Annotated in this window: 58 protein-coding genes and 1 other RNA gene (2 of these 59 running past the window's edge); 46 read left to right on the top strand and 13 right to left on the bottom strand. The window is 46.7% G+C overall.

The genetic code is table 11. The features are described from left to right. The 4 genes from rnr to ACQCVH_RS10135 form a co-directional block, all read left to right on the top strand. Nucleotides 1–237 carry the end of a ribonuclease R gene (gene rnr / locus ACQCVH_RS10150; RefSeq protein ID WP_426835567.1) on the top strand. The gene continues 2,106 nt to the left of window position 1, outside the view, so the window shows 237 of its 2,343 coding nt (coding positions 2,107–2,343); the start codon falls outside the window, past its left edge; it ends in the stop codon at nt 235–237. A gap of 115 nt (nt 238–352) precedes the next feature. Continuing rightward, a complete protein-coding gene (gene smpB, locus ACQCVH_RS10145; RefSeq protein ID WP_426835566.1) occupies nt 353–820 on the top strand; it encodes an SsrA-binding protein SmpB in 468 nt (155 codons plus the stop codon). A gap of 177 nt (nt 821–997) precedes the next feature. Next, nucleotides 998–1,356, top strand: a transfer-messenger RNA (tmRNA) gene (gene ssrA / locus ACQCVH_RS10140). A 303-nt stretch (nt 1,357–1,659) separates the two neighbouring features. Next, nucleotides 1,660–2,562: a helix-turn-helix domain-containing protein gene (locus tag ACQCVH_RS10135; protein ID WP_426835565.1), complete on the top strand. Its 903-nt coding sequence runs from the start codon at nt 1,660–1,662 to the stop codon at nt 2,560–2,562. Between the two features lie 36 nt (nt 2,563–2,598). Here ACQCVH_RS10135 and ACQCVH_RS10130 read toward each other — a convergent pair whose 3' ends face one another. Then, a complete protein-coding gene (locus tag ACQCVH_RS10130; RefSeq protein WP_426835823.1) occupies nt 2,599–3,138 on the bottom strand; it encodes a flavodoxin family protein in 540 nt (179 codons plus the stop codon). A gap of 131 nt (nt 3,139–3,269) precedes the next feature. On the opposite strand from ACQCVH_RS10130, the gene ACQCVH_RS10125 reads away from it, so the two are divergent. The 9 genes from ACQCVH_RS10125 (at nt 3,270) to ACQCVH_RS10085 (ending at nt 15,980) form a co-directional block, all read left to right on the top strand. Beyond that, entirely contained in the window at nt 3,270–3,596 is a 327-nt protein-coding gene (locus ACQCVH_RS10125; RefSeq protein ID WP_426835564.1) for a thioredoxin family protein, read from the top strand. Nucleotides 3,597–3,840: 244 nt separating this feature from the next. Continuing rightward, on the top strand, nt 3,841–4,797 hold the full coding sequence (opuFA, locus tag ACQCVH_RS10120; protein ID WP_426835563.1) for an osmoprotectant update ABC transporter ATP-binding subunit OpuFA: 957 nt from the start codon (nt 3,841–3,843) through the stop codon (nt 4,795–4,797). Then, nucleotides 4,790–6,307 (top strand): osmoprotectant update ABC transporter permease/substrate-binding subunit OpuFB, encoded by a 1,518-nt coding sequence (gene opuFB / locus ACQCVH_RS10115; RefSeq protein ID WP_426835562.1) that lies wholly within the window; start codon nt 4,790–4,792, stop codon nt 6,305–6,307. The genes opuFA and opuFB overlap by 8 nt, the downstream gene beginning before the upstream one ends. A 143-nt stretch (nt 6,308–6,450) precedes the next feature. Further along, nucleotides 6,451–6,603 (top strand): DUF1540 domain-containing protein, encoded by a 153-nt coding sequence (locus tag ACQCVH_RS10110; RefSeq protein ID WP_224902431.1) that lies wholly within the window; start codon nt 6,451–6,453, stop codon nt 6,601–6,603. A 168-nt stretch (nt 6,604–6,771) separates the two neighbouring features. After that, the gene (locus ACQCVH_RS10105; RefSeq protein WP_426835561.1) at nt 6,772–8,331 is read left to right on the top strand and encodes a histidine kinase N-terminal 7TM domain-containing diguanylate cyclase; all 1,560 of its coding nucleotides are present in this window, start codon (nt 6,772–6,774) and stop codon (nt 8,329–8,331) included. Between the two features lie 889 nt (nt 8,332–9,220). Continuing rightward, on the top strand, nt 9,221–10,366 hold the full coding sequence (locus tag ACQCVH_RS10100; RefSeq protein ID WP_426835560.1) for an ABC transporter ATP-binding protein: 1,146 nt from the start codon (nt 9,221–9,223) through the stop codon (nt 10,364–10,366). Beyond that, nucleotides 10,359–11,912, top strand: coding sequence for a glycine betaine ABC transporter substrate-binding protein (locus ACQCVH_RS10095; RefSeq protein WP_426835559.1), 1,554 nt, complete (start codon nt 10,359–10,361; stop codon nt 11,910–11,912). The genes ACQCVH_RS10100 and ACQCVH_RS10095 overlap by 8 nt, the downstream gene beginning before the upstream one ends. A gap of 472 nt (nt 11,913–12,384) precedes the next feature. Further along, a complete protein-coding gene (locus tag ACQCVH_RS10090) occupies nt 12,385–12,846 on the top strand; it encodes a MarR family winged helix-turn-helix transcriptional regulator (protein WP_426835558.1) in 462 nt (153 codons plus the stop codon). 2 nt (nt 12,847–12,848) lie between these two features. Next, nucleotides 12,849–15,980, top strand: a complete 3,132-nt coding sequence (locus ACQCVH_RS10085; RefSeq protein WP_426835557.1) for an MMPL family transporter — start codon at nt 12,849–12,851, stop codon at nt 15,978–15,980. Between the two features lie 144 nt (nt 15,981–16,124). Here the strand turns inward: ACQCVH_RS10085 and ACQCVH_RS10080 are convergent, their stop codons facing one another. After that, nucleotides 16,125–17,822: a methyl-accepting chemotaxis protein gene (locus ACQCVH_RS10080; protein ID WP_426835556.1), complete on the bottom strand. Its 1,698-nt coding sequence runs from the start codon at nt 17,820–17,822 to the stop codon at nt 16,125–16,127. Between the two features lie 271 nt (nt 17,823–18,093). On the opposite strand from ACQCVH_RS10080, the gene ACQCVH_RS10075 reads away from it, so the two are divergent. The 7 genes from ACQCVH_RS10075 (at nt 18,094) to ACQCVH_RS10045 (ending at nt 23,879) form a co-directional block, all read left to right on the top strand. Then, nucleotides 18,094–18,813, top strand: a complete 720-nt coding sequence (locus ACQCVH_RS10075; protein ID WP_426835555.1) for a hypothetical protein — start codon at nt 18,094–18,096, stop codon at nt 18,811–18,813. A gap of 15 nt (nt 18,814–18,828) precedes the next feature. Beyond that, nucleotides 18,829–19,224 carry a GntR family transcriptional regulator gene (locus ACQCVH_RS10070; protein ID WP_426835554.1) on the top strand — a complete coding sequence of 132 codons (396 nt, stop codon included), beginning with the start codon at nt 18,829–18,831 and terminating at the stop codon, nt 19,222–19,224. A gap of 2 nt (nt 19,225–19,226) precedes the next feature. Further along, entirely contained in the window at nt 19,227–20,099 is an 873-nt protein-coding gene (locus tag ACQCVH_RS10065) for an ATP-binding cassette domain-containing protein (protein WP_426835553.1), read from the top strand. After that, nucleotides 20,096–21,037, top strand: coding sequence for an ABC transporter ATP-binding protein (locus tag ACQCVH_RS10060; protein WP_426835552.1), 942 nt, complete (start codon nt 20,096–20,098; stop codon nt 21,035–21,037). The genes ACQCVH_RS10065 and ACQCVH_RS10060 overlap by 4 nt, the downstream gene beginning before the upstream one ends. Before the next feature lie 34 nt (nt 21,038–21,071). Next, nucleotides 21,072–22,235 (top strand): ABC transporter permease, encoded by a 1,164-nt coding sequence (locus ACQCVH_RS10055; protein WP_426835551.1) that lies wholly within the window; start codon nt 21,072–21,074, stop codon nt 22,233–22,235. A 175-nt stretch (nt 22,236–22,410) separates the two neighbouring features. Beyond that, a complete protein-coding gene (locus ACQCVH_RS10050) occupies nt 22,411–22,998 on the top strand; it encodes a sterol desaturase family protein (RefSeq protein ID WP_426835822.1) in 588 nt (195 codons plus the stop codon). Nucleotides 22,999–23,054: 56 nt separating this feature from the next. Then, nucleotides 23,055–23,879, top strand: a complete 825-nt coding sequence (locus tag ACQCVH_RS10045) for a CbrC family protein (protein WP_426835550.1) — start codon at nt 23,055–23,057, stop codon at nt 23,877–23,879. A gap of 35 nt (nt 23,880–23,914) precedes the next feature. Here ACQCVH_RS10045 and ACQCVH_RS10040 read toward each other — a convergent pair whose 3' ends face one another. Beyond that, a complete protein-coding gene (locus tag ACQCVH_RS10040) occupies nt 23,915–25,105 on the bottom strand; it encodes a cation:proton antiporter (protein ID WP_426835549.1) in 1,191 nt (396 codons plus the stop codon). Nucleotides 25,106–25,432: 327 nt separating this feature from the next. Between ACQCVH_RS10040 and ACQCVH_RS10035 the strand changes: the two genes are divergently transcribed. The 8 genes from ACQCVH_RS10035 (at nt 25,433) to ACQCVH_RS10000 (ending at nt 30,629) form a co-directional block, all read left to right on the top strand. Continuing rightward, a complete protein-coding gene (locus tag ACQCVH_RS10035) occupies nt 25,433–25,696 on the top strand; it encodes a metal-sensitive transcriptional regulator (protein WP_426835548.1) in 264 nt (87 codons plus the stop codon). 80 nt (nt 25,697–25,776) lie between these two features. Next, nucleotides 25,777–26,004 carry a sulfurtransferase TusA family protein gene (locus ACQCVH_RS10030; RefSeq protein ID WP_426835547.1) on the top strand — a complete coding sequence of 76 codons (228 nt, stop codon included), beginning with the start codon at nt 25,777–25,779 and terminating at the stop codon, nt 26,002–26,004. Nucleotides 26,005–26,058: 54 nt separating this feature from the next. Continuing rightward, nucleotides 26,059–26,538: a DsrE/DsrF/DrsH-like family protein gene (locus ACQCVH_RS10025; protein ID WP_426835546.1), complete on the top strand. Its 480-nt coding sequence runs from the start codon at nt 26,059–26,061 to the stop codon at nt 26,536–26,538. Nucleotides 26,539–26,550: 12 nt separating this feature from the next. Next, complete coding sequence (locus tag ACQCVH_RS10020; RefSeq protein WP_426835545.1) at nt 26,551–26,844, top strand: rhodanese-like domain-containing protein; 294 nt, start codon at nt 26,551–26,553, stop codon at nt 26,842–26,844. A gap of 37 nt (nt 26,845–26,881) precedes the next feature. Next, nucleotides 26,882–27,457, top strand: a complete 576-nt coding sequence (locus ACQCVH_RS10015; RefSeq protein WP_426835544.1) for a sulfurtransferase TusA family protein — start codon at nt 26,882–26,884, stop codon at nt 27,455–27,457. A 39-nt stretch (nt 27,458–27,496) separates the two neighbouring features. Further along, nucleotides 27,497–28,624, top strand: coding sequence for an MBL fold metallo-hydrolase (locus tag ACQCVH_RS10010; RefSeq protein ID WP_426835543.1), 1,128 nt, complete (start codon nt 27,497–27,499; stop codon nt 28,622–28,624). Nucleotides 28,625–28,686: 62 nt separating this feature from the next. Continuing rightward, nucleotides 28,687–29,463 carry a sulfite exporter TauE/SafE family protein gene (locus tag ACQCVH_RS10005; protein WP_426835542.1) on the top strand — a complete coding sequence of 259 codons (777 nt, stop codon included), beginning with the start codon at nt 28,687–28,689 and terminating at the stop codon, nt 29,461–29,463. A 98-nt stretch (nt 29,464–29,561) separates the two neighbouring features. Further along, nucleotides 29,562–30,629: a hypothetical protein gene (locus tag ACQCVH_RS10000; RefSeq protein ID WP_426835541.1), complete on the top strand. Its 1,068-nt coding sequence runs from the start codon at nt 29,562–29,564 to the stop codon at nt 30,627–30,629. Nucleotides 30,630–30,665: 36 nt separating this feature from the next. Here ACQCVH_RS10000 and ACQCVH_RS09995 read toward each other — a convergent pair whose 3' ends face one another. Genes ACQCVH_RS09995 through hxlA form a run of 3 tightly spaced genes read right to left on the bottom strand, consistent with a single transcriptional unit; the run spans nt 30,666 to nt 32,604 of the window. Next, entirely contained in the window at nt 30,666–31,382 is a 717-nt protein-coding gene (locus tag ACQCVH_RS09995; RefSeq protein WP_426835540.1) for a 3-ketoacyl-ACP reductase, read from the bottom strand. A gap of 27 nt (nt 31,383–31,409) precedes the next feature. Beyond that, nucleotides 31,410–31,967: a 6-phospho-3-hexuloisomerase gene (gene hxlB, locus ACQCVH_RS09990; RefSeq protein WP_426835539.1), complete on the bottom strand. Its 558-nt coding sequence runs from the start codon at nt 31,965–31,967 to the stop codon at nt 31,410–31,412. A gap of 4 nt (nt 31,968–31,971) precedes the next feature. After that, complete coding sequence (gene hxlA / locus ACQCVH_RS09985) at nt 31,972–32,604, bottom strand: 3-hexulose-6-phosphate synthase (protein ID WP_426835538.1); 633 nt, start codon at nt 32,602–32,604, stop codon at nt 31,972–31,974. A 164-nt stretch (nt 32,605–32,768) separates the two neighbouring features. Here hxlA and hxlR point away from each other — a divergent pair, with 164 nt between their 5' ends. Together hxlR and ACQCVH_RS09975 are read left to right on the top strand one after the other, a co-directional pair. Continuing rightward, on the top strand, nt 32,769–33,134 hold the full coding sequence (hxlR, locus tag ACQCVH_RS09980; RefSeq protein WP_426835537.1) for a transcriptional activator HxlR: 366 nt from the start codon (nt 32,769–32,771) through the stop codon (nt 33,132–33,134). Nucleotides 33,135–33,657: 523 nt separating this feature from the next. After that, complete coding sequence (locus ACQCVH_RS09975; protein WP_426835536.1) at nt 33,658–34,623, top strand: nuclease-related domain-containing protein; 966 nt, start codon at nt 33,658–33,660, stop codon at nt 34,621–34,623. 65 nt (nt 34,624–34,688) lie between these two features. Here the strand turns inward: ACQCVH_RS09975 and ACQCVH_RS09970 are convergent, their stop codons facing one another. Beyond that, entirely contained in the window at nt 34,689–35,381 is a 693-nt protein-coding gene (locus ACQCVH_RS09970) for a C39 family peptidase (protein ID WP_426835535.1), read from the bottom strand. Nucleotides 35,382–35,561: 180 nt separating this feature from the next. Here ACQCVH_RS09970 and ACQCVH_RS09965 point away from each other — a divergent pair, with 180 nt between their 5' ends. Further along, entirely contained in the window at nt 35,562–36,362 is an 801-nt protein-coding gene (locus tag ACQCVH_RS09965; RefSeq protein ID WP_426835534.1) for an aminoglycoside adenylyltransferase domain-containing protein, read from the top strand. A 17-nt stretch (nt 36,363–36,379) separates the two neighbouring features. On the opposite strand, the gene liaG is transcribed toward ACQCVH_RS09965, so the two are convergent. Continuing rightward, a complete protein-coding gene (gene liaG, locus ACQCVH_RS09960) occupies nt 36,380–37,228 on the bottom strand; it encodes a LiaG family protein (protein WP_426835533.1) in 849 nt (282 codons plus the stop codon). Nucleotides 37,229–37,431: 203 nt separating this feature from the next. Between liaG and fdhF the strand changes: the two genes are divergently transcribed. The 9 genes from fdhF to ACQCVH_RS09915 all read left to right on the top strand — a co-directional run bounded on the left by fdhF (nt 37,432) and on the right by ACQCVH_RS09915 (nt 47,300). Next, complete coding sequence (gene fdhF / locus ACQCVH_RS09955) at nt 37,432–40,401, top strand: formate dehydrogenase subunit alpha (protein ID WP_426835821.1); 2,970 nt, start codon at nt 37,432–37,434, stop codon at nt 40,399–40,401. Beyond that, complete coding sequence (locus tag ACQCVH_RS09950) at nt 40,394–40,933, top strand: helical membrane plugin domain-containing protein (RefSeq protein ID WP_426835532.1); 540 nt, start codon at nt 40,394–40,396, stop codon at nt 40,931–40,933. The genes fdhF and ACQCVH_RS09950 overlap by 8 nt, the downstream gene beginning before the upstream one ends. Before the next feature lie 302 nt (nt 40,934–41,235). Then, entirely contained in the window at nt 41,236–42,501 is a 1,266-nt protein-coding gene (locus tag ACQCVH_RS09945; RefSeq protein ID WP_426835531.1) for an ammonium transporter, read from the top strand. A gap of 278 nt (nt 42,502–42,779) precedes the next feature. Next, nucleotides 42,780–43,754: a DUF294 nucleotidyltransferase-like domain-containing protein gene (locus ACQCVH_RS09940; RefSeq protein WP_426835530.1), complete on the top strand. Its 975-nt coding sequence runs from the start codon at nt 42,780–42,782 to the stop codon at nt 43,752–43,754. Beyond that, a complete protein-coding gene (locus ACQCVH_RS09935; protein WP_426835529.1) occupies nt 43,754–44,485 on the top strand; it encodes an exonuclease domain-containing protein in 732 nt (243 codons plus the stop codon). Before ACQCVH_RS09940 ends, ACQCVH_RS09935 begins: the two co-directional genes overlap by 1 nt. Before the next feature lie 178 nt (nt 44,486–44,663). Continuing rightward, nucleotides 44,664–45,308: an exonuclease domain-containing protein gene (locus ACQCVH_RS09930; RefSeq protein WP_426835528.1), complete on the top strand. Its 645-nt coding sequence runs from the start codon at nt 44,664–44,666 to the stop codon at nt 45,306–45,308. A gap of 128 nt (nt 45,309–45,436) precedes the next feature. Beyond that, the gene (locus ACQCVH_RS09925; protein WP_426835527.1) at nt 45,437–46,009 is read left to right on the top strand and encodes a GNAT family N-acetyltransferase; all 573 of its coding nucleotides are present in this window, start codon (nt 45,437–45,439) and stop codon (nt 46,007–46,009) included. Between the two features lie 31 nt (nt 46,010–46,040). Then, entirely contained in the window at nt 46,041–46,619 is a 579-nt protein-coding gene (locus ACQCVH_RS09920; protein ID WP_426835526.1) for a GNAT family N-acetyltransferase, read from the top strand. Nucleotides 46,620–46,736: 117 nt separating this feature from the next. Next, a complete protein-coding gene (locus tag ACQCVH_RS09915) occupies nt 46,737–47,300 on the top strand; it encodes a hypothetical protein (RefSeq protein ID WP_426835525.1) in 564 nt (187 codons plus the stop codon). 511 nt (nt 47,301–47,811) lie between these two features. Here ACQCVH_RS09915 and ACQCVH_RS09910 read toward each other — a convergent pair. Continuing rightward, the gene (locus ACQCVH_RS09910) at nt 47,812–47,946 is read right to left on the bottom strand and encodes a hypothetical protein (RefSeq protein ID WP_257992313.1); all 135 of its coding nucleotides are present in this window, start codon (nt 47,944–47,946) and stop codon (nt 47,812–47,814) included. A gap of 149 nt (nt 47,947–48,095) precedes the next feature. Between ACQCVH_RS09910 and ACQCVH_RS09905 the strand changes: the two genes are divergently transcribed. From ACQCVH_RS09905 to ACQCVH_RS09880, 6 genes are all read left to right on the top strand, one after another. Further along, nucleotides 48,096–48,740 carry an adenine nucleotide alpha hydrolase family protein gene (locus ACQCVH_RS09905; protein WP_426835820.1) on the top strand — a complete coding sequence of 215 codons (645 nt, stop codon included), beginning with the start codon at nt 48,096–48,098 and terminating at the stop codon, nt 48,738–48,740. A gap of 296 nt (nt 48,741–49,036) precedes the next feature. Continuing rightward, entirely contained in the window at nt 49,037–49,306 is a 270-nt protein-coding gene (locus tag ACQCVH_RS09900) for a hypothetical protein (protein WP_426835524.1), read from the top strand. A gap of 27 nt (nt 49,307–49,333) precedes the next feature. Continuing rightward, nucleotides 49,334–49,843 (top strand): spore coat protein, encoded by a 510-nt coding sequence (locus ACQCVH_RS09895; RefSeq protein ID WP_426835523.1) that lies wholly within the window; start codon nt 49,334–49,336, stop codon nt 49,841–49,843. Nucleotides 49,844–50,222: 379 nt separating this feature from the next. Then, complete coding sequence (locus tag ACQCVH_RS09890) at nt 50,223–51,026, top strand: FixH family protein (RefSeq protein WP_426835522.1); 804 nt, start codon at nt 50,223–50,225, stop codon at nt 51,024–51,026. A 117-nt stretch (nt 51,027–51,143) separates the two neighbouring features. Next, complete coding sequence (locus ACQCVH_RS09885) at nt 51,144–51,923, top strand: DUF4931 domain-containing protein (protein WP_426835521.1); 780 nt, start codon at nt 51,144–51,146, stop codon at nt 51,921–51,923. A gap of 171 nt (nt 51,924–52,094) precedes the next feature. Next, nucleotides 52,095–53,267 carry an FtsW/RodA/SpoVE family cell cycle protein gene (locus tag ACQCVH_RS09880; protein ID WP_426835520.1) on the top strand — a complete coding sequence of 391 codons (1,173 nt, stop codon included), beginning with the start codon at nt 52,095–52,097 and terminating at the stop codon, nt 53,265–53,267. 24 nt (nt 53,268–53,291) lie between these two features. Here the strand turns inward: ACQCVH_RS09880 and ACQCVH_RS09875 are convergent, their stop codons facing one another. From ACQCVH_RS09875 to ACQCVH_RS09860, 4 genes are all read right to left on the bottom strand, one after another. Then, a complete protein-coding gene (locus ACQCVH_RS09875) occupies nt 53,292–54,356 on the bottom strand; it encodes a Ger(x)C family spore germination protein (protein WP_426835519.1) in 1,065 nt (354 codons plus the stop codon). Further along, nucleotides 54,353–55,441 carry a GerAB/ArcD/ProY family transporter gene (locus ACQCVH_RS09870; RefSeq protein ID WP_426835518.1) on the bottom strand — a complete coding sequence of 363 codons (1,089 nt, stop codon included), beginning with the start codon at nt 55,439–55,441 and terminating at the stop codon, nt 54,353–54,355. Before ACQCVH_RS09870 ends, ACQCVH_RS09875 begins: the two co-directional genes overlap by 4 nt. Before the next feature lie 17 nt (nt 55,442–55,458). Further along, nucleotides 55,459–56,940 (bottom strand): spore germination protein, encoded by a 1,482-nt coding sequence (locus ACQCVH_RS09865; RefSeq protein ID WP_426835819.1) that lies wholly within the window; start codon nt 56,938–56,940, stop codon nt 55,459–55,461. A 162-nt stretch (nt 56,941–57,102) separates the two neighbouring features. Beyond that, nucleotides 57,103–57,671: the 3' portion of an ABC transporter substrate-binding protein gene (locus tag ACQCVH_RS09860; protein ID WP_426835517.1), read on the bottom strand. 400 nt of this gene lie beyond the right edge of the window; only the last 569 of its 969 coding nucleotides appear in the window; the start codon falls outside the window, past its right edge; it ends in the stop codon at nt 57,103–57,105.

Genomic DNA, 57,671 nt, shown 5'->3' with positions numbered 1-57,671 from the left:
CGTTCCATTGATTTTGAAATTGTTGGCATGAAAGGTCCCCGCAAGCGTGATGACCGCGAGGCGCCAAGAGTATTCAAGACAGGCAGCACAGAGAAGAAACCGCGCAGGGGCAAAGCCGGCGAAGGCCCGAAAGGACGCGGCGGCAGCTCTAACGGCAAAAGCGGCGGACCTGGCCGAAAAGAGAAAAAGCATTTTGAAAATGCACCGAAAGCGAAGCGGAAGAAGAAGAAACGGTAAACAGCCGAAACCGGGAGAGCCATCCAATGTGGCTCTCCTTTCCGATATAGCGTCATGATTGTTGCAGGGAGAGATTTTTGGTAAAATCAGTGTAAGAGATAGAGGGGGAAGTCATATGCCAAAGGGAACGGGCAAGGTTATCGCCCAGAATAAAAAAGCGAATCACGACTATTTCATTGAAGAGACATATGAAGCGGGAATCGTCCTGCAAGGTACAGAAATAAAGGCAATCCGCGCAGGCAGGGTGCAGCTGAAGGATTCTTATGCCAGAATCATCAATGGCGAGATATTCCTCATCAACATGCATGTCAGCCCTTATGAGCAGGGAAACCGGTACAACCATGATCCGCTCAGGACAAGAAAGCTGCTGCTTCATAATAAAGAAATCAGCAAGCTGATCGGCGAAACAAAGGAAGCCGGCTACTCTATCGTACCGCTGAAGATGTATTTGAAAAATGGCTTTGCGAAAGTTTTGATCGGCCTGGCAAAGGGTAAAAAGAATTATGATAAACGTGAAACGCTGAAAAAGAAAGAAGCAGGCCGCGATATCGAGCGTGCGTTCCGTGAACGCCAGAAAATGTAAAGCCAAGACTTAACAATTGATATCCGTACTGTATATGATATAATAAGTATTGTAGCAGCGATGCTACCTGACTTACGCTCTTCTATTTCGAGCGCTCCTGGCGTCAAATCGTGTGGCAGAATAAGATTCGCACCGACTTCTCAGCGGAAATGATGCTTTATGCACATTACCCAATATGGGGACGTTACGGATTCGACAGGGATAGTTCGAGCTTAGGTTGCGAGTCGAGGGGATCGGCCTCGTTAAAACGTCAACGCCTATAACTGGCAAACAACAAAACAACTTCGCTCTAGCTGCCTAATAGCGCTAAGCGGTTCCTCCCTCCATCGTCCATGTGGTAGGGTAAGGGACTCACTCTAAGTGGACTACGCCGGATTCCGCCGTCTGAGGATGAAGGAAGAGAACAACCAGACTAGCTGCACGGACGCCTGTCAGCAGGCATAAGATGCAGCGAAACGCAAATATGCTGACTACACTCGTAGAAGCTTAAGTGGCGATGTTTCTGGACGTGGGTTCGACTCCCACCGTCTCCACCATACATACTTTGGTGGATTAAATCTTAAATTATAAAGCCTGAATTTTCCCGATGGAGGATTCAGGCTTTTTTATATGTAATATTCCCCGATGCCTTCTTCGAATCATAATATACGTTCCAATCTCCTTATAAAGGCCATCATAATTACAGCAGCCTTTCAGATTATTATATACTTAGCAGCAGTTGTTTTGAGTTTCTTATGGTGATGAAGCCGTTTTAAGATGAGCTGCCAGCTGATAAATCATTTCTATTTTGCTGGATTTATTGCTATTCTACAATAAAAGATAATCCAGGACGTGATAGATTGAATACTTTTGGGAACAACCTTGGAAAAAAGATAAAAGATCTAAGAGTTTCAAGGGGCCTCAAGCAAAGTGAACTGTCCGAAGGCATCTGCACACAGGCGCAGATCAGCAAGATTGAGCGGGGGGATATTATCCCGCTTTCTTCCACTCTTTATCTTATTGCCCGAAGGCTTGGAGTGGATATTTCCTATTTTTTCGGGATGAATGGGATTGCCAGCAATGAGTATGTTGAGGACGTGATGGAGCAGCTCTATGCTGCCAGGAAGGAACTCGATTATGATGCGCTCCGGAGAATTGTGTCTGTTGAAGAAAAGAATCCGCAGGTGCTGGAAAACTCTGAATACCACCAGGTGCTTCTTTGGAATAAAGGCATCTATACTTTTTATTTGGAAAATGATTTTGAGAAAAGTATTTCGATATTACAGGAAGCGATTGATCTAACTCATATAAATGCTTCGATCTGGACGGAATCAGAGCTTGAGATTTTTATCAGCATGGGTCTCCTTCATTATGATATTGAACAATACCAAGAGTGCTATGATTGTCTTGAAGAGTCTACACTCATTATTAATGATCTTCCGCAGCTTCAAAATAAGGATCTTAAAACAAAAGTACTTTATAATCAAGCACGATGTTTATGGAGTCTCCAAAAATATAATAAGGCGATAGAATGCTGTCATAAGGCTATTGATTGGTGTGTAAAAGAAAATAGACTTCGTTTTCTGGCGCAAATTTATATTTATGTAAGTGAAAGCTACGAGGGATTAAGAGAATACAGCCAGGCAATCTACTATTTTGAAATGAGCCTTTCTAATTTTAAAGCTCAAAAAGATTATAGATATGTTTCTTATATTGAAGGCAAGATTGAGGAAATGAAAGAATTAGCTAAGCATTCACAATAGAAAAAAAGACCTGCCTTCCCGGCAGGTCCTCTTCAACTATGAGCGCAATCCCCTATTCCAAACCTCTGCTTTAGCCAGCGCAATCTGGTCTTCCTTTACCTCGCCGGGCTTGACGCCTGCGCCGATGATATAGTCGGCGAATTCCATGCCGACAAATTCAAAAATGTATTCGAATTGCTGGATGAGCGGCAGTCCCTTGATTTTTGCGCTTGTGCCGCCTGTTACGGCTACATAAGCTTTTTTCCTGGCAAGCTCTTCTTTTAAATTGAAGCGTTCGTCGCGAAGGTATTGGGACCATCTGTCAAAAAAGTCTTTCATCGGGCCGCTCATACCGTACCAGTACAAGGGAGTAGCAAACAGGATGACATCATGGCTGAAGATCAGCTCGATCAATTCATCATAATCATCATGAATCGGATCAAAGCCGCCTTCAGCATGGCGCTGGTCGCGGATTGCTTCAATATGCATATCAGCCAGGTGTACGATAGTATGGTCTGTTCCTTCGAGGATCTTTCCTGCCAGATATTCGGAATTGCCATTTTTGCGGGTGCTTCCCAGCAAACATAAAGTTTTCATCATCACATGCTCCTTTACTGTTGTTCTTTTATGCTTAAGTGTAACACGGAAATACGCAGTTTTCGAAGGAAAGCAAGTTTGAGGATAAGCAGAACTGTTTTGTATATAATGAGGGCAGGAGGATGATGAGCATGGCAGATATGATAAAAACAGAAAGAGAATTCAGAGAAATAATAGGAAGCGGGGAAACAGTGACAGTGAAGTTCTTTGCCGGCTGGTGCCCGGACTGCAAAAGGATGGATATGTTCATGCCGAGCGTGCTTGAGGAATTTCCGCAGTTTCCTTTGTATGAGCTGAACAAGGACGAACTGCCTGATTTGGCTGCTGAATATAATGTGATGGGCATTCCAAGCCTGCTGGTATTCAAGAACGGTGAAAAGCTTGGACATCTTCACAGCGCGAATGCGAAGACACCAGAACAGGTATCAGAATACCTTGGTGAGTATTACAGCAAATAAGCAGATATAAGCCGGGAGGACTGCTCCTGGCTTTTTATTTTTTGAAAAGAGAACTGAAAATTGAAGCTGGCGGCTAAAAATGCTATGTTTGGAAAACGGGGAATCAGGGTAGGTAATAGAGTTAATGGAGAGTGATGGTTAAATTTTCCTGAGGACATGTGCCACACACAGCTTAAATAAGGCAATAATATAAAGGATGTTTATACATAAAGATTAAGCAGGACCGATGAAAAGGAGAGAAGCCATGATAGAGTTTGAGGGTGTGACAAAAGAGTACCCGGGCGGAACGAGGGCGGTAGAGTCCCTGGATTTTACTATAAAGAAAGGGGAATTCTTCGTACTGATCGGGCCAAGCGGATGCGGGAAGACAACGACGCTCAAGATGATCAACCGGCTGATTGATCTCACGAAGGGAACGATCAGGATAGAGGGGAAAAGGATCAGTGAGTATGATATCCATGAATTACGATGGAGCATTGGCTATGTGCTGCAGTCAATCGCGCTCTTTCCGCATATGACGATCGAAGAAAATATCGCTATTGTCCCGGAATTGAAAAAATGGGAGCGGGAGAAGATCCGCAAGCGGGCGGCAGAGCTGCTGGCTATGGTCGGGCTCGAGCCGGAGGTATATTTGACGAGGAAGCCGAGCGAGCTTTCCGGCGGGCAGCAGCAGAGGATCGGTGTTATCCGTGCCCTTGCAGCCGACCCTGAAATCATTTTGATGGACGAGCCCTTCAGTGCACTTGACCCTTTAAGCAGGGAAAAGCTGCAGGACGATCTTCTTGATCTGCAGCGCAATATTAAGAAGACGATCGTGTTTGTGACGCATGATATGCAGGAAGCTCTTAAACTGGGAGATAGAATTTGCGTCATGAAGGAAGGGAAGATTGTGCAGCTGGCTTCTCCTGAGGAGATCATTGCAAATCCGGCAGATGACTTTGTGCGTGAATTTGTCGGTGCGCAGGCTGGAGCCGGCCGCGAGATTACGGCTGAAAAAATGATGACAGCCGGATATGCCGAAAGTGTGTCTGCTGAAGCGGTCGCGGCTTCGGCCAGTTTAAAGGAAGTGCTGGAACTGCTGACTGACAGGGAAGAGATACCTGTTGAAAAAGACGGGACCATCGTCGGTTCAATCAGCCGCAGGGAAGCCATCAGGCATGTGGCGGGAAGCTTAGGAGAAAGGGGGGCTCTAAATGAATGATTTGGCCGGTGTTTTTAAAGAGAGGCAATCAGAGCTTTTCAGTGCACTCATTGAACATATACAAATCTCATTTATTGCGCTTTTCTTCGCTGTCCTGATTTCAATCCCGCTCGGAATTTATCTGACGCGGCATAAAAGAGCAGCTGAGGCAGTCATCGGCGTTACAGCGGTGCTGCAGACCATTCCTTCCCTCGCCTTGCTCGGGCTCCTTATCCCGCTGTTCGGGATCGGGAAAGTGCCTGCAAGCATCGCGCTGATCGTCTATGCGCTTCTGCCGATCCTGAGGAATACGTACACAGGCATAAAAGAAGTGGAGCCTTCGCTTATTGAAGCAGCAAGGGCCATGGGGATGAACAGCTGGAAACGGCTTGTTAAAGTAGAATTGCCTCTATCCATGCCAGTGATCATGGCAGGTATCAGGACGGCAATGGTCCTGATCGTCGGGACAGCAACTCTCGCAGCTTTGATCGGTGCAGGAGGCCTTGGGGATATCATCCTTCTCGGGATTGACCGGAACAATACATCCCTCATTGTACTGGGGGCAATCCCGGCAGCGCTGCTGGCCATATTATTTGACCTGCTGCTGAGAAGGTTCGAAAAGATTTCATTCAAAAAATCCCTGATCCCGCTGGGGGCGATTGCCCTTGCAGCCATTGTCATCATGGTTCTGCCGTTTGTTTCAGGCAAAGGAGAAAAAGATCTCGTGATTGCCGGAAAGCTTGGCTCTGAACCGGAAATCCTGATCAATATGTACAAAATCCTCATTGAAGAGGAGACTGATATGAGTATTGAATTGCAGCCTGGGCTTGGCAAGACCTCTTTTGTGTTCAACGCGCTCCGTTCAGGTGATATTGATATATATCCTGAGTTCACAGGAACAGCTATTTCGGAATTTTTAAAAGAAACGGCAGTGAGTACAGACCGGCAGGAAGTGTATGAGCAGGCCAGGGACGGTCTATCAGAAGAGTTTGAAATGGAGATGCTGGAGCCGATGGATTATAACAATACATATGCCCTGGCTGTCCCGGAAGAGCTGGCCGCACAATATGGACTTGAAACGATCTCAGATGTAAAAGCAGTGCAGCAGAATATCAAGCCGGGCTTTACGCTGGAGTTTTCCGACAGGGAAGATGGCTACCGGGGTATTCAAAAGCTTTACGGCATAGAGTTTCCCAATGTGAAAACAATGGAGCCTAAGCTCCGCTATAGTGCCGTTGAAACAGGCGATATCAATATGGTGGATGCCTATTCGACGGACAGTGAGCTGGAAGCCTATAACCTGAGGGTGCTTGAAGATGATAAAAATCTGTTCCCGCCTTACCAGGGTGCTCCGCTTTTAAGACAGGAGACGCTTGAAGATCATCCGGAAATCGCGGATGCTTTGAACAAGCTGGCAGGAAAAATTACAGACGACCAGATGCGGGAAATGAACTATAAAGTCAATGTTGATGGAATGAGTGCTGAAGATACAGCCAGGGAATTCCTGAAAAATGAAGGGCTTATAGAGTAGCGGTATACTGAATCAGGTGACCGGCAGCCCCGCGGGTTCCGTTTAAAAGCGTTTAAAATGCCTGTATACGGGAATAGACTATTAAGTGCTACTTAATCAGAAACACTAGTCTCACTTTACAAATCTCACAGGAGGTGGTTAGAGTGGCACAGGATGTATTATGTGAAGTAGTCAATTGCAAGTTTAACCGCAACGGCAGGAAATGCGGGGCGGACGAGATTTTTGTCGGGGCGATCACCGGAAAGAAAGCGAGCACCAATGAAGAAACCGACTGTAAAACTTTTGAGCCTGAATAAGCAATACGGCAGCCTTGGATGAAGGCTGCCGCTACATAATGGCCTGCCGGACAAAAGTCCAGGCAGGTTTTTTCTGGTTGAAACTTAACAATTCCATCTTCCGGTTTATATTCTTTTTCTTTCCGGGTTATGGTACCATTAAAGCAAAAAATTAACCTGGTGAATATAATGAACTCAGATATTTTCAGCTATATCGTTCTGATCTCTGTATCCGGAGTCCTGACAAGCATTTTGGGCATGTATGCCTTCGCTAAAAGAAAAACCTTTTCTGCCGGCAATATCTTTGTCTGGATTGCGGTGACCTCGGCTATCTATATATTCGGGCATGCATTTGAGCTGACTGCTGATTCGCTGGCAGAGATCAAGTTCTGGATCGCCTTTCAGTATGCGGGCCTGCCCTTTATTTCCCCTATCACATTAGTCATGGTCATGAGATTCACCGGTTTGGACAGATATTTGACCCGCCTTAATCTCATTATTTTTTATACCATTCCTTTCATCAGCATGGTAATGGTGCTGACAAATGATTGGCATGGACTTTTTTACACCCAATATTATCTGCATCAAGAGGGAACATATCTGCTTGTGGATATGGATGCGGGCTTTTGGTATGTGATTCATGGCAGCTTTACATTCGGCAGCCTTTTTGCAGGGGCATGTATGGTTGTATGGTATTGGAAGAGGGCCGGATTCGCCTACAGAAGGCAGCTTATCACTATGTTCGCGGGACTGACTATTCCCATGACAGCCTCTTTCCTTTATTTAATGGGGTATTCCCCTTACGGCATGGATCCTGTTCCAATGGTGATGTGCTTGACATCCTTTTTATATTTGCGCTCCTTTTTCATGGACAGGCTGACAGCTGCGCCAATCGCTAAGGAGCGGGTCTTTGAAAGCATGAGGGATGGTGTTCTCATTTTTGCCCAGGATGATGGACTTGTGGACTATAACCCGGCCGCAAAGGAAATGCTGCCAGGGCTTGATTCCACCCTAATCGGTGAAAATATAAAGGTGGTTCTCCAGACAGCTGCCGGGTATAGAGGGGCCGGGGGTGCTGGCGGCAGCTATTCAGGAATCCATAAATTTGAGGCTGAGGCAGAAGTTTATCTCCAGATTCATTCTTTCCCGATAAAAAAAGGCAGCGGCGAATTAGCCGGTACTACGGTGATCCTCAGCAATATCACCAAGGAAGTACAGCTAAGGCAGGAACTGGAGGAGCTTGCTTTTAAAGATGGGCTGACAGGCATTTATAACCGGACATACTTCATTGAGCAGAGCGGCAGGCTTCTTCAGGAAGCGGAAGCTGCCGGGGAAACCATGTCAGTCATTTTATTTGATATCGATTTCTTTAAGAATATCAATGATAAGTATGGACACCTGCAGGGCGATGAGGCGCTTCGGCATATAGCGCGGGTCAGCGGACGCCTGCTGGGCGGGGATTCGATTTTTGCCCGCTATGGAGGCGAGGAATTTGTCATTTGCCTTCCTGGTGCCGATCTAGAGGCAGCGGCTGATAAGGCGGAAAAAATCAGGGCCGGAATTGAAGAGGAGCTTCTGTCTGTTGAAACGGGAATGATTTCACTGACGGCGAGCTTTGGGGCGGCAGAAGCAGCCCCGGGAATGACACTCGAACGCCTGCTTCACAATGCAAATACTGCTTTATATCAATCAAAATATGGAGGCAGAAACAGAGTCACATGCTGTGAATCACCTGTTTCCGTATCATAGCCTGGCTGCCTGGATGGCAGCTTTTTTGGATTATAAGCCGGGACTGAAATTGCGGTAAACGTGCTGGATTCCAACATGGAAGAGCTGGCTGATGGTATTTAATTTGAAAATAAATGGCGTGGCGTGCAGATGAGGTAATGGCTGGTGAAAAATAGCCTGTTTAGCAGGGCAGATATTCAATCGGTAGAATAATTGGCCGATTCGGTAGAATCCTTGCCCAATTTGGTAGAATATATGCTCAATTGGTGAAATTAAAGTCGGATTTGGTAGAATCCTTGTCCGTTTGATTAAAAAACAATATAGAAGCTGGCAGAATATGTGCTGTGTTGTTAAATCGCTGCTTAATTCACTAAGAAACCACTGAAAGTTGAATTCTGCGCCAAGTTCAAACAGTCGATATTTCATACAAATTTGAAAAACTGTGTCATTTATGTATACAATTAAATAGGGATGAGTAAAAAGTTGGACAAACATAAAGGAGGGAAGGCTGCAAAGAATCATTGCTATGGGATTTCATTTTTTTTGTATCAGCCCTATTTTGGGCAGGCAGCTTTGGCGGCCCCGACCGCATATGCTGCTGAGTATTTGGGAACGGCGAAAGCCTGCTCAACACATTGATTTGCTGAAACCGCGATATTATGGCCAAATTCCTCAGCGCCATATAAAGCAAATCAATTTTTCAGGAATCTACCTGTCTTTGAAATTCCCGCATATATCTGCATCTGCCATTGGCAGAACTCTTGTCTAATACCATTTGCAAATTCAATCGTATATGCCTGGCTGCTTATGAAGCTGCTACAGCCTGTTTTTTTTCTGTGCGTTCATTCAAGCTGCCTGTTTTGGGCATGTTAATCTCAGCAACACTACATAATGAAAGAGGCGTTGATTATTGATTACGTTTAAGCATGTAGGAAAGAAATATCCGGATGGCTTTGTCGCTCTCAAGGATATCGACTTCCATATAGAAGAAGGAGAATTGGTTGCTCTGATCGGGCCAAGCGGCTGCGGAAAGACGACAACCATGAAAATGATCAACCGGCTTATTGAGCCATCAAGCGGCCAGATACTGATTAATGGAGAAGATATTTCTAAAAAAGATCCTGTGAAGCTTCGCAGGGATATCGGCTACGTTATCCAGCAGATCGGACTGCTTCCCCATATGACCATTGAAGATAATATTACACTTGTTCCAAGGCTGAAAGGCTGGGAAAAGGAGCAGTACTCAGAAAAAGTGGATGAATTGCTGGAGCTTGTCGGCCTGGATCCGAAAGAGTACCGGACCCGGTTCCCGGGCGAGCTATCGGGCGGCCAGCAGCAGCGTGTCGGCGTTATCCGCGCTCTGGCGGCCGAGCCTCCGATTATCCTCATGGATGAGCCCTTCAGTGCGCTGGATCCAATCAGCCGTGAGCAGCTGCAGGATGAGCTGGTCAAGCTGCAGGAAACCATCAAGAAGACCATTGTGTTTGTGACCCACGATATGGATGAGGCCATTAAGATCGCCGACCGGATTGCCATTTTAAAAGACGGCGAGATCATCCAGTTCGATACGCCGGAAAGAATTCTCCGTTATCCAAAGAATGAATTTGTCAAAGGCTTCATTGGCGAAGACCGCCTGAATGACGCTGAGAACGGGCAGCCTGCAGCGGCTGACCTGATGCTCAGGAAGGTTATTACTGCCCGTCCCGGCAGAGGTCTGGCACAGGCATTGAAAACAATGAAGACATATAAGGTTGACTCACTTTTTGTGGTGAATGGCCAGAATGAGCTCCTCGGCATCGCAACCATTGATGATGTCGAAAAATATTACGCCGAGGAGGAAAAGACACTTGGCGATATTATGAGTGCGGACTATCAGTCAGTGCTTGTTGATGCACCTTATAATGAGGTTGCTGAGCTGTTTGCGAAAGGATCCCTTTACATTCCCGTCCTTGAGGAAGGAAAGCTGGCCGGTCTGATCACAAGGTCTACGATGATGAGAGGCCTGGCAGGGATGAAAATTTCATCACCGGCTGAAAGGGGCGCTTTAAATGAATGATAATTTCTTTGTACTCGTTGTTGATATTTTTAAAAATAGATGGCCTGAAATTCTGGAAGCCCTCCAGCAGCATTTATTTCTGTCGGTTGTTTCCATTGTGATAGCAGCGGCCATATCCCTGCCTTTAGGCATATTTATTTCACGGAGGAAGAAGCTGGCTGAGCCGGTCATCGGCGTTACATCCATCTTCCAGACGATACCGAGCCTTGCGCTGTTCGGATTCTTGCTGCCTTTGTTCGGAATCGGCAATGTAACAGCGATCATTGCCTTAACTGTGTATGCTTTGCTGCCTCTTTTAAGAAATACATATACAGGCATCAACGGTGTAGACCAGTCTGCCGTTGAGGCAGGACGCGGCATGGGGATGACAAGCAACCAGATCCTCAGGATGATTGAGCTTCCCCTTGCATTGCCGATCATCATGGCAGGCCTGCGGACAGCGGCCGTTCTGACAATCGGGGTGGCGACCCTTGCCGCTTTCATTGGGGCAGGCGGCCTTGGGGACCTGATTTACAGAGGCCTGTCCACAGCCCGAAATGAGCTCGTGCTTGCAGGTGCGATACCGGCAGCCGTCCTTGCGATTGTCATTGATTTAATTCTGAAAAGAATTGAAATTGCCACCGACCCGCGCAGAGGCAGGAAGGTGAACTGGAAAAGGATTTCTTTATTCCTCATTCCTATTGCTGCACTGGCATTGTTCTTTGGACTCAGGGGAGGCAATGAGGAAGATACCATCGTCCTTGGCGGAAAAAGATGGACAGAGCAATATATTCTCCCTCATATCCTTTCTGAATATATCAAAGATCAGACAGATTATGATGTAAGGGTGCAGGAAGGGCTCGGCGATACTCCGATCCTGACCCAGGCCCTCAGAAAAGGCGATATTGATATGTATGTGGATTATACGGGGACAGGTCTCCTGACGATCATGAAGGAATCTTATAACCCGGAGGACAGCCCCGAGGATATTTATAAGAAGGTAAAGGAAGGCTACAGCGAAGAATACCAGCTGGAGTGGATGGAGCCTTTAGGATTCCAGAACACATACGCCCTTGCAGTCAACCAGGAAACCGACAGTGAGTATGGTGCTGAAAAAATTTCCGACCTTTCTCCTGTGTCCTCGGAGCTCCGATTCGGGGGTCCTGCTGATTTTTACGAACGCGAGGACGGTTTCACTGCTTTCACAGAGACATATAATCTCGATTTCAGCGAAAAGCGGACATTGGATGCGAATCTGATGTACTCCGCTGTACAGGAAGGGGAAGTGGATGCCATCCCTGCCTTTACAACAGACGGGCGGATTGTCCGCTTTGGCCTGAAGGTGCTTGAAGATGATAAGCAATTCTTCCCGCCATACTATGCAGCACCGATCATCCGCCAGGAAACACTCCAGAAATATCCGGAGCTCGAAGAAGTCATCAACAGGCTTGGCGGCCAGATCTCCGAAGAAGAAATGGCTGAAATGAATGCCAGAGTCGATCTCGACAAAGAAAACCCGCGCGAAGTAGCAATCGACTTCCTGAAAAAGAAAAACTTAATTGACTAAGCAAATAACAGAAAGCAGGGGTACGGAATAATCTCATTCCGTACCCTTTTTTTATTTAGCTAAGTGTTTTAATAACCATGGTGTATAGCAGTATTAAACTTCAAAAAACCTGTTGATTGGAGTGGAAGGCACGTAGACTCCTCATAAAATGCATGCGCATTTTTCTCGTGCGAAGGAATGTCGGTGAAGCGGATTCAACGTCCTGCGGGAAAGTAGCGGCAGAGCTGAGACCCCGCAACGCGTAAGCGTGAGGAGGCTCAGCGCCGCCCCGCGGAAAGCGAAGTGCCTGCAACGGAAATCAACACCCCATTAATAAGCAAGAAAAAAGAAATGGTCTATAAAGGAATGCTCATAGGGAGGGCACTTTTTATTGAAAACCTTCCCCTTGACAGAAAAATACAATTAAGATAAATTAGTTAAAGTATTGAATTATTAAAGGATAGAACTTTATAGCGGAAGAGGTGAATAATGCATGCCGCATGAGAATATAAAAGACTTAGTGGACCGGTACATATCCGTCTCCTTCTCAGTAAACAAGACGGGTGAGAACCTGGTGAAGTGCCAGCTCGGGAATGACCTGACGAATGACCAGCATTATACACTCAGATACATCCACCATTCAGAGAACTGCACGTCAACGGAGTTGGCTGAGGTGTTTGATGTCAAAAAAAGTGCAATCACTGCCATCATTACCAGGCTGTTTGAAAAGGGCCTGATTGAACGGACACGTGACGAAAAGGACCGCAGGGTCGTTTACTTGACGCTTTCTGAAAAAGGCAGGGAGCTTTTTTCAGAAACGGAAGAGCGGATCAGCAAACTGGTTGAATCTTTTATCAAAAAATTTGACCTGCAGGAGATAGAGCAGTTCATCACAACCTATGAGAAACTGAACAGTATTCTGCTTGAAATTAAAGAACAACAGGTGGAGGAATAGGCGTGTATACAATAATTAAGAGAAAATGGTTTGTCATTATTGCGTGGATTGCAGTCATTGCCGGATTGTTTTTGCTGGCCCCGAATATGGCTGATCTTGTCCGTGAAAAAGGACAGGTGGATGTGCCGGAGGAGTATTCCTCCAAGCTGGCCGGCCAGATCATGGATGAAGTGCAGAAGCAGGAAGGCGGAGGCGATGAGACCTCTGTTGCCCTTGTTTTTCATGATGATAAAAAGCTGTCGGCAGACCAGATAAAAGAAGCTGAGGAAGCCATCAATAATCTGGAAGCAAATAAAGAGGAGCTTGGGATTACACAAATTCTCTCCCATTTTACAGAAGAAAGCCTGAAAGACCAGCTTGTTTCCGATGATGGAAAATCGATTCTAGCATCATTGAGCATCAGCTGGAACGGCCGCGAAGCAGGCGAGCTGAGCGATGCCCTGTATGAAACCATTGAAGATGCGGATGTTGACCATTATTATACGAGCAACTGGATGATCAATGAAGATCTGACCACCAGCTCTGAGGAAGGCCTGAAGAAAACAGAGGGGATTACCGTGGTGTTTATCCTCGTTGTCCTGTTCCTGGTATTCAGGTCTATCGTGGCGCCGGTCATTCCGCTGCTGACGGTTGGATTTTCTTATCTGGCTTCACAATCAATTGTATCCATCCTGGTGGATAAAGTGGATTTCCCGATTTCCAACTATACGCAGATCTTCCTGGTTGCCGTTCTCTTCGGTATCGGGACTGATTACTGCATCCTGCTGCTGAGCCGCTTTAAAGAAGAATTGGCTCACAGCGAATCAACGGGAGATGCGATTGTTGCCACATACAAGAATGCCGGCCGCACCGTATTCTTCAGCGGATTGGCGGTCATGATCGGCTTTGCAGCCATCGGATTCTCCCAGTTTAAGCTGTATCAGTCAGCCTCAGCTGTTGCTGTCGGGGTGGCACTGCTGCTGATCGCCCTGTTCACAGTGGTTCCATTCTTTATGGCTGTGCTCGGCCAAAAGATCTTCTGGCCATCAAAAAGTACCGCTGAACATGGTGAAAGTAAGCTTTGGGGTACAGTCGGGCGCTTTTCTCTTGCCCGCCCATTCATCGCACTATTGATTGTTGCGGCAGTCTGTGTGCCGTTCCTTGTGGTGTATGACGGAGATCTTTCTTATAACTCCCTTGAGGAAATCAGCGGGGATGTACCGTCCATCAAGGCATTTGATGCCATCAGCGGCAGCTTTGGCCCTGGTGAATCAATGCCAACGCAAATTGTGCTTCAGAATGATGAGCGGATGGATTCTGCCGAATATATCGCCCTTGCAGAAAAAATCAGCCAGGAGCTGGAAAAAGTGGACCTGGTCGATACTGTCCGGTCTGTAACAAGGCCGACAGGTGAGCCTATTGAAGATTTCTTTGTCTCCAAGCAGGCGGAAAGCCTTGAAGATGGCCTAGGAGAAGGAAAAGACGGACTTGACCAGATCAGCGACGGGCTTCAGGAAGCAGGAAGCGAGCTGTCAAAATCAGAGCCGGAGCTTGATCAGGCTGTTTCTGGCATCGGAACTTTGATATCAGGAACAGGCGAAATCCAGAACGGCCTATCAGAAATTGAAAACAATCTGGCAAAAATTGAAGATGGCCTCCGCCAGGGAACAGCTGGATCCACTGAGCTGAAAAAGGGGCTGGAGGAAACAAAGGCGGGGGCGGAAGAGCTTCTTGCCAATTATAATAAATTGCTTGGCGGTTATAAGGAAGCAGCAACTGGAGTAAGTGGCCTGCAAGACCAATACACAAAAATCGGTAAAGGATTAAACAGCCTTTCAGATGCCTTGGCAGGCATTACTCCAGATGATTTTTCTGTATTGGAAGACAATTATCAAGGTATAGCTGAAAACGATTCCTACAAAAAAATTAAAGGAACTGTTCAGAATGTACAGGCAAATATTAAACCACTGGCAGAAGGCTTGTCACAGCTTAATGGCGGGCTGGCAGGCGTGAAGTCTGGACTTAACAAGGCAAATGACGGATTCAGCCGGGCTCTCGGCGGCCAGCAGAATTTGGCCGGCGGACTTCAGAAAATCATCACCGGCATCGAGCAGCAGCAGGCCGGCCTCGAACAGCTGGCAGACGGCCAGGGCCAGATTGTCAATGGATTCCCGCAGCTGTCAAACGGACTTGCAGGGGTCAATGATGGCCAGAAGCAGCTCCTGGACGGCTTCGGCAGCCTCGGCGGCCAGCTGGGCGAGCTGACAGACGGCCTCAATCAGAGTGTGGATGGGCTGAATCAGGTATCAGACGGACTGGGCTCCGCACAGGACTATCTGTCCGGACTGTCGCAGTCAGATTCACTGAATGCTTTCTATCTGCCGGAAGAGGTCCTGGAAAGCGACGATTTCGACCAGGCGGTAGATGCGTATATGTCGAAAGACCGCAAAGTCATGACACTGGATGTCATTTTTGAAGCAAATCCGTATTCAAATGAAGCCATCAATCAGGTTCCTGAAATCAAGGATGCCGTGGAGAGGGCGACAAAAGATACAAAGCTTGAAAATGCGAAACTTGCATTGGGCGGGATTACAAGTACGAATGCAGATCTTGATGAGATGTCAGGCAAGGATTATTCCCGCACAGTCGTGCTGATGCTCGTCGGTATTTCTATCATTCTTGTATTCCTGTTCCGTTCTATCATTATGCCAGTCTATATTATCGGGTCATTGATCCTGACGTATTATACTTCCATGGCGATGAACGAAGTAATCTTCGTGGATATTCTCGGCTATACAGGCATCAGCTGGGCTGTGCCGTTCTTCGGTTTCGTCATTCTTGTCGCGCTCGGGGTGGATTACAGCATCTTCCTTATGGACCGCTTCAATGAATATAAAGACCTTTCGGTAGCAGATGCGATGCTGATGGCGATGAAAAAGATGGGAACTGTCATCATCTCGGCCGTTGTCATCCTTGGCGGTACATTCGCGGCGATGATGCCATCCGGCATGCTGTCATTGCTGCAGATTGCTTCGATCATACTGGTCGGACTCCTGCTGTATGCGTTCATCATCCTGCCGCTGTTTATCCCGGTCATGGTGAAAAACTTCGGCCAGGCAAACTGGTGGCCATTTAGAAGGGGAACAAATGAATAAAAGGCTTTAAGCCGCGGAAACACCGTCCTGCTTAACAGGGCGGTGTTTCTTTATGAACTTCATGACTTTTCTGATGGCTTGAAAATTTTCCTTTTACACTGCAAAAAAGCCACTCATAAAATATGAGTGACTTATGGACCGTGCTTAGATTTTAAACTTATCTACTGTCCCCTTTAACTCCTCGGCCATCTGTGCCAATGCCTGGGAAGATGAATGGATTTCTTCCATTGAGGCAAGCTGTTCCTCTGTTGATGCCGCCGCTTCTTCCGAGCTTGCCGCGTTTTCCTGGGCCATCATAGAAACTTCCATAGCCGCATTCGTTGCTTCCTCTATATTGGCGGAGATCTGCTGGACAGTGGCAGTAACTTGTTCAATCAGCGGTGTGATATTTTGGGTGCTGGTTAATATTTCAGCAAATTTGTCAGAGGTCTGCTCTGATACTTTGACGCCTTCTTCAGCATTGGAAACTGCTTCATCCATGATTTTTACTGATTCTTCTGTGTCCTCCTGGATCAAAGCGATCAGCTCAGCAATACTCTTTGTCGATGCCTGGGATTGTTCGGCCAGCTTGCGCACTTCATCAGCTACCACGGCAAATCCTTTCCCATGCTCCCCCGCTCTTGCTGCTTCAATGGCCGCATTTAAAGCCAGAAGATTTGTCTGATCGGCAATCCCGCTGATCACATCGGAGATTGAACCTATCTCTTTTGAGCGGTTGGACAAGGAAGAAATCACTTGATTGGACCTTTTGATCGAATGATGAATGGATTTCATCTGTCCTAAGTTTTCAGAAACCTGTTTGCCCCCTTCTTCTGCCTCTTTAGTCGTCTTTCTTGAAAGCTCGGCTACATGGGCTGTGCTTTCCGAGATATGTAAGATGCCCTGCAGCACTTCATTCAAGGATTTTGAATTATTTTCCAGATTTGCTGTAGTTGCTTCAGCTCCGCCGGCAATCTCCTGGATGGCAGATGAAACAGTTTCGCTGGCGATGGATGATTGTTCCGCGCTCGCATTCAACTGCTCTGCCGATGCGGCAACCAAATCTGAATTAACGGCAATAGAGCTGATCATATCCTTCAGGTTACTTGTCATTTGTTCAAAGGATTGATTTAAATGATAAACCTCGTCTTTGCTTTTCAGCTGTAATGCATCCACGTTGAGGTTTCCGCCAGCCACTTGCTTTGCTAAGCCTCCTAATTTGACAATAGGGCGCGAAATGAAAATGGATATGACAACGCCGCTTGCTATGGCGATGGCTGTGGCGAGAACACTCAGTAAAAGCAAGGTCAGCCTGGCTTGGTGTGATTGGTCCTGTGTTTCTTTGAATCTGGCATCCAGGATGTCATTCTTCAGCCAGTCATGCATTGAAAGCGTACTTTCTGTCAGACGATCACTGATCGGGACAATCAGCTTTAAGCCATCGGCAATTGCTTTCTCTTTATCGGCACTGCTTTCGTCCATGATTTGGTTAGCCAATTCTTCAAACTTTTTATTAGCTGTCTGGATGTCATTCAGGCGTTCATCCGTTTCCGGCAGGGTGGCCAGCTCTTTACCTTTTTCAATAGATGCATTAATTCGATCGTTTGCCTCATTCATTGAATCTCTGTAGCGTTCACTGTTTTCATCGTATAACATAAAGGCACGGTAATAGCCTGACTGGAGGGCAGCGTCTGTCTGGATGGATTGTGTCACGGCCCTTAGTTCAGCAACAACTTCAACTACATAATCATACGATTCATTGGAGTCTTTCATGTTCTGGTATGAAATAAAGGAAGCAATGCCAAAAATGATGGATACAATTAGGAAGCTTCCTATTAATTTCTGTTTGATTGATAACTTCATGATGCAAATTCCTCTTTCCCTTTTATTTTAACAAATTCGCCAATTTATTATCGGCATATAATTTTGAGTGTTTAGTCTTTCGAAAATCATGGCTTAAAATTATTGAAGCAGCCTTTTCGCGGGATTTACCATGAGAAGGCAAGTGTTAAATAAAAGCATGAGCCGGGGACCTGGATTTCAAAAAATATGGTTAAAAGACTGGAAATAAAGTCCTCTCCCCTTTATACTGTGTATATAGATATAAACAGTATAACAGTGGGAGGAATCAAAATTGAATGAATGGAAAGAAGCAATGTGGCTCGTTAAATTCGAACTGGGCAAATCAGCAAGAGGTTTTATACAGCTAATACTCAATACTGTCCTGTTTCTTGGGGTAACCGTTTTAGCTTTTTCGCTCGGTATTGGCAAAACTGCCATTGTGGATTTTATGTTTATGATTTTATTCGGATTCTCGGCGGCCTGGTCGAGGACAAAAGACTTCCAATCTCAAAAGGTGCAAAGAGATGTATGGGCCTCCCCTTATTTCATGACGCTGAGCCAGCTGCCGATTGGGAAAGGGATTTTGGTGAAAAGCCGTTTTTTGACTTATTTTATGACCGTTATCCCAGCGCAGCTGATTTTTATGATTCTGCTGTACAGCTTTAGTCCAAGTCTGAACAGTGAGCTGGGAATGGGCGGATTTGCTGCCTTTTCGCTTATGTGGCTTGCTTTCAGCATTTTCTTTGGACTGTCTTTCCCGGCAATCGAAGCTGGCGATATGATCAATCGCACCCGCATGGTCATTTACAGCATTATGCTGTATGGCGGAGGAATTGCAGCTGTCATCCTTTTCAATACCTACAGCAGCGGCCTTGTCGGCTGGACGATTATGGCCGCGGGGAAATGGCCGCTATTAACTTCGTTGCTGGCAATAGCAGCAGCGGCGGCCTGTACGCTCTTCTATAAAAAATACATGCTGAAGAAAATGGCAACAATCGACTATCTGTCATAGAAAGGAGGAAACCGCTTGGAGCTACCTATCAGATTATCCAAGGAATCCCGCGTTCCCATCTACCACCAGATTGAGGGACAGATAAAAGCTTTGATTGCGAGCGGTGTGCTCCCGGCAGGATCGCCGCTCCCGTCCATCCGCTCCCTCTCGAAGGATCTTGAGGTAAGTGTCATCACAACGAGAAGGGCTTATCAGGATCTTGAATATAAAGGCTTCATCAACACGATCCAGGGAAAGGGAACCTTTGTGGCCGAGGTGGCTGAATCGGAAAAGGCGGATGTTAAGCACAGTTCAGTCTATCAGGCGCTCGAAAATGGCATCCGGACAGCCATGAACTATGACTGCACACTTGAAGAAATTGAAGAGATTTTTCATAGAGTCATAGAAAAAATAAAGAACGGGGAGGAATGAAGATGATGTCAATAGAAATCACCGGACTTGAAAAAGAGATAGACGGCTTTAAACTGGGCCCTTTGGATGCAAGATTTGAGCCAGGGACCATCACAGCTCTGATCGGCAATAACTCATCAGGAAAAAGCACCCTGTTAAAATTAATGATGAATCTGGCCAAAAGAGATAAAGGGGATATCAGGATAAACGGGCGCCCGATTTCAGAGGGAGAGTCATGGAAGCAGAGCATCGCTTATCAGCCTCAGACACTAAACGGCGTCAGCGCGCTTACCGGATATGAGCTGTATTCACTTGTTTCGAGATGGTACCCTTCCTGGGATAAGCAGCTGTTTGACGAAATTGTGAGCCGATTTTCAGTTCGGCTTGATAAGCCTTACGGAAAACTCTCCCAAGGTGCCCAGCAGAAGCTTAACCTTGCATTGACTCTTCCCAGGGATACAGAGATTCTTCTTTTGGATGAACCGTCTGCCTCCATGGATATACCTGCTAAGCATCTTTTGATGGAATTGCTTGCTGAGTGGATGGAGCGGGGAGACAAGACAATGATCATTGCGACCCATCAGGCGGAGGATATCCGCAAACTGGCCGATTATATCCTTTTTATGAGGGATGGAGAAATCACTGGGCATTTTGAAAAAGATAAATTGGCCCTCAAGTTTAAAAAGTATTGGGTGGGCCAGCTGCCGGATTCCAGCATACCCGGTGAAGTATCACGCCAGGGGAATCGGATGGTCATAACCTCGGCAGCCCTGGAAGCAGAAAGTTATTTTAAAAAAGCTGGCATAGCAATTTTGGAGGAAGAGGTCCCGGAGCTTGAAGAAGCCCTGACCATCATGCTTCGGCAGCCAAAACAGGAAAAGGGGTGGAGAAATTGACCGGGAAGGTACTCTCTGTTGAAGGAATCGGCAAGTCATATAAAGAAAAGCAGGTGCTGAAGGATATTTCTTTTTCGGTGAATGAGGGTGAAATCATGGCCATCCTTGGTCCTAATGGCGCCGGCAAATCCACCTCGATCCGCAGCATCATGGGAATTATTCTGCCGGATGAAGGAGATATCACCTTTCATGGGCATTCTTCAGGAAAAAGCATTCCCCGCCACCTGATCGGCTACCTGCCTGAAGAAAGGGGCCTTTATAAAAATGTCAAAGTGATGGATATGCTGCTCTATCTTGCTGAGTTAAAGGACTACCCTTTGAAAAAGGCAAAAGGGCGGATTCTTGAGTATTTGGCTAAGTTCAATATGGAAGGGAAGGAGAAGGCCAAGCTGGAGGAATTGTCCAAAGGGATGGGGCAGAAAATCCAGTTTATCGCCTCTGTCCTCCATGAGCCCCGCCTGCTCATCCTTGATGAGCCTTTTTCCGGGCTTGATCCAGTCAGCCAGGAGGTTTTCAAAAAAGAAATCCGGGAGCTTGCGGATAAAGGAACGGCTATTCTGCTTTCCTCGCATCAGATGAATATGGTGGAGGAAATGTGTGACCGGCTCTTTATGATACATAAAGGGCAAAGAGTCCTTGCAGGAACGGTGGAAGAAGTGAAAAAAGAGTATGCGAACTATAAATGCACAATCCGAGGGGCAAATGCAGCGGCACTGCTGGTAGAAATTCCTCACGTGCAAAGGGTGGAGCAAAAAGGCGATGTGTCAGTCCTTTATCTCGACAGCAATGTACATCCAGCCAGGTGGCTGAAGCAGCTGCCTGACCAGCTGGCCGTCCAGGAGCTGTCCATCGACCGTGTTTCCCTCCATGAAATATTCATAGACATTGCATCAGGAAAGCATCCTATACAGAAAGAGGGTCATAGAATTGCGCAATAGCTTAAAGGTAGCCAAATGGGAGATAAAACGAAATATGAAAAATAAATCCTTCGTCATTTCGCTTTTGCTGACGCCTCTAAGCTTCCTGCTCTTTGCCATATTGCCATCAGTGATGGACCATTTCCAGGATGAGCCCGAGCCGGTTAATGTGATAATAAAGGATGAACTGGGTTTATGGAATGGCACAGAAGGAATTTTGGCAGGGCTTGATTGGGACATCGAGCTGACAGATGCCCCAGAGAGCGAAATTCTGGGTAAGCTGGAGACTGCTGAAAATACGGTCTATATTCCGCTGACAGAGAACGAGCTTGATGCGGGGCTTTTCCCCATATACAAGAGTGAAGGAGTGCCGGATGATGTTCTGCAGCAAGCCATTCTGCTGGAGCAGCCGCTGCGCGCCTTTCAGCTGAGCCAGCTGGCGCTTAATGAAGAGGAGCTGGCAGCAGTTTCACAGAATATCAGCTTTGAAGCGATTGAAGCGAAGGATACAGCAGCCGGAGAGGATTTATATGAACGATTGATTCCTGGGATCACAGCAGGTGTCGTCCTGTTTTCAGTCGTGATATCTGGGATGATGATCTTTCAGAGCGCGTCCCAGGAGAAAAAAGATAAAATAGCTGAAATTATGCTGTCTTCCCTGACATCCGGTGAACTGATGCAGGGGAAAATCATCGGTTATTTTACCCTTGGCATCATCCAGGTGGCCGTCTGGCTTCTGTTCGTCATCCCGGCCGCATCATGGAGGCTTGATGTACCGCTGATCCAGTATCTCGCAGTTCCGGAAACATTGGTCCTTATGCTGTTTGCGATCCTTGGCTATCTGCTGTTTGCCGCTGTTTTTGCAGGGATGGGTGCAACCGTGGAGGATGTAAACTCTGCCAGCAATTTTCAGGGCTTTATACTAATGCTTCCTTTTGCACCGCTTCTGCTAATCAAGCCAGTATTATCAGATCCTGAAGGAATAATTGCCATTGCGGGCTCTTATATCCCATTCACTGCCCCTGGGGTATGGATCATGAGGCTGTCGGTCATGGAGGAGTGGCCATGGGTAGAATTGCTTCTGGCTGCTGCCGTCCTCCTGGCCAGTATTATTTTATTGATGAAAGCAGCAGGGAAGATCTTTAAGGTTGGAATCTTAATGCACGGCAAAAATGCCACTCCGCAGGAAATGTGGAAGTGGCTGAGTAAAGCGGAATGAATAGTGGAAGCCTGGATGAAGTCCATCCAGGCTTTTTCATAGCATGGAAAATATTCAGAAAATATTGACATATAATATATCCAAGAATATATTGGACATAATAGACGGGAGTGTGAAGTAATTGAAAAGCAAAGGCATTTATAAGGATTTCTTCTTTCACCCTGATATCGTCATCATGTCATGCCTCTTTGGTGCCGGGCTCATTTGGTATACAGCGGTATTCGGTGCCGGCTGGCAGCTCCTGGTCTTTACAGCAGGGGGAATGCTTACATTTATGTTCAGTGAATATCTGACACACCGCTTTCTATTCCATCTTAACCCGCCTAAGAATGCTCTCTTTTTGGCTTTCTTAAAGCGTATCCACTATGAACACCACAAATATCCCAATGATTTGAAGCTGCTGTTTCTGCCGGTCTGGTACAGTTTGCCGAACTTGTCGGTCCTTGCCCTCATCTTTTTCTTTTTTACTGGTTCGCTGCCTGATACTGTGTCATTCAGCCTCGGCCTTGTGCTCATGCTGCTGATCTATGAATGGAAGCATTATGTAGCCCACCGCCCGATCAAACCGAAATCCAAATTTGGAATATGGCTGAAAAAGACGCATATCCTTCACCATTTTAAAAATGAAAACTATTGGTATGGTGTCTCAACCCCTTTTGTCGATGCTCTGTTTGGGACGTTAAAGGATGAGAAGGAAGTGGAAACAAGCAAAACGGTGAAGGATCTGGAAAATCGGACAATGGAAAAGAAGCTCTCGTCCTAATTGAAAAGGTTCATTATAATAATTTATACAGAAAGATAATGAAATGGGGAACATTCTTGGCAAACGAAATTGTATTGGAAATTAACATGGCTGAAATGCCCAATGATCAAAAAGGTAAGTTTTTTCCCCGGGTAAAAAGCATGGTGGGCGATAACGATTTTATGCCTTTCAGATCTGCTGTGACCAGCAGACAAGAGGTGTATTTTTTACAGGAAAAACAGTATGACAGAATGCTAAGGGTGAAGAAAATTGCTGAACTTACCGGCGGTTTGGGAGGACAATTCACGATTTATAGAAAGAACCAAACGGGAAGGAAAGAAATCTCTCTTCAAGAATTGGAAGAGGAAATCGCCCAATTCAAAACAGTGAATGAACTGCCTGCTTTTCGATACCATCCCAACGTGTATGAACTGGGGATACTTGATTTCTATGAAGATGAGTGCCAGGTATGCTGCAGGACCAGCCACTTTTTTTCCGGAGGCGGACATTTTGGGGAAAGTGATATAGAGGTTATCTGTATAGATTGCCTTTCGAGCGGCAGGGCTGCGAGTGAATGTAAAGTGCAATTTAATACTGGCTGGCTGGAATCGCAGGACATCAATAAAACTGAAGAACTGAATGCAAAGACACCGGGGATCTTGTCTTGGCAGGAGGTGGAATGGCAGCAGCATTGCCATGATTTTTGCGCGTATATTGGCAGATTCAAGTGGGATGATATCGCTCATCTGGAAGAAGAGCTGACAGCAGACCTCTTAGCTGAGGCAGATATGTTTAACGTTAGTACAGCAGAGATGAAGCGCATCCTTAATAAATATGCTGTGGGACATCTTTTCCAGTGTCTCCATTGCGGACAGCATAGAATGACTGCCGATATGCCATAGAAAATAAGAAAAGCTGCCTCTGAAGGCAGCTTTTCTTATTTTCTAATAAGCCCTTTGGAAAGCGGATAAATGGTCGAGCTCTGAATAATCAAAGATAAGATGACCGCTGTAAAGGTCAGCGAAATGATCATATCCGCCCTGGTGGTTTGTGCTGCATCGAGTATCAGCAGAAGAACGACCGACATGGTCCCTTTAATGCCGGCCCATGATATGATGGACGATTCCCGCCAGCTGAACAGCTTCCTTTCTTTTGGCAAGGCTAGGACGGTTCCATGAATGACAGCAAATCGGATCAGGATGCTCATAGCAAAAATGACAAAGGCAATGCCCCAATGATCAATGGTCAGATGGCTGGTTGCTTCAATTCCAATCATAAGAAAGACAAGGGAAATGATGGTCGGCTCGATTATTCCCCAGAAGCTGTCGAGCGATTCAAGGTAATGGTCTTCCTTATTCGTATGATTGAACTCCCATGACAGCATGATGCCGGCAGAAACCGTGGCCAGCACGCCGGAAACGCCTGCAAGCTCGGCTGTATAGAAGATTCCGTACGAAAGAATGATGCTGAGCATCACCTGATAATCATTCCGCTCGGTCACATGGACGGCCTTGCTGACGATCCAGCCGCATATAAGTCCAAGAAAAATACCCCCGAGAGATACAAAAAGAAAGTCTTTTGCAAACGAAAGAACCGAAAAAGATTCCCCTCTGGCAAACATCCCTGTCAGTACAGTGAACAGGACAAAGCTTGTCCCGTCATTGATCATGGACTCACCTTCGACAATTTCGCTTACCCTCGGGTCGGAGGACGCCTCCTTAAGGATGGAAATGACGGAAACCGGGTCGGTCGGTGTAAGAATGGCCGCAATCATCAGGCTTCCGAGGAAGCTGATGGTAACGAAAAGGTTGGCAAAATAATAAATGGCAGCCCCAAGGAGCAGCGCTGTGATCAAAAGGCCTGCTGTACTAAGAAAGCCAATCATACCCGCATTCTTTTTCAGGGCGGCTGGAGGAAATCGATATGCCGAAATGAATAATAATGAAGGCAGAAAAATATCATATAAAATTTCCTTTCCGATATGAAGCGACGCAAAATAGCTTATAAAAGAAAGGCCGATTCCTATCAGCACCAATACAGGCGGACCAGGGAACAGCTTTTTCTTTTTATCCATGGTAAAAACAATATAGCCCAGCAAAAGCAGCAAAATTATTTTTATCGGCTCCATGCTCTTTCCCCCTTTCGCATTTTATAGAAAATTACCCTTTTGCAGGCAGATAAAAACTTTAGCCGAGTGGGTATCTTTATCGTTCGGGTACTGGAATGCTGAATGCCACCGCTGTTGATACAGGGAGTTTGCAGCATATGAAGAGGCCGGCAGGAATTAAAGACTTTCCGCCCATTTATCAGCCCTAACACCGGTATTTAAGCGCCTGCTCTGCTGAATTACCGCAAATTTAGATTTGGAGCATTGACAAAATACCTACCAGGGTATATTATTGGTTTATGGCCGCCGAACAAAGCGGCGTCCGCAAAAGAATGGAGGGGGCATCCTTTGGAATATAATAATGGCACGAAGAACCGGATTAAGCGGGTCGAAGGGCAAATGCGCGGCATTATGCGCATGATTGAAGAAGATGCAGATTGCAAGGATGTCATTACCCAGCTGTCTGCTGCAAGGTCGGCAATTGACCGGGCAATCGGCCTAATCGTGAGCACAAATCTTGTGGAATGCATGAAAGATGCCGATGAAGATGGCACTCTGGAGCCGGAAGAGATGATAAAGGAAGCAGTCAATCTGCTTGTAAGAAGCAGATAGGGTTGACATCCTTTTTATTTTGAAATACCATATACCCCACAGGGTATTAAAATAAAATAATTATCCAAGGAGGAATTTTCATGAACAGCAATAAAGTACTAGATGCAAAAGGCTTGGCTTGCCCAATGCCGATCGTTAAAACAAAGAAGGCAATCGGTGAGCTTGAAACAGGACAGGTATTAGAGGTTCTGGCGACTGACAAGGGAGCGAAGAGCGATCTGAAAGCATGGGCTTCATCAACAGGCCATGAACTGGTTGATATGAAGGAAGAAGCAGGCGTATTTACTTTTTACATTAAAAAGGGCTGATTTTTTTTGCAGGGTTATATACCCGGTAGTGTATATTAGATGAGGGGGATTAGAATGTCAGAGAAGAAAAGAACAACGATTGTCCTTTTTAGCGGAGATTATGATAAAGCAATGGCAGCCTATATCATTGCGAACGGCGCTGCAGCTTATGATCACGAAGTTACCATTTTCCATACTTTCTGGGGATTGAATGCTCTTCGGAAAGATGAGAATACTATGGTGAAAAAAGGATTCATGGAAAAGATGTTCGGCAGGATGATGCCAAGGGGAGCCGATAAAATGGGGCTTTCAAAGATGCACTTCGCAGGGCTTGGGCCTAAGATGATCAAAGGTGTCATGGAAAAGCATAATGCACTCCCGCTGCCGCAGCTGATCGAGATGGCCCAGGAACAGGATGTAAAACTGGTTGCCTGTACGATGACGATGGATTTGCTCGGACTGCAGCAGGAGGAGCTGCTTGACAATATTGAATATGCTGGTGTTGCAGCTTATCTTGGTGATGCCGAAGACGGCAATGTAAATCTGTTTATATAGGAGGGCAACACAATGGAGAAATGGTCAGCTAAAGAAGTAGAAAGCAAGCTGGAAAATGGAATGCTCAATATTGTGGATGTCCGGGAAGTGGATGAGGTAAAAGAAGGCCGTATTCCTGATAGCGTCAATATTCCGCTTGGACTCCTTGAATTCCGGATGCATGAGCTTGATAAAGATAAAGAATATGTCCTTGTATGCCGGTCAGGAGGCCGCAGCGGAAGGGCGTGCCAGCTGCTTGAATCCCATGGCTTCAAGGTTGTTAATATGGAGGGCGGAATGCTTGCCTGGGAAGGGCAGACAAAGTAATTTTTTTAAGAACTTATATACCCTGGGAGGTTTAAAGATGACACAGATTAAGACAGATTCCACTCTTGATGCAAAAGGGCTTGCATGCCCTATGCCGATTGTCAAAACGAAGAAAAAGATTACCGGGATGAATGCAGGTGAAGTGCTGGAGGTGCTTGCTACGGATAAAGGATCAAAGGCAGATTTGAAGGCATGGGCTGAAAGTGCCGGCCATCAGTATCTTGGAACTGTTGAAGAGGAAGGCGTGCTAAAGCACTATCTCCGCAAAGCAAGCGGCGAAGAGGTGCAGGAGAAAAAGCATCCTCATGTTGTCAGCAATGATGATCTTGAGAAGCTTGTGGCAGAAGACGGCGATATCATTGTGCTGGATGTACGGGAATCTGCAGAATTTGCTTTCCACCACATTCCTGGCGCTGTCTCCATCCCATTAGGAGAGCTGGAGGAGCGCGCTGGAGAATTGGACGGGGGCTTGCCGGTCTATGTAGTCTGCCGGACAGGCAGCAGAAGCGATCTTGCTGCAAGGATGCTTGATGACAAAGGCTTCAAGAATGTCAAAAACGTGATCCCTGGCATGAGCCAGTGGAATGGACCATCAGCCAGTATGAATCAATAAAAATTTTTAAACCGAAAAATACGGTAGGGGGTAATCGGGTTGGCTGTAAAAGCAATGCCTGCTAAGGAAGCTGCGCAAAAAGTAATTCAAAAAGAAGAAATGTTCATTCTTGATGTCCGCAATCATGATGCATTCGAGGATTGGAAAATGGAAGGAGACCATTTTCAGTATTTGAATATTCCCTATTTCGATCTTTTGGACGGCGTCGGGGAGATTATGGAAAAGCTGCCGGCAGACAAAGATATCCTGGTTGTATGTGCCAAGGAAGGTTCATCCGTAATGGTAGCTGAGATGCTTTCCGATGAAGGGCTGGATGTATCTTATCTGCAGGGCGGAATGAAGGCATGGAGCGAGCATCTTGAACCGGTCAAAGTTGGTGATCTGAAGGACGGCGGAGAGCTGTACCAGTTTGTGCGCCTGGGGAAAGGCTGCCTTTCTTATATGGCGATTTCCGGCGGGGAAGCGGCCATTATTGATGCAGCCCGGATGACGGAAGTATACAGAGGGTTTGCTGACGAAAAAGGCGCAGCGATCAAGCATGTGTTTGACACACATCTTCATGCTGACCATATTTCCGGAGGAAGAATTCTTGCTGAACAGACGGGCGCTAGCTACTGGCTGCCGCCAAAGGATGCCGGCGAGGTCACTTTCGATTACAGCAGCCTTGAAGGTGGAAGAACAGTGGGAATCGGCACAACTGCTATTGATATCCATGCATTGTACTCTCCTGGCCATACGATTGGATCAATATCTTTCGTGATTGATGGACAATACTTGCTTTCAGGCGATATTTTATTCATCGACAGCATTGGCCGTCCTGATCTGGCCGGTCTGGCAGACGACTGGGTAGGGGATCTGCGTGAGACTCTGTATAAGCGATACCGTGATCTGTCGGAAGAGCTGCTGGTTCTGCCGGCCCATTTCATGATCATTGATGAATTGAATGATGATGGTTCTGTTTCTAAGAAGCTGGGCACCTTATTTGCAGTAAACCATGGCCTGAACATCAGCGATGAGGCAGAATTCCGCAGGCTGGTCACCGAAAACCTCCCGCCGCAGCCGAATGCCTATCAGGAAATCCGCAAAACCAATATGGGCAGAATCACTCCTGATGAAGAAGAGCAGCGTGAAATGGAAATAGGTCCAAACCGCTGTGCTGTCAGGTAATAACAGGCAAGTGCCTGCCAGTACCCCGGCAGGCTTTTTCCTGAAAAGGGAGGATGAGAACCATGAGCATTGAATTAATCATCGTCATTTTCCTGCTTGGCTTTGTTGGATCGTTTATTTCCGGGCTGCTTGGCATAGGCGGTGCTATCATCAATTATCCTGTGCTGCTGTATATACCGGCTCTTTTTGGTTTGGCTTCATTCACTGCGCATGAAGTAACCGGCATCAGTGCGGTCCAGGTTCTATTTGCGACACTCGGCGGTGTATGGGCTTATCGCAAAGGCGGATTCTTAAATAAGTCTCTGATCCTTTATATGGGCATCAGTATCCTTGCCGGAAGCATGATCGGCGGATTTGGTTCGAAGCTCCTGCCTGAAGCAGGCATCAACCTTGTGTATGGCATACTTGCATTGATTGCGGCAGTGATGATGTTCATTCCGAAGAAGGGGATTGATGATGTACCGCTCGATGAGGTCGTTTTCAATAAGTGGCTTGCTGCTTCCCTTGCCCTCATCGTCGGCATTGGTGCAGGAATTGTCGGTGCCGGCGGTGCCTTCCTGCTCGTTCCGATTATGCTTGTAATCCTGAAAATACCAACGAGGATGACGATTGCATCTTCCCTTGCCATCACATTTATTTCTTCCATCGGTGCAACCGCGGCTAAGATTTCGACCGGACAGGTGGATTATCTGCCAGCCCTGATCATGGTTGCGGCAAGCCTGCTGGCCTCTCCTCTTGGGGCAAAGGCCGGGAAAAAAGCCAATACGAAAGTGCTGCAGGTAATCCTGGCTGTTTTGATCTTTGCTACAGCTATTAAGATATGGATGGATATTTTATAATAGGATGCTGCCCCTCCGGAGGGGCGGTTTTTTTGTATGTGAAAAAATAAATAGCATAAATTAACGATAGCAACGATGAGAGGCGGGGACATTTCTATATGAAGTTTATTGTGAAAAAGCCGGTCAAGCTATTTGACCAGATTGAAAGATACGGCGAAGTCACCAATGTCCTTGGCTTGGGGGACCCGCATGTGGTTAAGATAGATGGGCAATGGCAGATGTTTATCGGCGGTTTTCAGACAAATTTTAAAAACAATATCTTCACCGCATCACTGCCGCACGGGGAAGCGCTCAGCAGTGATAATTGGGAGCTTGCATTGGATAATCAAAATCCGAAAAAAGCGAAACCCCTTATTGAGAACTCCGAAAAAGGGAGCTGGGATTATTACGGCTTTCATACTCCCTGCTATGTGAAGGCAAAAGGAAAAAATGGTGATACAAAGGAATTGATTTATTATACAGGAAGAGCCTCAAAAAAGGTCCTCGACAATGATGCTCCTTATTCCATCGGGGCTATTGAAAGGACAGCCGGCGGCTGGAGGAGGATACCCTTCCCGGTAATAAGGGGAACGGGGAGCAGCCCGAATGTGCTCGAGCCTAAGGCAGGATTCATTGATGGGAAGTGGAGGATGCGGTATGTAACCACAAGACAGGAGACAGGGAAAAAGGGATATCCGCATTATACAATCATGTATACAGAAAGTGATGATGGAGTGACAGGCTGGAGCAGCCCTTTTCCTTTGTTTGGAGAGGATGAAAACTATTATGATGCATCAGTTCACCCTTCAGCACCGGATGGGTTTGAAATGCTGGTATGCCGCAGCACCAATTTGTATGGGCGAAAGCCGTTTCCGCACCAGGGTTTATGGCTTCTGCAGGGGACTGAGCCTGATGGAAAGCGCAGCAGCTGGTCTTCTGATCCTTATTGCATCCTGGATGCAGATAGGGGGGAGGAGTGGTACAGGCATGGCATTGGAAGCCCCTCCGGCCATTATGGGGAAACGGTGGCCGACCGGGATACACTGTACATATTTTTTACAGGTCTGCATCGGGAAAGAAACTGGCTGAAAATCATGCTGGACTGTATCAAAAATAAGCAGCGCCCCCCGTTTCCGTCCCCATTTTATTTTACAGTCGGAAGGGTGGAGGCGGCCAGGGAGAGATAGCAAAGAAGCAGACCAAATGGTCTGCTTCAAGCATTTTTATGGATTGGTCGACCACATTCCGGCATTTTTAATAAAAATGCGCGGGTTCAGCTTCAGCTGGGCAACCATGTATTCAGCCAAATCTTCAGGCTGCATGACTTTTTCAGGGTTTCCGTCAGTCAGGTTTGTTTCAATTGCAAGATCTGTCGCCACAGTGCTCGGCGTCAGGGCACTGACCCGGATATTATGCTTTCTGACTTCAAGCATCAGTGATTCTGTCAAGCCGAGAACGGCAAACTTGGAAGCACTGTATGCGCTGGTCACAGGAGCACCTTTTTGGCCTGCACTTGAAGAAATATTGATGATATCGCCGGATTTTCTTTCAATCATTCCAGGCAGGACTGCACGTGTTACATGGTAGACGCCCATCAGGTTTACCTGGATGATGTCTTCCCACTCCTGCGGGGAGAGCTCCAGGAAGCCGCCGAATTTCGCGATGCCTGCATTATTGATCAGGATATCGATCTGGCCAAGCTCAGACGTTATCTTTTCAACGGCTTTGTTGACGGACTCGCTGTCCTGGACATCTGCAGCTGCAATAGAGACTTTTACGTCAAACTCTTTCAGCTCTTCGGCTGCTTTTTCAAGATTGGAAAGTGTCCTTCCAAGCAGTCCCACAGACATGCCTTCCTTAGCGAAAGCAATTGCCGCTGCACGGCCGATCCCTCGGCCGGCGCCTGTGATTAAAGCTGTTTTTCCTTTCAGGCTTTGCATATGATCACTCCTTTTATTGATATGATACTACTCCAAATTGGCATGTCTGCCAAACATTTTGGCTGAATCAAGGCCTTTTTTCTCCATGACGCGAAGGATGATGGCATCATAAAGCAGGAGAAGGGACTGCTCGAACAGGGATCCCATCGGCTGGATGGTGGTAAGCCCGCCTTCATTCTGGTCCTTTGTCGCTCCCGGCATTTTGACGGTGATGTCAGCAAGGCTGCCGATGGATGAGTCAGGGACGATCGTGGCGGCTGCTATTGTACCGCCGATCGACCTGGCTTTTTCAGCCATGGAAACGAGGCTCTTTGTCTCGCCGGAGCCTGACCCGATGATCAGAAGATCATTCTCCTCAAAGCCCGGCGTGACGGTTTCGCCGATGACATAGGCGTCAACCCCCATATGCATGAGCCTCATGGCAAAGGATTTTGCCATGAAGCCTGACCTGCCGGCGCCGGCTGTGAAAACTTTTCCGGCTTCGAGTATCTGGCTGGCGAGTGCTTCCGCCTCCCCGGGATCAATGGCCTCTGCCGAATGTTCCAGCTCGTTTAGTATCTTTTTCAGATATTCTGCCGTATTCATCTTCTTACCCTTGCTTGATGATTTCCTGCATTTTGCTTGCAGCAGCTTTTTTGTCGTCCTGGCTGGTGATGCCTCCGCCGACGATGACCAGGTCAGGCTGGGCCTTAACCACTTCCGGAAGGGTATCAAGCTTGATTCCGCCCGCGATGGCTGTTTTCGCATTTTTAACGACGCTTTTAATTGTTTTTAGATCTTCAAAAGAGTTCTGGCCCACAGCTTGCAGGTCATACCCAGTGTGTACGCAAATATAGTCCACGCCAAGCTCGTCCAGTTCTTTTGCGCGCCCTTTGAGGTCCTTGACGGCAATCATATCAACAAGGATTTTTTTGCCTTGCTTTTTCGCCTCTTCCACTGCCCCTTTGATGGACTCGTCTTCCGCTGCGCCGAGAATCGTGATGATGTCTGCGCCAGCTTCAGATGCCTTCATGACTTCATATCCTGCTGCATCCATGATCTTCAGATCGGCAAGCACTTTCAGGTTAGGGAATGCTTCCTTTACTTCTTTGACGGCCTTGAGGCCTTCATTTATGACAACAGGAGTGCCGATTTCCACAACATCGATATGCTCCTCTACTTCTTTAACCAACTCGATTGCTTCAGGGATGTTTACCAGGTCTAATGCTAATTGTAATTCCATTTCTTTCACTCCTTCAAATAGTCTGGGATGAACTGTGTTATTGGATATCACAGTATGAATGTCATTATAAGGATTACAACTCCCATTTGTAAGTACGCACTTTAATTTTACATAGTGCCTAAAAGTATACTAATGAGTTATAATAGGCTTCGGAGGTGATTGGGATGTCCCGCATGCTGGATAAAACCTTTAACTGTGAAAAAGAACTGACTCTTTCTGTGATTGGCGGAAAGTGGAAAATGATCATTTTATGGCATTTGGGCAAAGAAGGCACCAAACGATTTGGCGAACTCAAAGCCCTCATACCCGGAATCACCCAGCGAATGCTCGTCAACCAGCTGCGCGAGCTGGAGGAGGACGCCATCGTCCACCGCGAAGTCTATCCAGTCGTGCCGCCAAAAGTAGAATATTCCCTCACTGAACAGGGCAGGACGCTCATGCCCATCCTGGATGCCATGTACAGCTGGGGAAAAAATTATATGGAAACTGTCCTGAACTCTGACCAGGATTCCGATCAGACTGCAGATTAGCCAAAAGAGATTGCTTCAGGCGAAGCGGTCTTTTTTCATATCACGACTTTATTAAGATGTCCCATTGGGAGGATTTTAGAAACGGGTAATCCGATGCCGATGGGACAGTAAACTTGAAGTGACAGACAGTAAAAGCATGCTGATGGATAGTAACCAGCTGGCGACCGATAGTAACGCTTACGGAACGGATAGTAACAATTTTTAGACGGACAGAAATGCCTAGCTGATGGACAGTAACACCCATTTAGCGGAATAAAAAAGTCAAAAGATCAGGAAAATGCCGCTAAGTCCTAAGCGAAAACGATATTTTTTCGAGATTTTTAGACAACGGATAGTAAGTATGTACTGAAGGACAGTAAAGTTTGCATGACGGACAGTAAATTTGAGAGAACGGATAGTAAAATATCCCCTACGGACAGTAAACCTCCCTGCGTCAAATCGTAAGGGGGGAGATTACAATAAAAAAGAAGGAATATAATTGATTCCTGCCGAAAATTCTTATTGATAAAAAAGGGGTGATTATTTGATTAAAAAAGACCGAAAAAAGCCATTAAAGCTGAGAAAGCTTGAGGTACTTCTGAGGCGGGTAGCGGAGGATCATCCAGCCAGACACAAAATCGAACAAGATTACGCAAAAAGTCTGGCAGGATACCGCGGTGAAAAGGCCATTGATTTTTATTTGAAGGAAATTGATGAGTCGTCTATCACTCTCCACGATATCAGGCTGCCATATGAAGACGCATTCTTTCAAATGGACACGCTGATTTTGTCTCCGAAGTTTATCGTCATACTCGAATTGAAAAATATCGCCGGAACAGTATTGTTTGATCAGAACTTTCAGCAACTGGTAAGAACAATAAACGGGAGGGAAGAGGCATTCCCTGATCCCGTATTACAGATCGGCCGCTTAAAACGTCTTTTGACAATCTGGCTGGCCAACCTGAAATTCCCCTCAGCCCCCATTGAAACCCTCATAGCTGTGGCCAATTCTTCTACAGTCATTAAAGCATCCCACAATCTGGAGATAAAAAACAAGGTCATTCATGCTCAAGGTTTCCCTGCAAAAATGGAAGTGTATGAGAAGCAGCACAAAAATGAAAAGTTTTCGGGCAATGAACTGAGGAAAATGGCGCGTCTCCTTATAAAGTTTAACCAGCCTTATAATCCAGACATTCTCAATCCATATGGACTTCAGCAAACTGACATACTAACCGGCATCTTCTGCCCCAATTGCTCACTTCCGGCAATGGAGAGAAGGGACAGGGCCTGGATCTGCCCCCGCTGCTATTATAAAAGCCGGAATGCCCATCATGCGGCATTACAGGACTTTGTCCTCCTATTCGGAAGTCAAATTACCAATCGGGAGGTGAGAAGCTTCTTGAACCTCTCCTCCATCTCAATTGCAGGAAAACTGCTTGCATCGATGGACCTCAATAGCACGGGCAGCTACCGCAACCGCCGCTATGAGTTGATTCTGTCAGACGAATAAGTTTTGCCGCCAAAGCCCCTGCTATATTTTCGAATCGATTTACCATCTTCCTAACAGAAGCCTCCCTATCCTTCTTCATAGGTAATCGCCTGCTTTCCAATCTGTTCCCAGCCGGCTATGAACTCTTTCCGCGGAAGCTTGCGGTTTTTTTTGTCGAGCGGGTCGTTAACATAGAGGCTTTCTTCGTCAAATCCTGTGACAAGGACTGAATGCATGCTGTAGGTGACTTTAACAGGCCCGCTTTCGGTTTCCCATGTTTCCCATTCGCTTTCAGGCAGTCTATCGAAGGTGCTGGTGACGATGACCCAGACAGGGCGGCCGTCTTCGACCTGCTTCAGGACAGAATCAAAGTCTTCACCTGTCATGTCTTTTATTTTCCCCGGCAGGTAGTTCTCTGCAAGTTCGGCAACCGGTTCATGATAAACGCCAAGGCCGGGCTCATCCATTGTCTGCATATTGCCGACAAATCCTTCATGGATATTGCCGCGGACACCGTTTTCCTCGAAAGGCACCCGCTTGATTTCCTCGGAGAGGGTCATTTTATTAACAGAGACACCTGCATCCTGGAGCAGCATGGCAAGGGTAGTCACTTCACATCCCCTCATCAGCTCAGGCTTCTGGGAAATATGCGGGGCATCAATCATCATCTGCTCGGCTGTCTGCTCCTCAGCTGGCCTGGATACAGCTTCTTCTTCGGCACCGCTGCTTTCAGAACAGCCGGCAAGCACAATAACTGCAGCTATCATCGCTTTTTTCAAAGAATTTCTCTCCTTTAGCGTTTTTATTGTCCTTTCCCTTTATACCGGTGAGTTAACCTGAAAAAGCATGCTGGAGCCTTAGTGAAGAGATGATCGGCATTTTCTCTTCTACAGGAAGGTTTTTTATATTCCGGCTCGAATAATAGAAGATGATAAGAAGTATCAAGAGGAGGCAGCAGAGTGGAAAGTGGAATCTATCTGATAATGGCAGAGTATATGGAACTGGCCGACCGTTATTTGCCAGGCAGGCTGGAAGGGCTGTATATTCATGGATCTGCCGCGCTCGGAGCTTTTGAGCCGGGCAAGAGCGATATTGACTTTGCAGCAGTAACAAAAGAGGTTTTGACACAGGAGGAAGCAGGGCGGCTGCAGAAGGTCCATAAAGAGCTTGCCTCAAGGCATCATTATCCTGAACTGGATGGCTGTTATCTGGTATGGGATGATTTTGGAAGCCTCTCCAAAGACCTGCGCTATGTCTATAATGGCGGAGAGCTGGCAGAGGATGCCCCGTTTAATCCTGTTATGTGGAGAATTTTAAAAGATCATGCTATCAGATTAAGAGGTCCTGAGATATCAGATCTTTTCATCCCTATTCAGGAGGATGATTTGGCTGAATATATCATTGAGAACAGCCAGTCGTACTGGCGGAAAAGAACAGAAGCAATGAAAACTGATCCTGATGGAATCTTGGCCCTTCCGTCAGAAAAGATTTATGAGGAGCTGGAGTGGAGCATACTTGGCCTGCTGCGGCAGTTTTATACTTTGAGGGAAAACAATATCATTTCCAAATCCGGGGCAGGGGAATATGGGCTCATACATATGCCGGATAAATGGCATGCAGTGATTGAATTGGCGCTTCTTGTCCGGAAGGGGAATATGCCAGCGGCCGCACCGGAAAAAGATGTGATCATGGATGCGCTTCAGCTGATGGATTCTTTGTCTTCTTCTATCCTGAAAGAAAAGAAGGGCCTTCCTTCCTAAGAGGGGCCCTTCCCAGATTAATAAATGCCGACATCACCGCTGGAAACATCAACCTTGATTTCATGTTTGCCTTCCTTGTGCCTGCCAAGTATACGGTTGTCTTTGATTTCTTTTTCATCCAGTGCGAAGTCTGCACGAATCTCACCGCTGCTGTAATGGGCATCGAGTGCAAAGCTGGCATTATCAGGCAAGTCGAGCTGCACATCTCCTGAGCTGACATCCAGGTCGATGGGTGCTGTAAGCTTCTTCATCTTTATGTCAAGTTCTCCTGATGCAATGCCGGCCTCAAGCCTTCCTTCTAAACTGTCGATGATCGTGCTGCCTGAACTGATTTCAAGGTCTGCTTCTCCTGCTTTCAAAGAAGATATGAATAGTTCACCAGATGCGCCGTTAAGCTCAAATTCCCGGACATCTAGGCTGCCGAGTTTAACATCTCCTGAACTCATATCCAGTGAAACTTCCCGCAGCTTTATTGGATCATTGCCTGCAAACTCAAAATCCCCGGAGCCTAGATTGATATCAAGATCTTTGTCATAGTTCTCAGGGATATAGATGCTGAGCTTTGTCTTTTCAAAGCCGCTGAACCAGTGAGGCCATTTTCGTTTATAGTCAATCTTTATTAGGCTGCCCTTTTTCTTAACGCTCACTTCACCCTTGCCATCAAGAACGGCTTCAACGGTATCCCTTTTTTCCTGGATGATGGTTGTTTCCACGCCTGATACATTTACTTCGATCTGGCTTACCCGTTCAGCTGACGCCTTTTCCTTTCCGTTTGCACCAAGTCCGAGCCAGCTGAAATGGCTAAAACTTGTAAAAACCAGGTAAAGCCCCGTGATAGACAGGAATAGCAGAATGATTTTTTTCATATGAAAACCTCTTTCTATTTTTTCATGATTTGAATCTGTTGTTTATAGTCTACCTGAGTATTCATTTCCATTTAATGCACCTCCGCATGATTTTCTTCTAAGACCTGAGACATATATGCGAAAGCGCTTTTTCTTCAGATGGTTTATTTTGAAAAAAGGAGGGTACAGGGGTTGTTAGCAGGAAAATGATTAAGAGAGAAAGGATGAGGGATTTGCCTGATACATATCAAGTAAAACTAAATGGTGCTGAAGTGAAGGTGGCCGCAGGTGATGAGACAACCATCCTTCAGCTATTGCAGAACTCATCGGTGGAGGTGCCGAATGTGTGCTATCACCCGAGCCTCGGGCCGATTGAAACATGTGATACCTGCATCGTCAGTGTGAATGGGGAGCTTGTCAGATCATGCTCAACCAGGCTCAACGATGGGGATATCATTGATACGGTATCAGCGGATGTAAAGGAAGCCCAGGTTATCGGGATGGACCGCATCCTGACCAATCATGAGCTTTACTGCACAGTATGCGATTATAATAATGGCGGATGCGAAGTACATAACACAGTCAAAGAAATGAAAATCAATCATCAGAGCATCCCTTTTGCGCAAAAGCCATATCCTGCGGATGATTCAAACCCTTTCTACCGTTATGATCCGGATCAGTGCATTCTTTGCGGACGCTGTGTAGAAGCATGCCAGGATGTGCAGGTGACAGAGACGCTGACAATAGACTGGGAGCGGGAAAAACCAAGGGTCATCTGGGATAATGATGTCCCGATCAATGAGTCTTCTTGTGTTTCATGCGGCCACTGTTCAACAGTCTGTCCGTGCAACGCCATGCTGGAAAAAGGCATGGAAGGGGAAGCCGGCTATTTGACCGGGATCGCAAAGCAAACGCTCCGTCCGATGATCGAGATCACTAAAAATGTCGAAACAGGCTACGGCTCTATACTCGCCATTTCGGATATGGAAGCCGCAATGCGCGACGAGAGAATTAAAAAAACAAAAACAGTCTGCACATATTGCGGAGTGGGCTGCAGTTTTGATGTCTGGACAAAGGGCCGTGAGATCCTGAAGGTGGAGCCCCAGGCGGAAGCCCCGGCAAACGGGATCTCCACCTGTGTGAAAGGGAAATTCGGCTGGGACTTCGTCAATAGCGAAGAGCGGCTGACAAAGCCCCTGATCCGGGAGGGAGAATCTTTCAGGGAAGCGGAATGGGATGAAGCCATCAGCCTGATCGCGCGCCGTTTCACCGAAATCAAGAATGAACATGGAGCCCAGGCTATGAGCTTCATTTCTTCCTCTAAATGTACGAATGAGGAGTCTTACCTGATGCAGAAGCTTGGCCGTTCAGTGATCGGGACTAATAATATCGACAACTGCTCCAGATACTGCCAGACTCCTGCGACTGTCGGGCTGTTCAGGACGGTCGGCTATGGCGGGGATGCAGGCAGCATCCGGGATATCCAAATTGCCGATCTTGTCCTCATCATCGGCTCCAATACAGCAGAATCCCACCCTGTCCTGTCAACCAGGGTAAAAAGATCGCACAAGCTCAGCGGCCAGAAGCTGATTGTGGCAGATTTGCGGAAGCATGAAATGGCTGACAGGGCCGATCTGTTCGTGCAGCCGAAGGCAGGAACCGATATCATCTGGCTGTCAGCAGTGGCTAAGTATATCATCGACAATGGCATGGCAGATGAAAAGTTCCTTGCTGAAAAAGTGAACGGGCTGGATGAATTTACGAAGAATCTGGACAAGTTCACGATGGAGTATGCTGCTGAAGTGACTGGCATTCCGCTGGAGCAGCTGATTGATATGGCAGAAATGATCGGCCGGGCAAAATCCGTCTGTGCACTCTGGGCGATGGGTATTACCCAGCATATGGGCGGCAGTGATGCAAGTACAGCTATATCCAATCTCCTGCTTGTTACCGGGAACTATGCAAAGCCGGGTGCAGGGGCTTACCCGCTTAGAGGGCATAACAATGTTCAGGGGGCGAGCGATTTCGGCAGCATGCCGAACATGTTCCCGGGATACCAGGAAGTTGCTGATCCTGAGATCAGGAAGAAGTATGAGATGGCATGGGGAACAGAGCTTCCAGGCGAACCCGGGCTCAATAACCATGAAATGGTTGAAGGCATTCATGCCGGCACCCTTAAGGCGATGTACTTGAAGGGTGAGGATATGGGGCTCGTTGATTCAAATATCAATCACGTGCATGCTGCGTTTGAAAAGCTTGATTTCTTCGTGGTCCAGGATATTTTCCTCAGCAAGACGGCGGAGTTTGCCGATGTGGTCCTTCCTGCAAGCCCGAGTCTTGAAAAGGAAGGAACATTTACCAATACCGAGCGCAGGATCCAAAGGCTGTACCAGGCCCTTGAACCGCTTGGTGACTCAAAGCCTGACTGGCAGATCATCATGGAAATCGCCAACAGCCTTGGGGCAGGCTGGAGCTACACCCATCCATCCGAAATCATGGAAGAAGCCTCCAAGCTGATGCCTTTATATTCCGGTGTGACGTATGAAAGGCTGGAAGGTTATAACAGCCTGCAATGGCCGGTAGCGGAGGATGGGAAGGATACCCCGCTTTTATATACAGAACGATTCCCATTTGACGATGGCAGGGCAAGGCTCGTGCCGGTGAATTGGACAAAGCCGCTGGAATTTGAGGAAGAGTATGATCTCCACGTTAATAATGGGCGCCTTCTTGAGCATTTCCATGAAGGCAATATGACGTACCGGTCCAAAGGAATCAGCGAGAAGACGCCAAACGTGTTCCTTGAGGTTTCCCCTGAGCTTGCAGAAGAGCGCGGACTGGAAAGCGGCACGCTTGTGAGGCTTTCATCTCCTTATGGAAATGTAAAGGTGCAATGCCATATTACCGACAGGGTAAAAGGGAAGGAAGTGTACCTTCCGATGAATGACAGGGGAGAGGCTGCCATCAATCTCTTGACAAGCAGCTATGCTGATAAAGATACAGATACACCGGCTTATAAAGAAATCCGGGCAAAAATGGAGATTCTGAAGGCAAAGGGCGAAGATCCGCTCCCTAGAATCAACCACCGCTATGGAAACCCGCAGCCGCAGATCGGCGTGCAGGTCCAGAAAAAGTGGGCGCGGAAGGATTATATTTTCCCTGGAGATCTTGTGAAAAAGGAGCGAGAACATGGCTAAAGCGATCACGCATATCCAGAGAAAGACATTGACCGAGGAAGAAAAGCGTAAAAAAGATCTGATGGAGGTGGAAGATGCCCTGATTGATAATAAAGAAGCCATCCTGGAGTCCCTCAAGGTCATGAGGAATATGCATGACCGGGGGGTGCTTTCCCTGCTCAGCGGACTGTTTGGCCAGGGAGACAAAGTCCTCGACATCCTTGTCAGGGCGGCTGACAAACCGGAAACCTCGAACACATTGAAGAATTTGCTCCTGATGGGCGGGACACTGGGAATGATCAATGTCAAACAGCTGGAGCCGTTCCTGCTTAAAATCGACTCAGGCATTGCCAGGGTGGCAGAGGCAGGAGATACACAGGAAAAAACAGGCTTTTTCGATCTGGCTAAATCTTTGAAAGATCCGGAAATAAACAGGGCCGTCACCCTGCTGCTGACCTTCCTGAAAGGGATGGGCCAGGAAACGAAGGAGCTGGAGCGGAATACACAGCTTCCGCAGGAACAAATTGAAGAGCAGAGAAAGCAAGACGAGTGATGTTCAGAAGGGGGCAGATGCCCTCTTCTTTTTTTGTGTGGAAAACCCATATTCAACCATTCATTCTTTCTTCCTCATCTGCATCTTCATTTTTTAACTTTTCCTAAAAAAAATAAAGCCTTGCACAACAGGAAAGACAGCGGTTACATGTTAGAATATTTAACATTAAGTTATCAGAAACTTTAAAATACTCATTGACACCCGTTTAAAAAGAGTTAAAATAAGGGTAAGAAACTTAATGTTATATTATCTAACATAATTATGTTAGATTAAAAGCACACATTATTAGAGGGGGAGAGAAAGTGGATACAACTTTTTTGATGAACAGTTTATGGGTCATGGTTAGTGCAGTCCTTGTCATTTTCATGCTTGGCGGATTCATTATGCTGGAGGCAGGGTCTACCCGAATGAAGAATGCCGGCCATATCGCGGGGAAGACCATTTTTACATTCGGTCTTGCCTCACTCGTCTTCTGGGCAGTCGGCTTTGGGTTCATTTTTGGTGACAATGGTAATTTCTTTACAGGATTATCGCACTTTTTTTATTCAGGGTATGAAATTGAAGGAATGAGTCTTTCCTCATCAGTGTTTTTCCTCTTCCAGCTTGCTTTCGCAGGCATCTCCATCACGATTGCCCTTGGCGGCTTCGCAGAAAGGGCAAAGCTTTCAATCTATCTGATATTTACGGTTCTGTTTTCAGCACTTGTTTATCCGGTGGTTGCCCATTGGATCTGGGGCGGGGGATGGCTGGCTGAACATGGGAAGCAGGACTTTGCCGGCTCCACTGTTGTTCACCTGACAGGGGCAATGGCGGCATTGGCAGCGACCCTCCTTCTTAAACCAAGGATCGGCAAATATAATAAAGATGGCTCTGCCAATAATATCTACGGACATAACCAGGTGTTCACGGCCCTTGGGGTATTGATTCTCTGGATCGGCTGGTTTGGATTCAATGCAGGAAGCACGGTTTCTGTTGATGGAGCATTCTTTGGCTTTGTTGCCTTGAATACCAATCTTGCCGCCGGGGCAGGGGCGGTCGCGGCACTCCTGATTTCATGGATTGCCCTCGGCAAGTCAGATATCACAACAATGCTGAATGGTGCCCTGGCCGGCCTGGTTGCCATAACAGCATCCTGTGCCTTCGTTGACACATGGGCAGCTGTTCTCATCGGATTTGTAGCAGGAGTACTTGTCTTTTATAGTGTCCGATTCTTCGAGAAGCTGAGAATCGATGACCCGATATATGCCCTCTCGGTCCATGGTGCGGCAGGGGTATGGGGCACATTGTCAACCGGATTCTTTGCCACCCCGGAATTGGCCACAGTCGGCCAGCCCGGATTGTTCTACGGAGGAGGCTTCACACAGCTCGGAGTCCAATTCATGGGTGTTGCTGTATCTGCCATCTATGCATTTGCCGTATCATTTGTCATACTGCTTATAGCGAAAAAGGTTATGAATGGCTTGCGTGTATCTGAGGAAGAAGAAATTATGGGCCTTGATGTCAGCGAGCATGGCAGCTATGGGTACCCGGAGGTTTTTCTTTCTAACGATAACAAATTGTCTTCATGAGCATAGCGTAGGCCCTCTTTATGAGAGGCCTTATGTTTCGCAAATAAGAAAATATTTTCTTTAACTTCGATTACTGTCTAGCTCCAGCGCCTACCCCCTCGAGGTCACAAGCCAGTCCTGCCAAAAAGGCAAAGAACGCCTTTTCGGCAGGATCGTCTTGAGGCCCCCAGGATGGGGGTCATGCAGACGTTGCCACAGGACGTGGCGCTCTTAGTCTGCGTTCCTTTAGGGTGAGCAAGGCGCTTGCGCTTTTCTTATTACCAAGGGAGTGCGTTTGTATGCAGGATTTTCAGTCGTATGCAGAAATCAGGGAATGGAAGGACAGCCGCATTTCCATGGCTGCCTCCAGTACAGCCAGAATAAATGAAATCCATGATGAAGCAATGAAATACGTATTCAGGCATTCTGTGCAAAAGGTCGGAAAAAGGCCGCAGGATTCGGATTTTGTCTGGTTTGTGACCGGCAGCGGAGGCAGGCTGGAGCAGGGGATTATCAGTGACCAGGACCACGGCATCGTCTTTAAAGGGAGAGTGGGGGAAGCTGCGTATTTTGAGGAGCTGGGGCAGGAAGTTTCATATGGCCTGGATGAAGCAGGCTATCCTTATTGTGAAGGCAAGGTAATGAGCAGCAACCCGTTGTGGCGGAGAACAGCAGAAGCTTGGAAAGAGCAGCTGGAGCAATGGATTGAGGAGGAGAGCTGGAAGTCGATCCGGTATCTGCAGATTTTTTATGATGCAAGGTCCCTGGAAGGAACCGGAGCATATATCAGCGAGCTTAAGTCTTATGTGCACACTAATATGATGGTCAGTCCCAGGCTGTTGAAAAGACTTGCGGAGAATAGCATGCATATAAAACCGGCTGTAGGTCCCCTGGGCCAGATCCTTGCCGAGGAAAAAGGGAAATATGAGGGATGCATAGACTTGAAGCAGACTGCATTCCTTCCTTATGTCAACAGCATCCGTCTATTGGCGATGAAGGAAGGGCTTTTTGAGACCTCCACTCTCGAAAGGATCAGCAGGCTTGCAGAAAAGGCAGAATATGGGGACATGCTGGAAAAGGCAGACCGCAATTTCCGCCTACTGCTGTCTTACAGGGCATCAATGTTCTCCAGTGCCGGCTCTTATGAAGCTTCACACTATTTGAATGTAAGAAAGCTTTCAAAGGAAGAGCGGGCCAAGCTCCGCAATATTCTGAAGGGCGGAAAAAAGCTCCATCAATTTGTACAGGCCAAGATCGAAAAGGGTGTTCAATAATGGGCTTTGACAGCATGTTCCAGATGATGAAAGGGCTGCCGGGGAAACTGAATTCCGGTGTATTCGGTGGGATGCAGGGCGGGCAGAATTCCCAGCAGCAGGCCTTCCTGCGCAGGCTGAATAAAGAGATACGGGCAGAGGAAGCGCTGTCGGTGCCGCTTGACAGGATGGAGGCAGTCGTCATGGATATTGAAACAACGGGTTTTTTTCCTGATCAGGGAGATGAGATTATCTCAATAGGGGCGGTTAAGATAGAGAATGGGACGGTAAATGCGGAGAAAGAGTTTTATTCCCTGATCAGATATGAAAAAACACTTTCACCGCAGATTGAACAGCTTACAGGCATTAAGGATTCCCAGCTCAAGGAGGCGCCGCCGCTGCCTGAAGTGCTGATAGGGTTCTTTGAATTCTGCGAAGCGCGGACCATCATAGCGCATCATGCCCAGCATGAGAAGAGCTTCCTGCAGAATGCGAACTGGAAGCATTTTAAGGCGCCTCTTAAGCACAGGATTATAGATACCTCTTTTCTGTACCGGATTGCTGAGCCGGAGCTTAACCTGCAGAGGCTGGAGGATCTGTGCGGCCATAACGGCATTCCGGTCATGGAGCGCCACCATGCTTTGGGGGATGCCCGCCTGGCTGCTGAGCTTTGGTGCTGTTATATAAATAAGGTCCGGAGTAAAGGCTGTATGACTCTGAAAGATGTATATGAAAGGGTCGCTTCATTATAGCGGCATTAAAGGTGCGGTCAATGCCGCGCCTTTTTGCATCTCTTTATTTCCTTTTTTAACCAGAAAGGGGGTTTAACTGTCATTTTTCCCTCGAAAATACTAGAATAGGAAATAGATATAAGAGTGTTAAAAATTCCAGCTTTCTATTTGAAAGCAAAAAAATATAAAGGTGATCAAAATGAATATAAACAAAAAAGGACTGCTGGTCGACGTGGAAACAACAGGCCTGGCTCCTGGCGGTGACGAAATCATCGAGCTGGCGTTTATTCTGTTTTCATATGATGGAGCTACAGGTGAAATCCTCCAGGTTGAGGAACAGGAGTCTTTTCTGAGGGAGCCGCTTTCAAGCAGGGCACTGAGAAATTACAGCAGTGCCTACCGGATTCATGGGATTCCATTTGAAATGGTAAGAGGGCAGGCTTTCCATGATGAGTCAGTCCAGTTTTTCCTTAATAAAGCCGACTCTGTATTTGCTCATAACGCATCATTTGACAGAAGCTTCATGTATCAGATGTATCCTGAAGTAAATGACCTTAAATGGTATTGCACTATGAAGGGAGTACAGTGGAAAAAATATGGCTTTGCCAACAGCAAGCTGGCGACGCTTCTTTCCGCCCACAATATTACAGATCATCAAACCCACAGGGCGATGGACGATATTACATATCTGATGGAGCTGATGAAGCAGCAGAACCCGAACGGCGGCCTGTTCTTAAAAGAGGTGCTTGATAAAGGGCCGATGAGAAAATATCAGCCCGCGAAAAAACCTGGGAAAACTTATTCATGGAGTGCCGGCAGCAGCTTTGATCCGCCCTTCAATTAATCTATTTAACGAAACCGCCATTAAGGCGGTTTTTTATTATAAGTAAATAATGCAATTTTCCATTTTTTGAGAAAGGATTTATTGATATAATGAAAACATTACAAAAATAAAAACAAAGAGGTAAAACTATGTTATTGACAGACAATGTAGTTATTCTCCGGACCATCACCGAAGAAGATTTGCCCCGATTATGGGAGCTTGCCTTTAAGGAAGAGGACCCGGAGTGGAAAAAATGGGACGCACCCTATTTTGAGCACAAATCCCTGACGTTTGCTGAATACGAGCAGAGGAAGGAGCAAGCAGTCAACCAGGAGGATATGCTGGCCATCGAAATCAACGGCAAAATAGAAGGGACTGTCAGCTATTATTGGGAACATGAGCCGTCTCTGTGGCTGGAGATGGGAATCGTCATATATTCGCCGGAATATTGGAACGGCGGTTACGGGACAAGGGCATTGAAACTATGGATCAGCCACCTTTTCCGAACAAAGCCGATTGCCAGGACCGGCTACACCACCTGGTCGGGGAATGAGCGGATGGTCAAGGTCGGCGAAAAGCTGGGGATGACGATGGAAGCCAGGCTTCGGAAATGCCGAATCTACAATGGTGTCCATTATGATTCAATACGGATGGGCCTTTTGCGTGAAGAGTGGGAGACTAATCCCGTCTTTCAACGGGCGGGGTCAGCTGCTGGAGAATAATTACTAAAAATGAGAAACGGAAGTATGTCCAATGAATAACATAAAAGAAAAATTTAAGGGAGCGTTTCCGGAAATCGAAACGGATCGCCTTCTGCTCAGAAAAGTGAAACTGGAAGATGCGGCTGATATCCTCAGGTATCTTTCTGATCCTGAAGTGACGAAATATTACGGAATTGAGCCATTCGCTGATTTGGAGGATGCGCGCTCTGAAATCGGCTGGTATGAGCGCATATTGAAGGAAGGCACGGGCGTCCGCTGGGGAATTTCTTTAAAGGGCGGAAAAGAGCTGATTGGAAGCTGCGGATTTTTGAATATGGAACCGGGCCATTTCCGGGCAGATATAGGGCTTGAGCTGGATCCTGCCTATTGGAATCAGGGAATCGGCACCGAGGCAATTGAGGCGATCATCCGGTATGGCTTCGAGAATCTGAATCTGATGAGGATCCAGGCGCTGATTGAACCTGCAAACCTCCAGTCCCAGCGCCTCTTCGGAAAATGCGGCTTTATCCGTGAAGGACTATTGAGGAATTACGAGTATACCTGCGGGAAGTTTGATGATCTGCTGATGTTTTCAATCATTAATGCCGATCATCTAGGCCCAGGGTCTTAGAAGCAAATAATACCAGAGTTCGTTCTTTAAGGGAGCATTGTGGCTGTATGATTATGGAGAAGGGCAGCACGGTCGCCACTGCGCATTTCCCTTCATTTTTTTCAGGAGGGAAAAGAAATGGGCCATCGCCAGGTATTTGTACTGCTGACCGATACAGGAACTTTATTCACAAAGCTGATCCGGATTTTTACTGGAAAAGAACTCAATCATGCGTCCATCTCATTTGATGAAGGGCTGCTGGATGTGTACAGCTTCGGGAGGATTAATCCTGCAAATCCGTTTTCCGGAGGATTCGTGAAAGAAGATGTGCGCGCGGATTTGTTTGCGAACGCCCGCTGCGCGGTTTATGCCTATACGGTGAGCGAGCAGGAGTATGGCAGGATGCAGGAACAGGCCGCATTTTTTGAAGAAAACAGACATCATTATAAATATAATCTCCTCGGTTTGTTTGCCGTGCTGTTCAACTGGGAATATAACAGGTCCAATGCCTTCTTCTGCTCTGAATTTGTCGGAACCATCCTCAAGGAAACTGGCGGATGCCGGGTGGAAAAGCCTGTATCACTGCTCAAGCCGCATGAACTGGAGAAAGTCTTTTCGCTTCATCTTGTATATAAAGGCTGTCTGGCTGATTACCTGCAGGCAGATTCAGCCCGGGAAAGCATGGATGCTTCCATAGCTTGAAAGGAAGCCAGCCTTGTATAGGCTGGCATTAGCGTTTTATGCTGGGCCCGTAGGATGCGGGTCATGCAGGCGTTGCCACAGGACGTGGCGCTCTTAGCCTGCGTACCTTGATTTGAACAAGCGCCCTCCGCATTTCGATTGTCCAGCTGCGGCGGCTAGAGCCTCGAGTCATAAGCCAATCAGGCCAGAAGGTTAAAGAGCAACCTTCCGTCCTGCTCGTCTTATGCTTGTCGGCTCTGAACAAGCCGCCTCCGCATTTCGTATTGTCCAGCTCCGGACGCTAGCCCCTCGAGTCATAAGCCACTTCAGGATTGAAGGCAAAGAACGCCTTCTATCCTGAAGCGTCTTATGCTTGTCGGGGCTGAACAAGCGCCCTCCGCATTTCGATTGTCCAGCTGCGGCGGCTAGAGCCTCGAGTCATAAGCCACACTGGAATTAAAGGCACAGAACGCCTTTTATTCCAGCGCGTCTTATGCTTGTCGGCTCTGAACAAGCCGCCTCCGCATTTCTTTCAGTCCGCGTCAGTCTTGCTTTTTTGGTCTTTGTTGTGTTTATTCCCTTTGCTGTTGTCGCCGCTGATTGGCTCGGACAGGCCGGCGCGCGGGGAGTTTTGGTTATTGCTGCCTTTATTATACTTTTTTGTCATCGCTTTTCCCCTCCTTATCTTAAGTTCATCATTATCATCCCATCAAAAATCTTTTATATGCAGCGGCTGAAGGGGATGCCTGAATTACCCGCTTATGGCTGGGGTGCTCTGACAGGCTATGCTATAATGTAGGCAAAATGCTAAACGAGGTGAATGATTTGCTGGAAACGATACTGGTATGTGTAAGCAGCCCTCAGCATGCTGAAACGCTCATTCAAAGGGGCAAGCTCCTTGCCGATGCATTTAAAGGGAAGTGCTATGTATTGTCAGTGCTCCCGGGGCAGGAAAAGGACCTTGATTTCAACCAGATACAGACGAAAATGCTGTTCGAATCACTGGCTGAAAAATACGGCCTTCCAGCCATCCAAAAGTATAAGAACGGACAAAAGGTTTCTGACTTAATCGCCGAAACAGTGCGGGAGAAGTCCGCCACTCAGATCGTCATGGCCCACGCCATTCAGAGCAAATGGGAAATGGTCGTCAAGCATTCCCTCGTCAATCATCTGTTCGAGCTTCTAGAAGGCGTTGACCTCCATCTTGTTGAAGTAAACCGCGATGTCTACGATCCGGCAGGTGAATGGGATAAAGGCATAGAAGCTTCTTTGGTAAAAGAAGAAGGCAGCTATAAAATTTCCTTTGATGATAACGGAAAGGAAGGTACTCTTGGCATCTTTTTCAGGGAGCTGTCTACCGACTTTTCCAATGGCTTTTTTGTAGCAGGTGGTGGAAAGGATCAAAAAGTCATTAAAATCCATAATGGTGCCGCTGCAGAAGAAGCAGTGGAAAAGGACTGAGCAGCGCTGCAGCATTAAAAAACCAAACACAGGAAGCAATGGGCGGCAAATAGTGCCGCCTGTTTCTTTAACGCAGTAAAAGGGCCCTTGCATGGGGCCCTTTTTTTGCTTTTGGGGGATGTGCCCGAACTAAATGGATGAAATCCCATATACAAGTAGTATAAGGGCCAAGCGTCTTAAGCGGCGCACCATCAGCCGATACAAACGCCCTTTTAAGCCGGGATAGGGATTAGCCCTCACTTGCCGGCTTAAATATCATATTAAATAGTATAAGCGCTCGGAGGGGGTGAACTGTGTTGGATGAACTAAACAACAGGATGGCTGAGCTATCGAACCAGCTTGTAAGCCTTAGAGTCAAAGACCTTTTAAAGCGGAATCAAAGCGATGAAAGCGGATTGAAAAAGAAAAACCTGTCAGATGAGGAAAAAACGCGTATCCGCAATCTTGTAAAAGATCTGGAGCAGCAAGTTAAAGAATTTGTTGAAGCACAAAATAAGAAAAAAGATTCCGCTGAGGAAGAGCCTAAGAAAGAAGCCAAACGCACTTTTAGGAAAAAAAGCCGCTAAGGCAAAAAATTAAAGGGAGAGATTACATTGTTAAGTGGAAACTATCGTCCTAAGGTAGAAGATGTTTATTGTGAAAGTAATGCTGCCGGCGCATCATGCCATAACAGCGGATGGAATGCCCTTGATCCTTCATCAAGCCATCCGATGGGCATTTTTGACAGCAGCGACAGAGATGTAAAAGATGTCGTGCAAGGCACCAATATGGGCCAATTTTCTAGAGAGTCCATCGTTCTTAAAAACTGCCTCAATGTTGAAGTGAATTCAAGTGAAACCCAAGTTGCCGCATCATTGCAGGCAGCCCTCGTTGTAGCCATCGTAATTGTCATCAATATCTCAATTGCTGATGGAGGCCAAGCTGAAAGGATCACTGAAGATTTGCTTCAATTTACACAAATCAACCAATCTAACCGCCAGAGCGTATATATTGAAAATGCGAAAGACTGTACTGTAAACCTTGAAGATACTCAAGTAGCCCTGACACTCAACCTGCTGATCCAGGTACTTCTTGCGCTGGTTATTGAACTGGAAATCCTGTAATCAGGCAGTCTTACAAACGCAGACTTATTCAACCCTACCTCCTTTAATATAATTATATGCGGCATAAGGAATTTCCTTGTGCCGCTTTTTTTTATAAGATAAGAAAGTATCTTCTTTATTTTCGATTACTGTCCAGCAGCTGCGCCTGCGGGTTATGCCTGCACTGCCGCAGGAGGCGGCGTACTTAGTCTGCGTTCCTTTAGGGACCTGGGCGCTTGCACTTTTCTTGCAGGATTTGGACCCGGAGAGAATGAGAGCTATAATATACCTATTGGCACAGCTTCCGTTATCAAATGTTTGATGTAATTTCTTACTTACTTCACAATTTAGAGATATAGTATCCTGTATACAAGGAATCTGTATGAAAGAGGGACAAATAATGAAGAAATTTTTATATGTTTTTATCCTTGCTGTAATGTTACTTGCAGCCTGCGGAAATAATTCTGATGACAGCAGCCAGGGGAACGGGGGACAAATACCGGAAATCCTTGAAGCAAAGCTTGATGTTCCGGAAAGAGTGGAGCTGAATGAAGAAATAACCCTTTCTGTCGAGGTAGTGCAGGGAGAAGAGGCTGTCGAGGATGCAAATGAAGTGAAGTTTGAAATCTGGCAGGAAGGAAACCAGGATGAGAGTGAGATGCTTCCTGCAGAACATACAGGCAAAGGAATATACCAGGCTTCCAAGACCTTCGGCAAGGATGGCGATTATATGGTCCAGGTCCATGTGACAGCAAGGGATATGCATACTATGCCAAAAACTGAGGTACAAGCCGGTGAGGGTGGAGAAGCTGACAATAGCGCTGAGGGAGAAGCCGCTCATGAACATGGGAAAGATGAGGGGCATGACCATGCGTCAGGCGGAGAAGAGGCCAACCACAATCATGGTGAGGCTGCAATCAGTTTCATCAAGCCGGATCACATCCATATGAAACAGGCAGCGAGCCTTGAGGTCCAGGTGCACAAGAAAGATGGGGCCCCTCTTGAAAAAGCGCTTGTTAAGCTTGAAATCATGAAAGAAGGAAAAGAAACTCCTGAGTGGGTGAACCTGACAGAATCAGGTGAAGGCAAATATGCTGCAGAGCATACTTTTGCAGAGGCGGGCAGCTATACAGTGACTGTCCATGTGGAAAACTCAGAAGGGCTGCATGAACACTCGGATTTTCCTCTGACAGTCAATGAATAGGGAAGCGAAACGGCAGCTCTGGGGCTGCCGTTTTTTCCTGCGTAAGGGTAAAAAGGCGTCAGATTCAGGAGGCAGTGATATGATGTATAGGAGAAAAACCTGCAGGATGGTGGAAATATGACAAAGACACATTTGAACTTTAACACTTCAATCGGAGTGAAAAAACCTAACAGTATTCGTGACAAAGAACAAGGCTGCCCTTTCTGTGAAAGAGAAAAGCTGACCGATATCCTTGCATTCGAGGATAATATCATTCTGCTGAAAAATAAATTCCCTGTACTCGAAAATACCCTGCAGACCGTTTTGATTGAATCAGACGAATGCAGCGGGGATATCTCAACATATTCGTTAGAGCATCTGGAAAAGCTGCTCAGCTTCGGATTAAAGAGCTGGATTGAAATGGAAAACAACGGCCGCTTCAAATCTGTCCTGTTTTTTAAAAATCACGGGCCGCTCTCAGGGGGGACCATCGCGCACCCGCATATGCAGATTGTCGGGCTTAATGAAGTGGATTATACAGAGAATATCAGGAAAGAGGAATTTGAAGGACTTGTCATCAGCCAAAAAGGCAAAACGCTGCTCAATATTTCAACAGCACCAAAAATCGGTTTTTATGAGTTTAATGCAAAGCTTGGAGGCATGGATGAAATCGGTGCTTTTGCTGTTTATATTCAGGCAGCGGTCCGCTATATCCTTCACAGCTTCCCATTTAAGTGCACCAGCTATAATTTATTTTTCTATAAACTCGAAGATGACATCTATGTCAAAATCGTTCCGCGGTTCGTAACAACGCCTATTTATATCGGTTATTCGATTCCGCAGGTCCCCAATAATCTGGAATGGATGAAAGAGGATATCCGCAGCAGGTACTTTGGCAGCTTCCCTGCTGGAGACTGATCCGGCAACTGAGAAAGAATAGTGAAAAATGAAATAATATCCAGAAGCGTTAAACAAGTTGTGATTTGTCTCTTAAAAAAATATAATGAAGAATTGTAGTAGATTTTTTGTTTGGGCAGCCTGCGCAGCGTAAAGCAAGCCCCTTCCGCTTTTCTATAAAAGGAGACGATTATGACTTCTAAAAATAATTCTAGTTATCGTATAGATTTTGGGTTGATATTGATTTTGATGCTGCTGTGCCTGGTCAGCTGCATTTCGATTTACAGCGCGCAGACGACGGGCCAGTATAAAGACAATTTCCTTCTGAAGCAGATTGTTTGGTGGGTGGTCGGGGCCGGCATTGTTGGAACGGTTATGACGCTTGATTCTGATCAGCTGAAGAAGATTTCCTGGTATGCCTATGGGCTGGGAATTGCACTGCTGGGATTTCTGATCGTGGCACCCTCGGGGATTGCACCTGTCATAAATGGAGCAAAGAGCTGGTATACCTTCCCTGCCGTAGGGTCCCTTCAGCCTTCCGAGGTTGTAAAAGTTTTTATAATCCTGGCTCTGGCAAGGGTGATAACAGACCATCATCCGAAGTATCGGATCAAGACAATCCAAACCGACCTCTGGCTGCTGGTGAAAATCGGTGCAGTCACGTTCCTGCCGCTCATGCTGGTGATGCAGCAGCCTGACTTAGGGACCAGCCTTGTTTTCATTGCAATCATGATCGGGATGATCTTCATTTCGGGAATTACGTGGAAGCTCCTGCTCCCTATATTCGGCGGGGGTATTACCTTGATTGCCGGCATTTTCTACCTCGTGCTCTGGCACCCCGATCTGCTGGAAAAATATCTGGGCGTCAAACAGTACCAGTTCGGCCGCATCTATTCCTGGATTGATCCCTATAATTATCAGGGGACGACCGGATTCCAGCTGACGCGCTCCCTGCTCGCCATCGGTTCCGGGGAGACAAGCGGAAAGGGCTATGGCACAAGGGAAGTCTATCTTCCTGAAAGCCATACTGATTTTATTTTCAGTATTGTCGGGGAAGAGTTCGGGTTCATTGGGGCGAGTGTCCTGATCAGCCTGTTTTTCCTGCTGATTTATCATATTACGAAAGTGGGCATGGAAACGAAGAATGACTTTTACACATATATTTGTGTCGGGGTCATCAGCATGATCACCTTCCATGTATTCCAGAATATCGGCATGACGATCGGCCTCCTGCCAATCACGGGAATCCCGCTTCCGTTCGTGAGCTATGGGGGAAGCTCGCTCATGGGCAGCATGCTTGCCATCAGCCTGATTTTCTCCATCCGCTACCATTATAAAAAATATATGTTCTCCAGCAGCGATTAAGGACAGGGAAATCCCCTGTCCTTTTTATTCTATAACCCCTGATTCAAGTATCTCCACTTTGCTTGTGATCTCTACACTCATGCGCTTATATTCGTCTTCCCACTTTTTATAATCGAATCCCCTTGTTTTGCTTTTAACAATAGAGCCAAATCCCACCGGGTCAATGCCTTCTTTTTGGAAGCGGGTGATGAGGGCTCCTGTTTCCTTGTTTATGAGACTCTGGAAGTTTTTCTCGACCTCTTTGATTTCTTTGATGGTAAGCTGCTTTCCGGAGTATTCGCGGATGATCCCTTTTATGCTGATCTCGACTTTGAGCTTATAGGGCTCCCGTTTAATGATTTTAATTTTATGCTTTGAGGTAATGCTTTTGATGGCTGCCTGATCATTCCCGATTTTGATCTTATAGGAGCCCTCGCTGTATTTGTCCACTAAAAGCTTAAAAAAGAACATTTTATCAGGCGGGAGCTCGTCTACCACCTTATCAAATTTAAATAAGGACATTCCTGCAATTTCCACTTTATCCTTGCCGATATTTTTCAGCTTAGGCAAATAAGCTGTTTTGCCCTGCTGATAGAAAGATGCCAGGAAGATTTGGAGATTGCTTTTAGGAACATCCCGCTGTTCCATATTATGCTTGAGAAGGTTGGAGATATAAATGGCATTTCCCCTTGTACCATATTCTCCTTTCATAATATCGCCGGCTTTATCATCCGCAACTGCCAGGAATACTCTGGCGCCGATGCTGGCATCCCTCTGGAAAGAATCAAGGACATCAATGATCCCCCTTTGTGTGAGATCCTTTCCGAATACCCCTACTTCCAAGCTTCCAGTCACCAAAGGTTCAGATGACTGGCGCTGCATTTCCAGCAGCAGATCCCTGCTCAAAGTGGAAGTGCTGGTAAACGTAACATTTTTTACAGGCTGGTCTGGCAGGTAGACAGGGATAAGGGCGGTGCCCTTCAATTCATCTTCTTCCCAATCATAAGCAATCCCGCTTTCGATATTCAAATCATCAATAATTTCTTTTTCCAGGCACCCGGTCAGGAGCACACAGACGGCAATGAGCGATAAACAATGGGGTAATCTCATTTTTTCCTCACCTTCTTTGCAATAAGGCTGCCGGCAAACAGCAAAGGAACATAGCCGTAATTAAAATAGAAACCAAATTGGGAAGAGATATTATTGAGAAGATCAATCTGCTCCCTGGTCTCAAATACATTGGTGACAGCAAGGCAAATAAGGATGATGCCAATGACGTTCTTGCGCTGACGGATGCCTGCGACACGTTTAACGATTCTGCTTGCCGCCCAAATCGCCAGGCAGGCATTCGGGAGGATGATCAAATTCCAGTTGGCAATCCCAATATATTCAAACCGTTCAACAAATGGCATTTCAACGATTTTCCACATTGTCAATGTTGCCCAGACAGTTTTCTGCAGCTGCTTTTCAGAAAAATAGCCAAAGGTAATGATTGTCAGGATGGCATACAGTGAGGTTGTGGTGAAAATGGCGAGATGGGCCCATTTTTTCGATTTGCCTGGATCCTTTAAAAATGGATAGACAAGCAATAAGATTTCATAGCCAAGATAGGTCAGCGACATATCCCTTGCTGCCAATGCAAGTTCCTTAATGGAATGGTCCAATACAGGAAAAAGATTGCGATAATCGCTGAATGGGATTGCAAAGGCGAAGGTAAGCATCAGATAGCTGGGAAGAATGGCGCCAAGAAAGGCAACGCCGGTGACTGTCCGCAGCCCCCCGCTGACTACATATGCTGCCAGAACCAGAAAGCCGAAAGAAAACCAGAAGGTGCTCAATTCCGGGAATAGCCAGACTTGGATGACTTCGATATATGTCCTTAAGATTGTAGCAGTCAGCAGGATATAATAACCAGAAAATATCAGGCTGACCAGCTTTCCAATTTTCTTTCCAAAAACGAATGAGTTGATGGATATTAAATCTCCTCCTGCATTTTCGGCTGTCTTATACATCATCCAGAGTATGATATGGATAGAGGCGCCGGCCGCGATGACTGACATCCATGCATCATAGCCGGCTGTTTTGGCAATGATCCGCTGATATCCAAGAACCCCGATGCCTATCTGTATGGACACAATAATATAAAATATCAGGAAGGGAGATATTTTCACATTTTCAGGCAAGGACTGCTTCATAGCCATAACCCTCCGTTTTACTCATCAATGTCTTTCTTTTGCTGAGCCTTCTTTTTGGAAAAACGCTTCGGCTGCTCAGCCCGGACATATACCGGCCTTTTTGACTGCTTTGAAAATGGCAGGCGGATGAGCGCGTCCTTTAAATCCGGGACTCTGAGAGGATAGATCGGCTCAAGGAATGGCCGGCCCAGCGATGTCAGCCTGATCAGATGCGTCATAAGGATGCAGAAGCAAAATACAATCCCGAGTAGCCCCCATAATTCAGCCAGGAAAAGGAAGGGGAACCGCAAAAGGCGGATTGTATTGCCCATCCGGTAGACTGGTGTTGTAAAGGACGCCAGGGCAGAGAGAGCTACGATGATGAGAAGGACATTGCTCGTCAGGCCGGCTTCAACTGAAGCGGTCCCGATGACGATACCCCCTACGATACCGATCGTCTGGCCAACCTTGGTAGGAAGCCGCGCACCGGCCTCACGGAGCAGTTCTATAGTCAGCTCAAGGAATAGTGCCTCCAGGATAGGCGGCAGCGGGATCTCCCTTCTGGAAGTGATCAGCGTGCTCATCAGATCCTTTGGTATCAGTTCATAATGGTACGACAGTGTCGCAACGTAGATGGGCGTGATCAAAATAGAAAAAGCAACCGCAAACAGGCGGACAAGCCTGAAGAAGGAGGATAGATACCAATTCAAATAATAGTCTTCAAAAGAACTGAAATATTCCACAAGCGTAGTCGGGCATATCAGCACTTGAGGGGAGCCGTCCACCACTATGGCGATTTTTCCTTCTGCAAGAATGCCGGAGACCCGGTCTGGCCTCTCCGAATCCAGGATTTGCGGAAATATTGTGTTCTGGTTGTCGGCTATGATTTCGACGATATAAGAGCTGTCCATGATATGGTCAATCTCAATATCCTTCAGGCGCTGCCGCACCGTGTTGACATTCTCAGTGTCGGCAATTCCTTCGATATACAGGACGGCGACCTTCGTTTTCGAAAGCTTTCCGATTGTATACTGCTCGATAATCAATTCTTTAATGGACAATCTTTTCCGGATCAGGTTCAAGTTCTGGTCAATGGCTTCTACAAAGGCTTCCTTCGGGCCGATGACACTGAACTCCACCTCAGGCTGGGTCAGGCTTCTGACAACTTCCTTCTGGGCTGCAACAAAAGCGAAGTGCTTCACTTCTGTTTCAATCGTCACCATAACGTAGCCATTGAACAGTTTTTGTTCAATTTCTGAAGGGTCCTCGGATACACTTACATCTGGAATAGGAATAATCTTTTTGACATCCTCAATCCGGGTGAACTCCTCTCCCTGAAGGTAAGGAAGGACCCCTTTTTGAAGAATGCTCTCATCCACAAGTGTGGACATAAAGGAAAAACCGAATCTCAGTCCCGTTCTCTGGTTATAATAGAAAGTCTTTTTATAGTCCTCTGATTTAACAAGTGATTCTTCCCAGTCCTTAAACTCAACATCTTTTTGGATGCGTGGCTTTTTCATCCAGCTTTTCTTTTTCACTCATATCACCGCATCTTTTTAGCGTTACCGATATTGTTGCCGAAATTGGAATAGTTATGAACGGATGCTAATAAAAAAAGGATCCGTTTCCGGATCCTTTTGGCTGCTATATAGAAGAGGGGGCTTCTGTTAAGCGGAAATATCTTATTTAATCATGAACTTTTCAATATCATCAAGCATGAGATTGGCTGCAAGCACACCGCCTGCTGTATTCCAGATGGTATCATCCACTTTATACACATTCCCTGCCTTGGCAACTTCAAGATTCTTGAAGAGCGGGTCTTCAATCCATTCTTTCTCCACCTCTGTTGCTTCGCCGTCCCCTTCTTCATAGGTAAAGTAGAAGAGTGCGTCTCCGTCCATGGCCGGAATCCGTTCTTTTGTGGCGTTCTTCTCGGCGAAATCATCAACATCCTGGCTTTCAGGACGGGCAAAACCGATCTGGTCAAGAATGACACCTGAGAAAGAATCTTTATGATAGATGCGGACATCCCCGGCCATGAAGCGGACCATTGAAATTTCCTTGTTTACATCTTCGCCGAGTTTTTCCTTCAAATCTGCGATGCGCTGATCATAATCGGCAATGACCTGCTTGCCTTCTTCCTCTTTATTGATTGCTTTGGCATAAAGCTCGAAGTTTTCCTTCCAATTGCCGCGCAATGTTTCCGCAAAGACGGTCGGGGCAATGGACTTCAGCTGATCGTAAATTTTCT

Source organism: Bacillus infantis (assembly GCF_050107595.1).
Lineage (GTDB): Bacteria > Bacillota > Bacilli > Bacillales > Cytobacillaceae > Bacillus_AB > Bacillus_AB infantis_C.
Note: the sequence above shows the minus strand (reverse complement) of the source record. Positions and strands in the feature narration are given on the sequence as shown.

Excerpts from the sequence above, each read along its gene's own strand:
- ACQCVH_RS10050 (WP_426835822.1), top strand. The coding sequence starts at position 22,411 with ATGTCATGCCTCTTTGGTGCCGGGCTCATTTGGTATACAGCGGTATTC.
- ACQCVH_RS09950 (WP_426835532.1), top strand. The coding sequence starts at position 40,394 with ATGGCTAAAGCGATCACGCATATCCAGAGAAAGACATTGACCGAGGAA.
- opuFB (WP_426835562.1), top strand. The coding sequence starts at position 4,790 with ATGAATGATTTGGCCGGTGTTTTTAAAGAGAGGCAATCAGAGCTTTTC.
- ACQCVH_RS10025 (WP_426835546.1), top strand. The coding sequence starts at position 26,059 with ATGTCAGAGAAGAAAAGAACAACGATTGTCCTTTTTAGCGGAGATTAT.
- ACQCVH_RS10090 (WP_426835558.1), top strand. The coding sequence starts at position 12,385 with ATGCCGCATGAGAATATAAAAGACTTAGTGGACCGGTACATATCCGTC.
- liaG (WP_426835533.1), bottom strand. The coding sequence starts at position 37,228 with ATGAAAAAAATCATTCTGCTATTCCTGTCTATCACGGGGCTTTACCTG.
- fdhF (WP_426835821.1), top strand. The coding sequence starts at position 37,432 with ATGAGGGATTTGCCTGATACATATCAAGTAAAACTAAATGGTGCTGAA.
- ACQCVH_RS09880 (WP_426835520.1), top strand. The coding sequence starts at position 52,095 with ATGACTTCTAAAAATAATTCTAGTTATCGTATAGATTTTGGGTTGATA.
- ACQCVH_RS10095 (WP_426835559.1), top strand. The coding sequence starts at position 10,359 with ATGAATGATAATTTCTTTGTACTCGTTGTTGATATTTTTAAAAATAGA.
- hxlB (WP_426835539.1), bottom strand. The coding sequence starts at position 31,967 with ATGAATACGGCAGAATATCTGAAAAAGATACTAAACGAGCTGGAACAT.
- hxlA (WP_426835538.1), bottom strand. The coding sequence starts at position 32,604 with ATGGAATTACAATTAGCATTAGACCTGGTAAACATCCCTGAAGCAATC.
- smpB (WP_426835566.1), top strand. The coding sequence starts at position 353 with ATGCCAAAGGGAACGGGCAAGGTTATCGCCCAGAATAAAAAAGCGAAT.
- ACQCVH_RS10130 (WP_426835823.1), bottom strand. The coding sequence starts at position 3,138 with ATGAAAACTTTATGTTTGCTGGGAAGCACCCGCAAAAATGGCAATTCC.
- ACQCVH_RS10005 (WP_426835542.1), top strand. The coding sequence starts at position 28,687 with ATGAGCATTGAATTAATCATCGTCATTTTCCTGCTTGGCTTTGTTGGA.
- hxlR (WP_426835537.1), top strand. The coding sequence starts at position 32,769 with ATGTCCCGCATGCTGGATAAAACCTTTAACTGTGAAAAAGAACTGACT.
- ACQCVH_RS10105 (WP_426835561.1), top strand. The coding sequence starts at position 6,772 with ATGAACTCAGATATTTTCAGCTATATCGTTCTGATCTCTGTATCCGGA.
- ACQCVH_RS09940 (WP_426835530.1), top strand. The coding sequence starts at position 42,780 with ATGCAGGATTTTCAGTCGTATGCAGAAATCAGGGAATGGAAGGACAGC.
- ACQCVH_RS09890 (WP_426835522.1), top strand. The coding sequence starts at position 50,223 with ATGAAGAAATTTTTATATGTTTTTATCCTTGCTGTAATGTTACTTGCA.
- ACQCVH_RS09920 (WP_426835526.1), top strand. The coding sequence starts at position 46,041 with ATGAATAACATAAAAGAAAAATTTAAGGGAGCGTTTCCGGAAATCGAA.
- ACQCVH_RS10040 (WP_426835549.1), bottom strand. The coding sequence starts at position 25,105 with ATGGAGCCGATAAAAATAATTTTGCTGCTTTTGCTGGGCTATATTGTT.
- ACQCVH_RS10000 (WP_426835541.1), top strand. The coding sequence starts at position 29,562 with ATGAAGTTTATTGTGAAAAAGCCGGTCAAGCTATTTGACCAGATTGAA.
- opuFA (WP_426835563.1), top strand. The coding sequence starts at position 3,841 with ATGATAGAGTTTGAGGGTGTGACAAAAGAGTACCCGGGCGGAACGAGG.
- ACQCVH_RS10065 (WP_426835553.1), top strand. The coding sequence starts at position 19,227 with ATGATGTCAATAGAAATCACCGGACTTGAAAAAGAGATAGACGGCTTT.
- ACQCVH_RS10055 (WP_426835551.1), top strand. The coding sequence starts at position 21,072 with ATGAAAAATAAATCCTTCGTCATTTCGCTTTTGCTGACGCCTCTAAGC.
- ACQCVH_RS10020 (WP_426835545.1), top strand. The coding sequence starts at position 26,551 with ATGGAGAAATGGTCAGCTAAAGAAGTAGAAAGCAAGCTGGAAAATGGA.
- ACQCVH_RS10125 (WP_426835564.1), top strand. The coding sequence starts at position 3,270 with ATGGCAGATATGATAAAAACAGAAAGAGAATTCAGAGAAATAATAGGA.
- ACQCVH_RS09910 (WP_257992313.1), bottom strand. The coding sequence starts at position 47,946 with ATGACAAAAAAGTATAATAAAGGCAGCAATAACCAAAACTCCCCGCGC.
- ACQCVH_RS09875 (WP_426835519.1), bottom strand. The coding sequence starts at position 54,356 with ATGAGATTACCCCATTGTTTATCGCTCATTGCCGTCTGTGTGCTCCTG.
- ACQCVH_RS09930 (WP_426835528.1), top strand. The coding sequence starts at position 44,664 with ATGAATATAAACAAAAAAGGACTGCTGGTCGACGTGGAAACAACAGGC.
- ACQCVH_RS10080 (WP_426835556.1), bottom strand. The coding sequence starts at position 17,822 with ATGAAGTTATCAATCAAACAGAAATTAATAGGAAGCTTCCTAATTGTA.
- ACQCVH_RS09995 (WP_426835540.1), bottom strand. The coding sequence starts at position 31,382 with ATGCAAAGCCTGAAAGGAAAAACAGCTTTAATCACAGGCGCCGGCCGA.
- ACQCVH_RS09870 (WP_426835518.1), bottom strand. The coding sequence starts at position 55,441 with ATGAAGCAGTCCTTGCCTGAAAATGTGAAAATATCTCCCTTCCTGATA.
- ACQCVH_RS10030 (WP_426835547.1), top strand. The coding sequence starts at position 25,777 with ATGAACAGCAATAAAGTACTAGATGCAAAAGGCTTGGCTTGCCCAATG.
- ACQCVH_RS10015 (WP_426835544.1), top strand. The coding sequence starts at position 26,882 with ATGACACAGATTAAGACAGATTCCACTCTTGATGCAAAAGGGCTTGCA.
- ACQCVH_RS09885 (WP_426835521.1), top strand. The coding sequence starts at position 51,144 with ATGACAAAGACACATTTGAACTTTAACACTTCAATCGGAGTGAAAAAA.
- ACQCVH_RS09865 (WP_426835819.1), bottom strand. The coding sequence starts at position 56,940 with ATGAAAAAGCCACGCATCCAAAAAGATGTTGAGTTTAAGGACTGGGAA.
- ACQCVH_RS09915 (WP_426835525.1), top strand. The coding sequence starts at position 46,737 with ATGGGCCATCGCCAGGTATTTGTACTGCTGACCGATACAGGAACTTTA.
- ACQCVH_RS09925 (WP_426835527.1), top strand. The coding sequence starts at position 45,437 with ATGTTATTGACAGACAATGTAGTTATTCTCCGGACCATCACCGAAGAA.
- ACQCVH_RS09935 (WP_426835529.1), top strand. The coding sequence starts at position 43,754 with ATGGGCTTTGACAGCATGTTCCAGATGATGAAAGGGCTGCCGGGGAAA.